This is a genomic window from Pseudomonas benzopyrenica (assembly GCF_036884265.1).
Classification (GTDB): domain Bacteria; phylum Pseudomonadota; class Gammaproteobacteria; order Pseudomonadales; family Pseudomonadaceae; genus Chryseomonas; species Chryseomonas benzopyrenica.
On record NZ_CP145723.1, the window covers coordinates 2,277,380 to 2,332,906 of the forward strand.

The 55,527-nt window shown below is 65.8% G+C and carries 53 protein-coding genes and 1 pseudogene (2 of these 54 only partly in view); 35 read left to right on the forward strand and 19 right to left on the reverse strand.

The annotated features are described in order from the left end of the window. The 9 genes in view from V6W80_RS10665 to V6W80_RS10705 are tightly spaced (at most 10 nt apart) and all read left to right on the forward strand, a layout consistent with a single transcriptional unit that may run on beyond the window. Positions 1–992 carry the 3' portion of an IucA/IucC family protein gene (locus tag V6W80_RS10665; RefSeq protein ID WP_338547013.1) on the forward strand. The gene continues 850 nt to the left of window position 1, outside the view, so only the last 992 of its 1,842 coding nucleotides appear in the window; the start codon falls outside the window, past its left edge; the stop codon is at positions 990–992. After that, complete coding sequence (locus V6W80_RS10670; protein WP_338547014.1) at positions 986–1,762, forward strand: HpcH/HpaI aldolase family protein; 777 nt, start codon at positions 986–988, stop codon at positions 1,760–1,762. Before V6W80_RS10665 ends, V6W80_RS10670 begins: the two co-directional genes overlap by 7 nt. After that, positions 1,759–3,609 carry an IucA/IucC family protein gene (locus V6W80_RS10675; protein WP_338547016.1) on the forward strand — a complete coding sequence of 617 codons (1,851 nt, stop codon included), beginning with the start codon at positions 1,759–1,761 and terminating at the stop codon, positions 3,607–3,609. The genes V6W80_RS10670 and V6W80_RS10675 overlap by 4 nt, the downstream gene beginning before the upstream one ends. Further along, complete coding sequence (locus tag V6W80_RS10680) at positions 3,599–4,516, forward strand: iron-siderophore ABC transporter substrate-binding protein (RefSeq protein WP_338547018.1); 918 nt, start codon at positions 3,599–3,601, stop codon at positions 4,514–4,516. Before V6W80_RS10675 ends, V6W80_RS10680 begins: the two co-directional genes overlap by 11 nt. Continuing rightward, the gene (locus V6W80_RS10685) at positions 4,513–5,514 is read left to right on the forward strand and encodes a FecCD family ABC transporter permease (protein WP_257706100.1); all 1,002 of its coding nucleotides are present in this window, start codon (positions 4,513–4,515) and stop codon (positions 5,512–5,514) included. Before V6W80_RS10680 ends, V6W80_RS10685 begins: the two co-directional genes overlap by 4 nt. Next, complete coding sequence (locus V6W80_RS10690) at positions 5,504–6,535, forward strand: FecCD family ABC transporter permease (RefSeq protein WP_338547022.1); 1,032 nt, start codon at positions 5,504–5,506, stop codon at positions 6,533–6,535. The genes V6W80_RS10685 and V6W80_RS10690 overlap by 11 nt, the downstream gene beginning before the upstream one ends. A 10-nt stretch (positions 6,536–6,545) precedes the next feature. Beyond that, entirely contained in the window at positions 6,546–7,343 is a 798-nt protein-coding gene (locus V6W80_RS10695) for an ABC transporter ATP-binding protein (RefSeq protein WP_338547023.1), read from the forward strand. Further along, positions 7,334–8,119 (forward strand): IucA/IucC family C-terminal-domain containing protein, encoded by a 786-nt coding sequence (locus tag V6W80_RS10700; RefSeq protein WP_338547025.1) that lies wholly within the window; start codon positions 7,334–7,336, stop codon positions 8,117–8,119. Before V6W80_RS10695 ends, V6W80_RS10700 begins: the two co-directional genes overlap by 10 nt. After that, the gene (locus tag V6W80_RS10705; RefSeq protein ID WP_338547026.1) at positions 8,104–8,715 is read left to right on the forward strand and encodes an RraA family protein; all 612 of its coding nucleotides are present in this window, start codon (positions 8,104–8,106) and stop codon (positions 8,713–8,715) included. Before V6W80_RS10700 ends, V6W80_RS10705 begins: the two co-directional genes overlap by 16 nt. 5 nt (positions 8,716–8,720) lie before the next feature. On the opposite strand, the gene V6W80_RS10710 is transcribed toward V6W80_RS10705, so the two are convergent. Next, on the reverse strand, positions 8,721–9,617 hold the full coding sequence (locus tag V6W80_RS10710; protein WP_338547028.1) for a LysR family transcriptional regulator: 897 nt from the start codon (positions 9,615–9,617) through the stop codon (positions 8,721–8,723). Positions 9,618–9,703: 86 nt separating this feature from the next. Here V6W80_RS10710 and V6W80_RS10715 point away from each other — a divergent pair, with 86 nt between their 5' ends. The 4 genes from V6W80_RS10715 to V6W80_RS10730 are packed head-to-tail and all read left to right on the forward strand — an operon-like array spanning position 9,704 to position 14,041. Then, entirely contained in the window at positions 9,704–10,480 is a 777-nt protein-coding gene (locus V6W80_RS10715) for an SDR family NAD(P)-dependent oxidoreductase (RefSeq protein WP_338547029.1), read from the forward strand. A gap of 1 nt (position 10,481) precedes the next feature. Continuing rightward, a complete protein-coding gene (locus tag V6W80_RS10720; RefSeq protein WP_338547031.1) occupies positions 10,482–11,237 on the forward strand; it encodes an SDR family NAD(P)-dependent oxidoreductase in 756 nt (251 codons plus the stop codon). A gap of 39 nt (positions 11,238–11,276) precedes the next feature. Continuing rightward, the gene (locus V6W80_RS10725; protein ID WP_338547032.1) at positions 11,277–12,677 is read left to right on the forward strand and encodes an aspartate aminotransferase family protein; all 1,401 of its coding nucleotides are present in this window, start codon (positions 11,277–11,279) and stop codon (positions 12,675–12,677) included. Next, positions 12,674–14,041 (forward strand): glutamine synthetase family protein, encoded by a 1,368-nt coding sequence (locus V6W80_RS10730; RefSeq protein WP_338547033.1) that lies wholly within the window; start codon positions 12,674–12,676, stop codon positions 14,039–14,041. Before V6W80_RS10725 ends, V6W80_RS10730 begins: the two co-directional genes overlap by 4 nt. A gap of 16 nt (positions 14,042–14,057) precedes the next feature. Here V6W80_RS10730 and V6W80_RS10735 read toward each other — a convergent pair whose 3' ends face one another. From V6W80_RS10735 to V6W80_RS10755, 5 genes are all read right to left on the reverse strand, one after another. Continuing rightward, positions 14,058–14,765, reverse strand: a complete 708-nt coding sequence (locus tag V6W80_RS10735; RefSeq protein WP_338547034.1) for an RES family NAD+ phosphorylase — start codon at positions 14,763–14,765, stop codon at positions 14,058–14,060. Further along, positions 14,759–15,163: an antitoxin Xre-like helix-turn-helix domain-containing protein gene (locus V6W80_RS10740; RefSeq protein ID WP_338547035.1), complete on the reverse strand. Its 405-nt coding sequence runs from the start codon at positions 15,161–15,163 to the stop codon at positions 14,759–14,761. Before V6W80_RS10740 ends, V6W80_RS10735 begins: the two co-directional genes overlap by 7 nt. A gap of 99 nt (positions 15,164–15,262) precedes the next feature. Further along, positions 15,263–16,588, reverse strand: a complete 1,326-nt coding sequence (locus tag V6W80_RS10745; protein ID WP_338547036.1) for a tetratricopeptide repeat protein — start codon at positions 16,586–16,588, stop codon at positions 15,263–15,265. Positions 16,589–16,749: 161 nt separating this feature from the next. Beyond that, positions 16,750–16,884 carry a hypothetical protein gene (locus V6W80_RS10750; RefSeq protein WP_307774001.1) on the reverse strand — a complete coding sequence of 45 codons (135 nt, stop codon included), beginning with the start codon at positions 16,882–16,884 and terminating at the stop codon, positions 16,750–16,752. A gap of 44 nt (positions 16,885–16,928) precedes the next feature. Further along, positions 16,929–17,834, reverse strand: coding sequence for a LysR family transcriptional regulator (locus tag V6W80_RS10755; RefSeq protein ID WP_338547039.1), 906 nt, complete (start codon positions 17,832–17,834; stop codon positions 16,929–16,931). A 171-nt stretch (positions 17,835–18,005) separates the two neighbouring features. Here V6W80_RS10755 and V6W80_RS10760 point away from each other — a divergent pair, with 171 nt between their 5' ends. From V6W80_RS10760 to V6W80_RS10790, 7 genes and pseudogenes are all read left to right on the forward strand, one after another. Beyond that, on the forward strand, positions 18,006–19,526 hold the full coding sequence (locus V6W80_RS10760; RefSeq protein ID WP_338547041.1) for an ABC transporter substrate-binding protein: 1,521 nt from the start codon (positions 18,006–18,008) through the stop codon (positions 19,524–19,526). 48 nt (positions 19,527–19,574) lie between these two features. Next, a complete protein-coding gene (locus V6W80_RS10765; RefSeq protein WP_160922414.1) occupies positions 19,575–20,492 on the forward strand; it encodes an ABC transporter permease in 918 nt (305 codons plus the stop codon). 9 nt (positions 20,493–20,501) lie between these two features. Beyond that, entirely contained in the window at positions 20,502–21,404 is a 903-nt protein-coding gene (locus V6W80_RS10770) for an ABC transporter permease (RefSeq protein ID WP_338547043.1), read from the forward strand. A 14-nt stretch (positions 21,405–21,418) separates the two neighbouring features. Next, positions 21,419–22,416 (forward strand): annotated as a pseudogene (locus tag V6W80_RS10775) (ABC transporter ATP-binding protein). Continuing rightward, positions 22,413–23,375: an ABC transporter ATP-binding protein gene (locus V6W80_RS10780; protein ID WP_338547045.1), complete on the forward strand. Its 963-nt coding sequence runs from the start codon at positions 22,413–22,415 to the stop codon at positions 23,373–23,375. The pseudogene V6W80_RS10775 and the gene V6W80_RS10780 overlap by 4 nt, the downstream one beginning before the upstream one ends. Before the next feature lie 14 nt (positions 23,376–23,389). Beyond that, positions 23,390–24,784 (forward strand): M20 family metallopeptidase, encoded by a 1,395-nt coding sequence (locus V6W80_RS10785; RefSeq protein WP_338547047.1) that lies wholly within the window; start codon positions 23,390–23,392, stop codon positions 24,782–24,784. Continuing rightward, complete coding sequence (locus V6W80_RS10790; protein WP_338547048.1) at positions 24,784–25,938, forward strand: M20 family metallopeptidase; 1,155 nt, start codon at positions 24,784–24,786, stop codon at positions 25,936–25,938. Before V6W80_RS10785 ends, V6W80_RS10790 begins: the two co-directional genes overlap by 1 nt. Positions 25,939–26,186: 248 nt before the next feature. Here V6W80_RS10790 and V6W80_RS10795 read toward each other — a convergent pair whose 3' ends face one another. After that, entirely contained in the window at positions 26,187–26,600 is a 414-nt protein-coding gene (locus V6W80_RS10795; RefSeq protein WP_082900459.1) for a VOC family protein, read from the reverse strand. A 22-nt stretch (positions 26,601–26,622) separates the two neighbouring features. Then, positions 26,623–27,702, reverse strand: coding sequence for an NADH:flavin oxidoreductase (locus V6W80_RS10800; RefSeq protein ID WP_338547051.1), 1,080 nt, complete (start codon positions 27,700–27,702; stop codon positions 26,623–26,625). Between the two features lie 190 nt (positions 27,703–27,892). Here V6W80_RS10800 and V6W80_RS10805 point away from each other — a divergent pair, with 190 nt between their 5' ends. Continuing rightward, the gene (locus tag V6W80_RS10805; protein ID WP_082900457.1) at positions 27,893–28,546 is read left to right on the forward strand and encodes a TetR/AcrR family transcriptional regulator; all 654 of its coding nucleotides are present in this window, start codon (positions 27,893–27,895) and stop codon (positions 28,544–28,546) included. 177 nt (positions 28,547–28,723) lie between these two features. Here V6W80_RS10805 and V6W80_RS10810 read toward each other — a convergent pair whose 3' ends face one another. Further along, the gene (locus V6W80_RS10810; RefSeq protein ID WP_064308720.1) at positions 28,724–29,194 is read right to left on the reverse strand and encodes an Lrp/AsnC family transcriptional regulator; all 471 of its coding nucleotides are present in this window, start codon (positions 29,192–29,194) and stop codon (positions 28,724–28,726) included. A 165-nt stretch (positions 29,195–29,359) separates the two neighbouring features. Between V6W80_RS10810 and V6W80_RS10815 the strand changes: the two genes are divergently transcribed. Both V6W80_RS10815 and V6W80_RS10820 read left to right on the forward strand, forming a co-directional pair. Beyond that, positions 29,360–30,367 (forward strand): 1-aminocyclopropane-1-carboxylate deaminase, encoded by a 1,008-nt coding sequence (locus tag V6W80_RS10815; protein ID WP_338547403.1) that lies wholly within the window; start codon positions 29,360–29,362, stop codon positions 30,365–30,367. 34 nt (positions 30,368–30,401) lie between these two features. Further along, entirely contained in the window at positions 30,402–30,800 is a 399-nt protein-coding gene (locus V6W80_RS10820; protein ID WP_338547053.1) for a hypothetical protein, read from the forward strand. 9 nt (positions 30,801–30,809) lie between these two features. Here V6W80_RS10820 and V6W80_RS10825 read toward each other — a convergent pair whose 3' ends face one another. From V6W80_RS10825 to V6W80_RS10835, 3 genes are all read right to left on the reverse strand, one after another. Continuing rightward, positions 30,810–32,096 carry a HipA domain-containing protein gene (locus tag V6W80_RS10825; protein ID WP_338547055.1) on the reverse strand — a complete coding sequence of 429 codons (1,287 nt, stop codon included), beginning with the start codon at positions 32,094–32,096 and terminating at the stop codon, positions 30,810–30,812. Continuing rightward, on the reverse strand, positions 32,093–32,344 hold the full coding sequence (locus V6W80_RS10830; RefSeq protein WP_058790267.1) for a helix-turn-helix domain-containing protein: 252 nt from the start codon (positions 32,342–32,344) through the stop codon (positions 32,093–32,095). The genes V6W80_RS10825 and V6W80_RS10830 overlap by 4 nt, the downstream gene beginning before the upstream one ends. 137 nt (positions 32,345–32,481) lie before the next feature. Further along, positions 32,482–33,399: a LysR family transcriptional regulator gene (locus V6W80_RS10835; protein WP_338547058.1), complete on the reverse strand. Its 918-nt coding sequence runs from the start codon at positions 33,397–33,399 to the stop codon at positions 32,482–32,484. 118 nt (positions 33,400–33,517) lie between these two features. On the opposite strand from V6W80_RS10835, the gene V6W80_RS10840 reads away from it, so the two are divergent. From V6W80_RS10840 to mgrA, 6 genes are all read left to right on the forward strand, one after another. After that, positions 33,518–34,282, forward strand: coding sequence for a 5-oxoprolinase subunit PxpA (locus V6W80_RS10840; protein WP_338547060.1), 765 nt, complete (start codon positions 33,518–33,520; stop codon positions 34,280–34,282). A 93-nt stretch (positions 34,283–34,375) separates the two neighbouring features. After that, positions 34,376–34,627, forward strand: coding sequence for an acetyl-CoA carboxylase (locus V6W80_RS10845; protein ID WP_017640209.1), 252 nt, complete (start codon positions 34,376–34,378; stop codon positions 34,625–34,627). Further along, on the forward strand, positions 34,624–35,997 hold the full coding sequence (locus V6W80_RS10850) for an acetyl-CoA carboxylase biotin carboxylase subunit (RefSeq protein ID WP_338547062.1): 1,374 nt from the start codon (positions 34,624–34,626) through the stop codon (positions 35,995–35,997). The genes V6W80_RS10845 and V6W80_RS10850 overlap by 4 nt, the downstream gene beginning before the upstream one ends. Next, on the forward strand, positions 35,994–36,866 hold the full coding sequence (locus V6W80_RS10855) for a 5-oxoprolinase subunit B family protein (RefSeq protein ID WP_338547064.1): 873 nt from the start codon (positions 35,994–35,996) through the stop codon (positions 36,864–36,866). Before V6W80_RS10850 ends, V6W80_RS10855 begins: the two co-directional genes overlap by 4 nt. Next, entirely contained in the window at positions 36,863–37,837 is a 975-nt protein-coding gene (locus V6W80_RS10860; RefSeq protein WP_338547066.1) for a biotin-dependent carboxyltransferase family protein, read from the forward strand. The genes V6W80_RS10855 and V6W80_RS10860 overlap by 4 nt, the downstream gene beginning before the upstream one ends. A gap of 691 nt (positions 37,838–38,528) precedes the next feature. Beyond that, complete coding sequence (mgrA, locus tag V6W80_RS10865; protein WP_017640213.1) at positions 38,529–39,566, forward strand: L-glyceraldehyde 3-phosphate reductase; 1,038 nt, start codon at positions 38,529–38,531, stop codon at positions 39,564–39,566. 87 nt (positions 39,567–39,653) lie between these two features. Here mgrA and V6W80_RS10870 read toward each other — a convergent pair whose 3' ends face one another. Then, complete coding sequence (locus V6W80_RS10870) at positions 39,654–40,568, reverse strand: AraC family transcriptional regulator (RefSeq protein WP_338547068.1); 915 nt, start codon at positions 40,566–40,568, stop codon at positions 39,654–39,656. A gap of 248 nt (positions 40,569–40,816) precedes the next feature. Between V6W80_RS10870 and V6W80_RS10875 the strand changes: the two genes are divergently transcribed. Both V6W80_RS10875 and V6W80_RS10880 read left to right on the forward strand, forming a co-directional pair. Next, positions 40,817–42,124: an ABC transporter substrate-binding protein gene (locus tag V6W80_RS10875; RefSeq protein ID WP_338547070.1), complete on the forward strand. Its 1,308-nt coding sequence runs from the start codon at positions 40,817–40,819 to the stop codon at positions 42,122–42,124. Between the two features lie 68 nt (positions 42,125–42,192). After that, complete coding sequence (locus V6W80_RS10880) at positions 42,193–42,966, forward strand: L-iditol 2-dehydrogenase (protein ID WP_184288175.1); 774 nt, start codon at positions 42,193–42,195, stop codon at positions 42,964–42,966. 12 nt (positions 42,967–42,978) lie between these two features. On the opposite strand, the gene V6W80_RS10885 is transcribed toward V6W80_RS10880, so the two are convergent. The 5 genes from V6W80_RS10885 to V6W80_RS10905 form a co-directional block, all read right to left on the reverse strand. Next, complete coding sequence (locus tag V6W80_RS10885) at positions 42,979–43,572, reverse strand: DUF1349 domain-containing protein (RefSeq protein ID WP_338547072.1); 594 nt, start codon at positions 43,570–43,572, stop codon at positions 42,979–42,981. 80 nt (positions 43,573–43,652) lie between these two features. Next, a complete protein-coding gene (locus tag V6W80_RS10890; RefSeq protein WP_338547074.1) occupies positions 43,653–44,144 on the reverse strand; it encodes a DUF2269 family protein in 492 nt (163 codons plus the stop codon). Beyond that, on the reverse strand, positions 44,141–45,241 hold the full coding sequence (locus V6W80_RS10895; RefSeq protein ID WP_338547076.1) for a saccharopine dehydrogenase family protein: 1,101 nt from the start codon (positions 45,239–45,241) through the stop codon (positions 44,141–44,143). Before V6W80_RS10895 ends, V6W80_RS10890 begins: the two co-directional genes overlap by 4 nt. Before the next feature lie 594 nt (positions 45,242–45,835). Continuing rightward, positions 45,836–46,780 (reverse strand): DNA replication terminus site-binding protein, encoded by a 945-nt coding sequence (locus V6W80_RS10900; RefSeq protein WP_160922439.1) that lies wholly within the window; start codon positions 46,778–46,780, stop codon positions 45,836–45,838. Between the two features lie 94 nt (positions 46,781–46,874). Further along, on the reverse strand, positions 46,875–48,452 hold the full coding sequence (locus tag V6W80_RS10905; protein ID WP_338547078.1) for an alkaline phosphatase D family protein: 1,578 nt from the start codon (positions 48,450–48,452) through the stop codon (positions 46,875–46,877). A 204-nt stretch (positions 48,453–48,656) separates the two neighbouring features. Here V6W80_RS10905 and aroA point away from each other — a divergent pair, with 204 nt between their 5' ends. Together aroA and V6W80_RS10915 are read left to right on the forward strand one after the other, a co-directional pair. After that, positions 48,657–49,925, forward strand: a complete 1,269-nt coding sequence (aroA, locus tag V6W80_RS10910) for a 3-phosphoshikimate 1-carboxyvinyltransferase (RefSeq protein WP_338547079.1) — start codon at positions 48,657–48,659, stop codon at positions 49,923–49,925. Between the two features lie 91 nt (positions 49,926–50,016). Continuing rightward, positions 50,017–53,088 (forward strand): PAS domain S-box protein, encoded by a 3,072-nt coding sequence (locus V6W80_RS10915; RefSeq protein ID WP_338547080.1) that lies wholly within the window; start codon positions 50,017–50,019, stop codon positions 53,086–53,088. Here V6W80_RS10915 and V6W80_RS10920 read toward each other — a convergent pair. After that, on the reverse strand, positions 53,051–53,965 hold the full coding sequence (locus V6W80_RS10920) for a helix-turn-helix domain-containing protein (RefSeq protein ID WP_338547081.1): 915 nt from the start codon (positions 53,963–53,965) through the stop codon (positions 53,051–53,053). The two genes, V6W80_RS10915 and V6W80_RS10920, sit on opposite strands and share 38 nt — an antisense overlap. A 114-nt stretch (positions 53,966–54,079) precedes the next feature. Here V6W80_RS10920 and pobA point away from each other — a divergent pair, with 114 nt between their 5' ends. Both pobA and V6W80_RS10930 read left to right on the forward strand, forming a co-directional pair. Beyond that, entirely contained in the window at positions 54,080–55,264 is a 1,185-nt protein-coding gene (gene pobA, locus V6W80_RS10925) for a 4-hydroxybenzoate 3-monooxygenase (RefSeq protein WP_338547082.1), read from the forward strand. Positions 55,265–55,341: 77 nt separating this feature from the next. After that, positions 55,342–55,527 carry the beginning of a TSUP family transporter gene (locus V6W80_RS10930; RefSeq protein ID WP_208694967.1) on the forward strand. 591 nt of this gene lie beyond the right edge of the window, so 186 of the gene's 777 nt are visible here — the first part of the coding sequence; the start codon lies at positions 55,342–55,344; the stop codon falls past the right edge of the window.

Consider the following 55,527-nt stretch of genomic DNA (forward strand, 5'->3'; position numbering starts at 1 on the left):
AGCAGTCCATCCGCACCCTGGCCAATCGCAGTGCGCCCCAGCGGCCCTACGTCAAGCTGGCGATGTGCCTGACCAATACCTCCAGCACCCGCATCCTGGCGCGCCACACCGTGCTCAACGGCCCGCTCATCACCGACTGGCTGCAGCGCCTGATCGAAACCGACGCCACCGCCCGCGACCTGGACTTCGTGGTGCTCGGCGAGGTCGCCGGCGTCGCCTACGACAGTCGCGCGCTGCCGGTCAGCCGGGCAGGGCAGGTGTATGGCACCCTCGGTGCCGTCTGGCGCGAGAGCATCCATGCATATCTACGCCCGGATGAGCAGGCTGTGCCCTTCAACGGCCTGACCCAGGTGGAGAATCGCTACGGCCAGGGCGCGCCGCAGCCCTTCGTCACCGCCTGGGTGGAGCGCCATGGCCTCGACGCCTGGCTGCAGCAACTGCTCAGGGTCACGGTGACGCCGCTCATGCACATGCTCCACGCCGAAGGTATCGGCATGGAGTCCCATGGCCAGAACATCGTGCTGATCCACCGTGACGGCTGGCCGCTGCGCATCGCCCTCAAGGACTTCCACGACGGCGTGCGCTATGCCGAGCGCCACCTGGCGCGCCCGGAACTGCGACCAACCCTGGAGCCCTTGCCGGCGAGCCACGCGCGGATCAACCGCAACTCCTTCATCCTCACCGAGGATGTCGACGCGGTACGTGACTTTACCTGCGACGCCTTCTTCTTCATCGCCCTGGGCGAGCTGGCGGTGTTTCTGCGCCAGCATTTCGCGTTGGACGAAGGCGATTTCTGGCAGGCGACCGCCACGGTCATTCTCGACTACCAGCGCGCCAACCCCCAGCACCGGGAGCGCTATGCGCTGTTCGACGTCTTCGCCCCCACCTTCGAGGTGGAGGAGCTGACCAAGCGGCGTCTGCTGGGCGATGGCGAGCGACGTTTCAAGGCGGTGGCCAACCCGCTGCATCCTTACCGGCCCGTCGCATGCTGAGGGTCAATCGCCTCAAGGCTGCCCTGGCGGCCGGCACGCCCAGCCAGGGGCTGTTCGCCTCGTTGCCCACGCCCGCCAGCATCGAGCTGATCGCCGAAGCCGGCTACGACTTCGTGATCATCGATCTGGAGCACGTGCTGATCAATCCGGAAACCCTGGAGAACATGATCCGCACCGCCGAGGGCTACGACCTCACGCCGCTGGTGCGGGTGCCGGACGCTGAGCCCAAGCGCCTGCTGCGCCTGCTCGATGCCGGGGCCCAGGGGATCGTGCTGCCCTGCGTGGAAGACCCGGCGGTGCTGGCCGCCGCGGTGCGCGCCTGCAAATACCACCCGGAGGGCGAGCGCAGCCTCAATGCCGGGCGGCCTGGCTCCTTCGGCAAAACCAGCCTGGCCGACTACGTGACCCGCGCCAATGCGCAGATCCTAGTGGTCGCCATGATCGAGAGTGCCACCGGCGTCGCCCGGGCGGCGGAGATCGCGGCGGTCCCAGGAGTGGACCTGCTGCTCGAAGGCGCGGCGGACCTGTCGCAATCCCTCGGGCGCCCCTGGCAGATCGCCGATCCCGAGGTGCAGGAGGCCTTGTGGCAGACCTGGGCCGCCGCAAGGCGCCAGGGCACGCCCTACTGCGCCATCCTCCGGCGCCCGGAGGACCTGGAGCTCTGGCGCGCTCGGGGCGTCACCACCTTCGTGCTCGGCGACGAGCGCGGCATCGCCTTTCGGGCCCTGCAGGCCCGCCTGACCGCCCATACCTGCGGAGAATCCCCATGAACGCCCATACCCTCGCCACCGACCTGATCCTGCAGGACCTGTTCGACTGCCTGCTGGCCGAAGACATCTTTGCCCCGCTTGCCGTGACCCTGGCGGCCGCGGCCCCGGAACATCCCGCCATCCTGCAGCCGGCCGCCCCAGAGGAGCGCCTCTGGGAGTGCTGCTGCGATCCCCGCGAACAGCGCTTCATCGCCGCGCGGGTGCGCCCAGGCATCACCCAGGCCTGGGTGAAGGTGCCTGGTACGCCGCTCCTGGCGCGCCAGGGCGACGCCTGGAGCACCCTCACGCCCGATGCCTTCGTCACCCTGGTGTTCGCCCAGGCGGCCGCCGACCCGGAGCAGGCGCGAGGCATCGCCCTGCTGCGCGAGACCCTGGCCACCAGTCTGCGGCAGACACGGTTGTCGCTGGAACGGCCCCTGGTCCCGGGTCCGCTGCTGGAGGGCGACGGCCAGGCCGCCTTCCTGCAGCTGGAGCGCTGGGCCGCCCTGCGGGATCGCCCCTATCACCCCCTGGCCAAGGCCAAGCTGGGGCTGAGCGACGCCGACTACCAGGCCTATCAGGCCGAATTCGGCCAAGCCGTGCGCCTGGCCTGGGTCGCGGTGCGCCGCGATCAGCTGCTGTGCGGCGAGGGCTTGGCGGCGGAGGGCCAGGGGCCGGCGGCCGACCTGCTGACCCCAGCGGCGCTGGCCGAGTTGCAGGCCGAATTGCAGCAGCGCGGCGTGGCAGAGAGTCACCTGGCGCTGCCGGTACACCCCTGGCAACTCGCCGAGGGACTGCCGGGCCGCTTGGACGAGGCCTTCGCCAGCGGCGTTTGCCAGCACCTGGACTTCGCCGGCGCACGTTGCTACGCGACCTCGTCGCTGCGCTCCATGCTCATGGAGGAGGGCGCGGGCGTGGCCCAGCTCAAGTTGCCCATGGCGGTGCATTCCCTGGGCGCCTCACGCTACCTGCCGGCGGTGAAGATGATCAACGGCTCGCGCAGCGAGGCCCTATTGCGCCAGGCCCGCACCCTGGACCCGGTGCTCGCGGAGAGCCTACACCTGTGCGACGAGAGTCGCTGGTGGGCCTTCATGCCGCCAGCGGCGACCCTGTTCGACGAGGCACCGCGGCATCTGTCAGCCATGGTGCGCGGCTATCCCGCGGCGCTGCTGGCCGAGCCGGACTGCCGCCTGCTGCCCATGGCCGCGCTCGGCACACCGCTACCGGGCAGTCGCCGGCATTTCTTCGATGACTGGTTGGCCGCACGGTCGCTGGCGCCGACGTCCGCCAACGTCCAGCTGTTGCTGGGTGAGCTCTGCCACAGCTTCATCGACCTCAATCTGCGCCTGTTCCGCCTCGGCCTGCTCGGCGAGGTGCACGGGCAGAACGCGGTGCTGGTCTGGCGCGCCGGACGCATCCAGGGCCTTCTGCTGCGCGACCATGACTCCCTGCGCCTGTACGTGCCCTGGCTGGAGCGCCAGGGGCTGGCCGATCCGCAGTACCGGATCAAGCCTGGCCATGCCCAGACGCTCTACCACGAGCATCCGCGCGACCTGCTGTTCTGGTTCCAGACCCTGGGCATCCAGGTCAACCTCAGGGCCATCTTCGAGACCCTAGCGAGCTGCTACGATATCCCGTTGACCGCCGCCTGGACGCTGCTGCGCGAGGTGCTGGAAGAGCGCATCGCGACCCTGGACTTCGATGCCGAGGCCCGGGCACTGCTCCGGGAAACGCTGTTCGAGGCGCCGGACTGGCCGCAGAAGTGGCTGCTGCGCCCGATGATCGAGCGGGCCGGTGGGCCCGGCAGCATGCCATTCGGCAAGGGCAGGGTGGTCAATCCCTTTCATCAGGTGAGCCATGCCCCCTAGTTCGTCCTCAGCCATGACCCGCCGCCGGCTCCTTGAGCTCGGCGGCGTTCTTGCAACCGGCCTGGCGCTGCAGCCGGGCGTGGCCCAGGCGCAGCCCGGGCGGGTGGCCAGCCTGTTCCAGGGCGCCACCGACAGCGCCGTGGCCCTGGGACTCAGGCCCTGCGGCGTGGTCGAGTCCTGGAGCGAGAAACCGGTCTATCGCTATCTACGCCCAGCGCTGGCGGGGGTGCCTTCGCTGGGCCTGGAAACCCAACCCAGCCTGGAGGACCTGGCGCTGCTGGCGCCGGAGCTGATCGTCGCCTCTCGCTTTCGCCATGGTCGGATCGCGCCCTTGCTGCAGCAGCTGTGCCCGGTGGTGATGCTGGAGGAGGTCTTCGAATTCAAGCAGACCCTGCTGGCCCTGGGCACCGCCGCGGGGCGTGAGGCAGCTGCCACGGCGCTGCTGCACGCCTGGCAGGCGCGCATCGATCACCTGCGCGCCGCGCTGCAGCGGCACTACGGAGCCCAGTGGCCGCCGACGGTGGCGGTACTGGACGTGCGCGCCGATCACCTGCGCAGCTACCTGCCCGACAGCTTCGCCGGACGGGTACTCAGCGAGCTGGGCTTCGCCTGGCCAGCAGCCAGCCAGGGCAACGCCAGCCCCTCGATCAAGCTGACCTCCCGGGAAAGCCTGCCGGTGGTGGAGGCCGACGTCTTTTTCGTCTTCCTGCGTGCCAACCAGGCCGCAGTGCAGCGCAACTACGCGAGCCTGATCGAGCACCCGCTCTGGCAGCGCCTGAGCGCACCCCGGCGCGGCCAGGTCTGGCAGGTCGATGGAGTGGCCTGGAGCCTGGGCGGCGGCATTCTCGCGGCCAATCTGCTGCTGGACGACATCGAGCGCGTCCTGGTCATCCAGGGGGCTGCATGACCGCGCCGTTCAGATTGCTGCTGCTCGCCCTGGCCTTGGCGCTGACCGCCGTGCTGAGCCTTTCGGTCGGCGCCCGCTGGATCGCGCCCGGTAGCGTAGTAGCTGCCCTGGTGCAGGACTCCTCGCTGGCGCTGGACGCCACCCTGGTCAACACCACCCGGTTGACGCGCCTGCTGGTCGCCCTGGTGGTGGGCGCCAACCTGGCGGTGGCCGGTGCCTTGATGCAGGCCATGACGCGCAATCCCCTGGCGTCGCCGGGGCTGTTCGGCATCAACGCCGGGGCTACCTTCGCCCTGGTGCTGGGCATCACCCTGCTAGGGCTCTCCAGCACGGAAAGCTGGGTGCTTTGCGCGTTGCTGGGCGCGGCGGTGGCCGGCACGCTGGTGTGGTTATTGGGCAACCAGGGCCAGGCGCGCCTCACGCCGCTACGCATCGTGCTGGCCGGCGCCGCCCTGGCGGCGCTGTTCACCGCCTTCAGCCAGGCACTGCTGGTGATCAACCAGGAGGGCCTGGATAGCGTGCTGTTCTGGTTGGCCGGCTCGGTGGGCGAGCGCAACCTGGACACTGCCGCCCCCTTGCTGGTGTTCAGCCTGCTGGCCCTGGCCGCCGCCGTGGTCTTGGCCGGGCAGCTCGACGTACTGGTCGCCGGCGACGACCTGGCCCGCGGCCTGGGGCAGCCCATCGGGTTGATCCGCCTGCTGGCCGGGGTGCTGGTGATCTGTCTGGCCGGCAGCGCCGTGGCCCTGGCCGGCAACATCGGCTTCATCGGCCTGATGGTGCCGCATCTGGTCCGCGGGCTGTTGGCGCGATCACGCCATGAACATCGTTGGTTGATTCCGGGCTGCGCCCTGGGCGGGGCCCTGCTGCTGGTGCTGGCCGACAGCCTGGCGCGCGTGGTGATCCTGCCCCAGGAGGTGCCCGTGGGCATCATGACCGCGCTGTTCGGCGGGCCCTTCTTCATCCATCTCGCGCGCCAGGGAGGCCGCCATGGCCGCTGAGATCGTGTGGCGGCTCGGCCGTTTCTCCCGGCGCGTGGCGCCGGCCACCCTGGGGCGGCTGACCCTCGCCGTGCTGGTGGCCCTGGTGACGTTGCTGCTGTGCCTGTGCCTGGGCAAGGTCTGGTTGACGCCCGCCCAGGTATTCGGCGTGCTGGTCGAACAGCCGGACGGTGGCCTGGGTTTCATCGTCTGGCAATTACGGTTGCCCCGGGCGCTGCTGGCGGCCCTGGTGGGTGGCGCCCTCGCGGTATCCGGCCTGTTGCTCCAGGGGCAGGTGCGCAATCCCCTGGCGTCACCGGACCTGCTGGGTATCACCAGTGGCGCCAGTGCCGGGGCGGTCTTCTATCTGGCGTTCCTGGCGGAAGGTCTGGGGCCCAATGGCCTGCCGCTGGCCGCCATGCTCGGCGCGGGCCTGGCGGCGCTGCTGGTCTATGGCCTGGCCTGGAATCACGGTGCCTCGCCGTTGCGCCTGGTGCTGGTGGGGGTAGGGGTATCGGCCATGCTCGCCGCGGCCACTACCTTCCTGCTGGTGTTCAGCCCGCTGACCACCACGCTGTCCGCCTACGTCTGGCTGACCGGCAGCGTCTATGGCGCCAGCTGGCCGGAGGTGCGCGCCCTGGGCCTCTGGTGGCTGGCCCTGCTGTTGCCGCTGGCGACCCTGGCGCGACACGCCGTGCTGGCGCAACTCGACGATGACCTGGCCCGTGGTCTCGGCGTTCGCCTGCAGCGGCAGCGCGCGGCCTTGCTGGCACTGGCCGTGGCCCTGGCCGGGTTGGCCATCGCCTGGGGAGGCGCCATCGCCTTCGTCGGCCTCATCGCGCCCCATATCGCCCGTCGCCTGGTACCGGGCGGTTTCGCCGGTCAGGCGCTGCTGGCGGCCCTGGTGGGGGCGCTGCTGGTGATGCTCGCCGATCTCCTGGGTCGTACCCTGTTCCTGCCCCTGGATCTGCCGGCCGGCATCTTCGCCGCCGCCCTGGGGGCGCCCTTTTTCCTCTACCTGCTGATCCGGCAGCGTCCCTGAAGGAGTCTTCATGGCAACCCTGGCCAGCCGCGGCCTGACCCTCGGCTACGGCACCCAGACCATCATCGAGGCCCTCGACCTCGAACTACCACCGGGCCAGGTCTCGGTCCTCATCGGCAGCAACGGCTCCGGCAAGAGCACTCTGCTCAAGGCCTGCGCCCGGCTGCTGGAGCCGCGCCAGGGCCAGGTGCTGCTCGACGGCCAGGACATCCACCGGCAGTCCACCGCCGCCCTGGCCCGGCAATTGGCGGTCCTGCCGCAGACCCCGGTGGCGCCCGAGGGCATCAGCGTGCGGCAACTGGTGAGCCTGGGCCGCTATCCCTACCAGAATTGGATGCGCCAGTGGTCGGCGGACGATGCCGCGGCGGTGGACAAGGCGCTGCGCCTCACCGACCTGCTGGCGTTGGCGGAGCGACCGGTGGACGACCTCTCCGGTGGGCAGCGCCAGCGCGCCTGGATCGCCCTGACCCTGGCCCAGGACACCGACTGCCTGCTGCTGGATGAACCCACCACCTACCTGGACCTGGCGCACCAGATCGAGGTGCTGGACCTGCTGCGCCAGCTGAACCGGGAGGAGGGCAAGACCATCGTCATGGTGCTGCACGACCTCAATCTCGCCTGCCGCTACGCCGATCACCTGGTCGCCGTCCACCAGCGGCGTGCCTTCGCCCAGGGCGCACCCGCGGCGGTGTTGACGCAAGCCCTGGTGCGCGAGGTGTTCGCCCTGGAATGCCGGATCATCGCCGATCCCTATTTCGGTACACCGCTGTGCATTCCCTTCGGTCGCGAGGTACCGCCATGTGCCTGAGGCCTGCCTTGGCGGCTGAACACCTGCAGGTATTGCGCGAGACCTTTGGCCTGCGCGAAGCCCGGGAGCGCGACGGGCAGCACAGCCAACCGGTCGCCGCCTGGCTGGACGCCGCGCGCTGCGCCGAGTTGCTCGACGACCTGGCGGAGCGGATGGAAGCCCCCACGCGGCGGGTCGCGGCGTCGCTGCTGACCAAGCGGCTGGGCTTCCTCACCACCGGGGTGGCCTTCCAGGCCCTGTCGACCTACGGCCGGCGCCTGGACCTTTCGCCTGGCAATGTCTGGATCGAGGACGGCCATGCCCAGGGCCGCTGGCGATCGGCCCTGCCGTTGAACGATACCCGGCCGCTGCCCGCCCTGGAGGATCATGCCGCTACCCGCGCCTGGCTGGCGCGCACCCTGTTCGGTGATCTGCTGCAACCGCTCTGGGAGAGCCTGGCACGGGTTGGCCGCGTCTCGCCCCGTATCCTCTGGGAGAATGCCGCGGTGCGGCTCTACTCGCTTTACGACCGGCGCCTCGCCGAATTGGACGATCCGGCCATTCGTGCCCGCTGCGCCGAGGACTTCGCCTGGCTGCTGGCGGCCACGCCGGCGGAGCTGGGACTGGAGACCAATCCGCTGGCGCAGTTCCGCCGGCCTGCAACGACGAATACCGTGGGGCGTCCCGTTCGCTTCCGGCGTACCTGCTGCTTCTACTATCAGGCGACGGCGCCCGCCGAATACTGTTCCAACTGTCCGTTGATCCGTCCGCGGGAGGTCGCATGCCCGGCCACCTGAGCGAGCTACCCGCCGAGCTGATCGCCGGCTACGCCGAGATTTCCGCCTCGACCCTGGGCCATCTCGGACGTACGGGTTACCTGCCCGAGCTCAAGCCCGCGGTAGCCGGCACGCGCCTGCTGGGCCGGGTGGTCACGGTACGCATCCCCTTGCCCCACGGCGCCCTGTTGCGCGAGGCGCTGATCGCCAGCCGCCCGGGCGACGTCCTGGTGATCGAGGCCGTCGGCGATCCCCACTGCGCCTGCTGGGGCGAATTGCGCACCCTGGCGGCCCTGATCAAGGGCCTGGCCGGCGTGGTGGTGAGCGGCGCCATCACCGACATCCAGGCAATTCGCCGGCTCGGCCTGCCGGTGTTCCACCACGGCATCAGCGCCGTCACCACTCAGGGCGGCGAGGCGCTGGGCGAATTGAATGTCGAACTCCAGCTCGGCGAGACGCTCGTCTGCGCCGGTGACCTCGCCCTGGGAGACGACGACGGCCTGTTCATCCTGTCGCCCGCGCGGGCTGCAGCCTTGCTGCCCCTGGCCCAGGCCAAGGAAGCCGCGGACCAGGCGCGGCGTGCACAACTGCTGCAGCGGCTGAGCAAAGGGCGCTAAAAGCGCTATTCCGGCTTGGTGCCGATCTGCTCGCGCAAGAGCTGCAGATAGCGCCGCGCGCCCAGACCCTGGGGGCGGTTCTTGATCCAGATGACGTCGATCCAGCGACGGATCTGGCTGGCCATGTTGTCGAATTGCACCTGTTCGAGCAGGCCGGAGGCGATCAGCGGACGCACCAGCGGATGGGGCAGATAGGCCCAGCCCAGCCCCGCCTGGACCAGGTCCAGCGTCGCCAGATAGCTGTCGGTGAGCCAGACCCGTTGCGACAGCACGATTTGCGGATCCGAGGCGTTGCGGTCGCCGCCGGCCACCACGATCTGGCGGGTATCGGCCATCAGCGTTTCGCCCAGAGGTCGATCCTGGCGGGAGGCAGGATAGCCAGGTGCCGCCACCGCCGTGAGCAACTGGCTGCCGGCCTCGGCGAAGCCTTCCTGCTCGTTGATCCCCGGACGCTCGAAGATCAGCGCCATGTCGACGCTGCCCTCGTGCAGCAGGCGGATCGCCTCGGCGCGCGCCGCCGAGCGGATCTCGATTTCCAGCGCCGGAAATTCCTCGGCCAGGGTCACCAGCGGCCGACTCCAGGCGCCAGTCTGCAACTCCGGCGCCATCACCAGCACGAAGCGCCGTTCCAGCCCTGCGTGCAATTGCAGGGCATGGGCGTCGAGCAGCGTGAGCTGGCTGGCCACCTGCCGCGCCTGGGGTTCGAGGGCGCGCGCGGCGGGGGTGGGCAAGGCCTTGCGGGTGGCGCGGTCGAACAGCATCAGGTCCAGCTCGGCCTCCAGCTGGGAGATCGCCATGTTCACCGCTGACGGCACCCGCCCCAGGACGCGAGCCGCCGCGGAAAAGGAGCCCTCGTCGATGACGGCGAGGAAGACCCGAAGCGTTTCGCTGGTAAAGGCCATGGTTGTCAATTTCGCTGATAACGATCGTCTTTTTGTATCAGCCAGACAGGCTTAGAGTCCAGTCAGACAACGATGGAGACAGCGACATGAGCGAGTCGATGGCGGGCCAGGTGGCCCTGATCAGCGGTGCCGGCAGCGAAGCCGGCATCGGCATGGCGATAGCCCGCCGCCTGGGCGCGGCGGGGGCACGGCTGATCGTCACCGCCAGCAGTGCGCGCATCGCCGAACGGGTGGCGGAATTGCGCGCCGCCGGCGTCACCGCTGATGGTCAGGCCCTGGATCTCACCGAGGAGGCCGCCGTTGGCGACTTCTGCCAGTGGGCCGAGGCGCGCTGGGGCCGTATTGACATCCTGGTCAACAACGCCGGCATGACCATGCAGGGCAGTCCCGAGCCCCTGGTCGAGATGGCGCGGATGACTCTGGCCGACTGGAATCTGACCCTGGCGCGCAACTTGAGCACGGCCTTCTTGCTGACCCGTGCCGTATTGCCCGGCATGCAGGCGCGCGGCTATGGCCGCATCGTCCACGTCAGTTCCGCCACCGGCACCCGGGCGGGCATTCCGCAGGCGGCGGCCTACAGCGCGGCCAAGGCGGCCATGGTCGGCATGAACATGAGTCTGGCGCTGGAGGTGGCCGGGCAGGGCATCACGGTCAACGCCGTGGCGCCCGGCTGGATCGAGACCGCCTCCAGCCTGCCGGAAGAATTGCTGGCCGCGACCCGAGTCCCCGTGGGCCGCGCCGGTCGCCCCGCCGAGGTCGCCGCGGCGGTGGCCTTCCTGGCCTCGCCCGAGGCGAGCTACATCACCGGCGAGTACCTGGTGGTGGACGGCGGCAACAGCCGCATCGAAAACAAGGGGGCCTGACATGCAGCCGGTCGTACTGGTCAGTGGGGTACTGGGGGGCATCGGGGGAGCGGTGCGTGAGCATTTTCTGCAGGCGGGCTGGCGGGTCTTTGGCACCGATCTCGACGGCGCGGCCCTGGCGACGCTACAGGCCGACGGCCGCCTTGCCGGTCAGCACGCCGCCGACCTGCGCCACGCGAGCGTGAGCCGGGAGGTGGTCGCCCGCGTTCTGGACCGCCTGGGTCGACTCGACGCCCTGGTCAATTGCGCCGGCGTCTGGCGCGAAGGCCCGGCGGAAACCTTCAGCGAGGAAGACTTCGACCTGGTGCTGGACGTCAATCTCAAGGCCAGCTTCTTTCTCTGCGCCGCGGCCATACCCGCGCTGCGGGAAACTCGCGGCGCCATCGTCAACCTGAGCAGCGATGCCGGTCGCCAGGGCAACCGCAACGCCGCCGTCTACTGCGCCAGCAAGGGCGCGGTGACCCTGATGACCAAGGCCCTGGCGCTGGATCTGGCGCCCAGCGGGGTGCGCTGCAACAGCATCTCCCCCGGCGATGTGGCGACGCCCATGCTGAGCTTTCAGGCCGAGCGCTACGGCAATGGCGATCCCGCCGCCTATCTGCAGGAATTGCTGGAGAAGTATCCGCAAGGCGAGCAGGCGCGCTTCATCCAGCCCGAGGAAGTCGCCGAGCTGGCTTTTTTCCTGTGCCAACCCGCCGCCCGCTCCATCACCGGCGCGGACCTGGCCATCGATTGCGGCGTCTCGGCCGGGCACTGAGCCCGGGCCGAGCCGCCCTCCACCCAAGAGGAATCCGACATGACCACCAGTGGTATCAGCGAAGCCGCCGTCCAGACCTTTGTCGCGGCCGAACGCGAGCGCTTCCTGGCGCGCAATCCCAAATCCCTCGCCCTGGCCGAGCGGGCCCGGCACTCACTGTTCGGCGGCGTGCCCATGCACTGGATGAACGACTGGTCGATGCCCAGCGCCCTGTTCGTCAGCCATGCCCAGGGTGCGCGCTTCCATGACGTCGACGGCCACGAGTACATCGACTTCTGCCTGGGCGACACCGGCAGCATGTTCGGCCATTCGCCGGCGCCCATCGCCCGGGCCCTGGCCGAGCAGGGCGCGCGTGGACTCACCACCATGCTGCCCGGCGAGGATGCCGTGGTCGCCGGGGAGCTGCTCGCCGAGCGCTTCGGCCTGCCGTTCTGGCAGGTGGCGACCACCGCCACCGACGCCAACCGCTATGTCATCCGCTGGGCGCGCGCCATCACCAATCGCAAGATGCTGCTGGTGTTCGACGGCTGCTACCACGGTACCGTCGACGATGTCATGGTGCGCCATCAGGAGGGGCGCACCGTGCACCGCGGCGGCCTGATCGGCCAGGCGCACAACCTGGCCGAGACCAGCCGGGCCGTGCCCTTCAACGACCTGGCCGCGCTGGAGGCGGCCCTGGCGAAGGGCGACGTCGCTGCGCTGATCTGCGAACCGGCCATGACCAACATCGGCATGGTGCTGCCCACCCCGGGCTTCATGGACCAGGTCCGCGCCCTGACGCGGCAGTACGGCACCCTGCTGATCATCGACGAGACCCATACCCTGTCCACCGGCCCCGGCGGCTGTACCCGCGCCTGGAAGCTGCAGCCGGACTTCATCACCTTCGGCAAACCCATCGCCGGGGGCGTGCCCTGTGCGGCCTATGGCTGCAGCCACGAGATGGCCCAGGCCATGCGCCTGGCGCAGCAGCACGCCAGCGAGACCAGCCACGGCCATGGGCACAGCGGCATGGGCACCACGCTGTCAGCCAATGCCCTGGCCATGCGCTGCCTGAGAGTCAACCTCGAGGAAGTGGCGACGCCGGCCGCCTACGAACGGATGCTGCCGCTGGCAGCGCGACTGGCCGCCGGTCTGCGCGAGGTGATCGCCCGCCATGGCCTGGCCTGGTCGGTGACGGAGCTGGGCGCCCGCTGCGAATTCCAGTTCTGCCCCACGCCGCCCACCACGGGCGCCGAGGCGGAAGCCGCCTTCCATGACAGCCTGCAGCAGGCGCTGCACCTCTATCTGATCAACCGGGGCATCCTCATCACGCCCTTCCACAACATGACCCTGTGTTGCCCGGATCTCGCTGCGGCAGACGTCGATCTACTGCTCGCCACCCTCGACCAGGGCCTCGCCGAACTCCTGGCGCTGCCCGGCGCCCGGGAGTGTCAGCCATGAACTTCGCCGACGCCCAGGAAGCCCGCGACTTCCTCGCCGCCCACCCCGAGGTGCGCAGCATCGAACTCATGCTGATCGATGCCAATGGCGTGCCCCGCGGCAAGCTACTGCACCGTGACGAATTGCTGGCCATCTACGAGGAGGGCCGGCCGCTGCCCAGCTCCATCCTGGCGCTGACCCTGCAGGGGGAAGACGTGGAGGCCACTGGCCTGGTCTGGGAAGTCGCCGACGTCGACTGCTGGACCTATCCGCTGCCCGGCAGTCTGACCCTGCAACCCTGGCGCAGCACCCCGACCGGTCAGGTGCAGGTGAGCATGCACCCGACCCAGGGGCTGCCGGCCACGCCCGCCGATCCCCGGCACGCCCTGGTACGGGTGATCGAGCGGCTGCAGGCCGACGGCTTCCAGCCGGTGATGGCGGTGGAGCTGGAGTTCTATCTGCTCGACCGCACTCGCGATGCCCAGGGCCGGCCGCAACCGGCGCTGCAGATGAATGGCGTGCGACCCGGCTCGCCGCAGGTCTACGGGGTCTACGAACTGGAGCAGCTGCAGCCCTTTCTCGATGACCTCTACGCTGCGTGTGAGGTGCAGGGCCTGCCGGTGCGCACGGCCATCTCCGAATACGCCCCCGGCCAGCTCGAACTGACCCTGCTACACCGTTTCGATGCCCTGCAGGCCATCGACGAAGGCGTTCGCTACAAGCGCCTGGTCAAGGGCGTGGCCAACCGCCACGGCCTACAGGCCTGCTTCATGGCCAAGCCCTTCGGCGACCAGGCGGGCAGTGGCCTGCACCTGCACGTCAGCCTGGCCGACGCCGAGGGCAACAACCTCTATGCCAGCGAGGACCCGCAAGGCACGCCGCTGCTGCGTCATTCCATCGGCGGCATGCAGCACCGGATGCTGGATGCCCTGGCGATCTTCTGTCCCAACGCCAACTCCTACCGCCGTTTCCAGGCCAACAGCTATGCGCCGCTGGCCAAGAGCTGGGGGGTCAACAACCGCAGCGTGTCCCTGCGCGTGCCCGGCGGTCCGGCCAGCAGTCGCCATATCGAACACCGCATCTGCGGCGCCGATGCCAATCCCTATCTGGCCGCCGCGGCCATCCTCGCCGCCATCCACGAAGGCATCCGTGACGAGCGTGACCCGGGACCCGCCATCGTCGGCAATGGCTACGAGCAGGCCACCGACCTGCTGCCCACCGACTGGCTGACCGCGCTGCAGGTGCTGGAGGGCTCTGCGTGGATCAAGGAGGCGCTGGGGGAGCGGTTCATCGAGGTCTACCTCGCCATCAAACGCGCGGAATACCGGCAATTCATGGCCGAGGTGGGAGAGCAGGACTGGCGGTGGTATCTGACCCACGCCTGAGGGCGGCGCTACCTGATCAGGTCGGCTCGCCCGGCACGGCGGTGATGCGATTGACGCTGATGATGCCGCCGTTCCAGATCATCTCAACCGGCGCCGCCTGGACCACTGCACTGATCCGTCCTGGGGTCAGCAATGCCCAGCAGTGGTTGCCGGGACGCCGCACCGAGCGATAGCGCAGGCCTGGGCAGCCGGCGCGTTTGGCGGCGGCGCCAAGACTGCGCGCCGCGCCGTAGTCTGCGGGGTGGTAGAGGGCATCGGTCGCTGCCAGCACCAGGGCATCGCGGAAGCCCTTTTCAGAGAAGCTCACCGAAAGATTGCGGAAGACGAACCGCTCATATTTCAGCGCGGGCACCTTCGACCAGTACGCCTGCTGATGATAGCGAACCTCGGCAAGGGCGGTATCGGGATGGTCGGCCAGGTAGAGAACGCCAAAGCTGCCATCACTGAAGCGAGACCCTGCGGGGTTTACATGGGTGAAAGGTGCCACGGCATAGGAGCAGCCAGAGATACCGAAGGGGATCTGTGCCAGGGGGATCAGCTCCAGACGCCCTAGCTCGTTCTGCAGTCGCGGGTTGGTCAGAGTCTGCAACTGGTGCAGCGCCGCGAAGTCCTCGGCATTGGCGACATCGTCGAACAGGTCGATTGGCGGAAATTTGGAGTTGATCAGGCGATGCCCCTGTAGCCGCTCATCCGCGAGCAGAGGCAGGTCTTCCAGCTTCACCATCCGGCACCGCGCAGGACGTCGATACGCCGGAAGGTCTCATAGAGCGAGATCATGTCGCCCTGGGCCATGATCTCCAGAGGCGAACGGCCATTGAAGAACTCATTGTGATTGGCCATGGCGACGAAGCCGTAGACGTTTTCTGGGTTGTCGAAGATCAGGCGTAGCGCAGAATGCATGTTCAGCACCAGGCTGACACGCTGGAGCTGATCGGCATCCAGACTCACCGCCCAGTTACCTTCCCGCTGCAAGGCCCGGCTGTAGGTGCTGCGCGAGATGCGCAAGATGCGGCAACTCTGCTCACTGGAGGCCTGCCATCTGTCCAGAATGTTGAGCGCTGCCCGTAGGCCGGCCGTGCTCTGGCTTTTCGAAAACTGCTCAACGGCAACGACCTGGGACATAGGACTCTCCAATCTGTAGATGCAAATATATTGAAATTGCGTCTACAGATAAAGAGATGAGGTAAAACTGATCACCGGGTAGTCCGTGACCATTCCGGATCAGGATGCAAGGCTGGCCCGCCAGTGCCGATCGCGGGTCGAAGGCCGCCGGTGCAGGCGCTCGTCCAGCAGTGCGCCTGCCCTGGTGTGTTCACCCCCGCGCAGCAGGGCGACCAGCAGGGTGTCTTCGATGACCTCGCGCTGGGCACCACTGCCGCCGATGCGGGCGACATCCGTGCGCAGCGGCTCCAGCAGCCGTGCGCAGCCGTCATAGTCCTCGTCGGCGAAGGCCAGCAAGGCGCGGCAGAGCAGGGGGACGACCGGTCCGGCGGAAAGAGTGCCGTCGCACAGGCGGGCTTCGAGTCCGGCCACGCGTTCTTCCAGCGCCTGCCGATCCCCGGTCGCCGCGGCGATCAGGGCCATATGGACGTCGGCGAAAGCCAGCCCCGGTTGCTGGAACAGCCCGGACGCACTGGCCGCGGTGGCCTGCCAGAGGTCGGCTGGCACCTCGTGGCCATAAAGCCCCAGGCGCCAGAGAAAGGAGGCGTTGTCGCTGACCCGGTTGAGCGGACCGGCGGTGGACGCGGCTGGCGCTACGAAGCGCTGATAGAGGTCCAGCGCGCCCTGGATGTCGCCCTGTTCGAGGGCCACCAGGGCGCCGTGCCAGGCGATATGGCCATGCAGAGTACCGTGATGGGGGTACTCGGGCAGCCAGCCTGCGATCAGGGCCTGCGCGGCCTGGCTGTCGCCGGATTCGTGCAGGACATGGGTCAGGGCATGGGCTGCATTGACGTTGTGGCGGCGTAGCTCCAGCGCCCGCTCGGTGAGCGTACGGCCCCGCACCACCTCGCCGTTCTCGCCCAGGGACCAGCCGCGGTAGGTCAGGAACCACCAGTCATCCGCGGCGAAATGACGGGCATGGCGCTCGCAGAGGTCGACCCGCGCCTGATCGTGATCGGCCCGCCCGGAAAATGCCAACAGACCGAAAGCACCCAGGGGCAAGCCCAGGATCAGGATGTCCCGCGGCCAGCGGTCGGCATGCGCCAGGGCATCTTGTAGCGCCTGGGCGGATTCACCGGCGATCAGCCGCTGCAGGACCTGCACATGGCTGCGCTCGCGCTCCGTGCCGCGCCGCTCGACCAGCCGCTGCGCCCGCGCGATGGCCTCCCGGGCGGCACCGGCCTGGTTGTCGATCAGCTGCAGCCGCGCCCGCGCTGCAAGCGCCAGGGCGAAATCAGGATCGGCGGCGATGGCCTCGTCCAGCGCCTCGGCCGCCCCCGGCCAGAGCGACAGCAGCAGATCGACACCGACCTGGTAGCGCTCGGCGGCGTGGGCGGAAGAGGTAGAGAGGGGGAGGTCGTAGCGGTCGGTGTGAAAGGAAGGCATTTTCAACTTGGACTAGAGGAGCGGGGGTCTTCGGCAGCATGCCGAGACGGTTCATGCTGCCTAGATAGCAGGCCCGGCGCCCGAAGGGTACTGCAGCTCATTCCTGCAAGGCGTGAAAGATCCTCATATCCCCAGGCTCCTCAGAACAATGCGGCGATCGTTCACTCCCCCAGCGCCTGGCCGATGCTCATGCCGAGATCGCTATGGATCAACATGGCAGTGATCCGCGGATCCGCCTCCAGGATGCTGTAGGGCCCGGGTCCACGGGCGCCGTAGACACCTTGCCAACGCTCCATCACCTTCCACGCGGTCGCCCAGCGTCATGGTGCACCGCGCTGACTCAGCGCCCCAGCGCCCCGATCAGCGCCTGGCGAAAGGCAGTCACCGCCGGCGGCAATTCGCGGCCCGCCATGCTCTGCAATTCGATCCGCCGCGCGGCCAGGCCTTCGTCCAGCAGGGGCAGGGCCACCAGTTGGCCTTCGCGCAGTCGACTACGCAGGCTCAGTTCGCTTGAGAGCGCCACGCCACCGCCCAAGGCGGCGAAGCGATAGAGCGCCTGCATGTTGTTGCTCACCAGCACGGGTTCGAAGGAGAGTCCCTGGACGCCACAGCAGATGTCGAACAGCTGGCGCACCGTGGTATCGGGCATCGGCAGCGCCAGCGGAAAGGGCTGTAGATCGGCCAGGGTCAGCCCGGTACGGCCGGCAAGGGGATGCTCGGGCGCCACCACCGCCTCGATGGCGCCACTCAAGGTGGCGTCGACGCTGATGTCCGGCTCAGGCCTGAGGCTGAAGGTGAGGCCCAGGTCGGCGTCACCTTCCTGGACCCGGCGCGTGACCGCCGCCGGCGCGCAGACCTCCAGGGAAAAGTGGATGCCGGCATAGCCCTGGCGAAAGGCAACGATGACCTCGGGCAGGAAGTCCAGCGAGAAGCCTTCGGTGGTGGCCAGACGCACCTGGCCGCGGCGCAGGTCGGCCAGGCCGCGCAGTTCGGCCGCCACCTGCTCGCTGGCCAGCTGCGCCTTGTGCGCATGCACGGCCAGACGCTCGCCGGCGGCGCTGGGCACCACGCCACGGGCGCGGCGTTCGAGCAGCGGCGTCTCCAGCTCGCGCTCCAGTTTGGCGATCTGGCGACTCACCGCACTGGCCGCGACATTGAGCCGCTGGGAAGCTTCGCTGATGGAGCCGCACCGCACCACCTCGAGGAAATAGCGCAGGGCGGTGGACTGAATTCCGTAGGGCTGCATAGGGACTCCTTTGCCGAAAAGGCATGGCTCGCATCTAAATATTCTGCTTGTGGCATGGGATGGCAAGACCTAGAGTCGGGTCAAGAGATCAGTAACAGCCTTCAGCAAGACTTCCTTCCCCGCGTTTCGCGGACCTGCCTTTGACCAACCACCGCCCCGGAGACAGACGGCATGGGACTCAAAGGTTTCGCTTGTGGCATCGCGTTTTCCCTCTTTCTGGCCCAGGGCCAGGCCTTCGCCGGCAAGGCCAACGACACCCTGGTCTACGCCTCGGATACCGAGCCCGAGAACGTCAGCCCCTATCACAACGATGCCCGTGAAGGCGTCATCCTCGCCCACCTGGCCTGGGACACCCTGATCTACCGCGATCCCCAGACCGGCGAATACAAGCCGATGCTGGCCACCCATTGGCAGCAGGTCGATCCGCTGACCCTCGACTTCGATCTGCGCCAGGGCGTGACCTTCCACAACGGCGATCCCTTTACCGCCGATGACGTGGTCTTCACCTTCAACTACGTGGCCTCGCCCGAGGGCAAGGTGGTCACCCAGCAGAACGTCAACTGGATCAAGAGCGCCGAGAAGCTGGGCGAATATAAGGTCCGCCTGCACCTCAAGCAGCCATTTCCAGCCGCGCTGGAATACCTGGCCAATCCCTTGCCCATCTATCCCGGCAAGTATTTCCAGAAGGTAGGCCTGGCGGGCTTCGCGCAGAAGCCGGTGGGTACCGGGCCCTATCGCATCGTCGCGGTCACCAGCGGCCAGGGGGTCACGCTGGAGCGCAATCCCGACTATTTCAAGGACAGTCCCCAGGGGCAGCCACGCATCGGCCATATCCAGTTCCGGGTGATTCCCGACGCCGAGATCCGACTCGCCGAACTCATGACCGGCGGCATCGACTGGACCTGGCGCGTGGCGCCGGACCAGGCCGAGCAACTCAAGGCCGCGCCCAATCTCACCGTGGAGAGCGGCGCCAGCATGAGGATCGGCTTCCTCAGCATGGATGCCCAGGGCGCCTCCAGCCCGGATTCACCCTTTGCCAAGGCAGAGGTGCGCCAGGCGATCAATTACGCGATCAACCGTAAAGCCATCGCCAGTCAGCTCATGGGGGGCGGCAGCCAGCCGCTGCAGGTGGCGTGCTATCCGGAGCAATTCGGTTGCGACGCCAAGGCGGTACCGGGCTACCCCTACGACCCGGCGAAGGCCAAGGCCCTGCTCAAGGCCGCCGGCTATCCCAATGGCTTCAGCACCGAGATCTTCGCCTACCGCGACCGCGACGTGGTCGAGGCGCTGATCGGGGACCTGCGTGCGGCGGGCATCGACGCCAAGCTGCGGTATCTGAAATACGCCGCCCTGCGTGACCAGCAGCGCGCCGGCAAGGTGCCCATGGCCTTTCTGGCCTGGGGTTCCTTCTCCATCGCCGATGCTTCGGCGGCCACCGGCGTGTATTTCAAGGGCAATGCCGACGACGTCGCCAAGGATCCCCAGGTGATCGACTGGCTCAAGGTGGCCGACACCGCCATGGATCCGGCGGTGCGCAAGGACAACTACCGCAAGGCGCTGCAGCGGATCGCCGCGCAGGCCTACTGGGCGCCGGTGTTCAACTATTCCATCAACTACGCCTTCACCTCGGACCTGGCCTTCCAGCCCTATCCGGACGAATTGCCGCGCTTCGCCCTGGCCCACTGGAACTGATCCGTCCCGGCGCCCCGCACGGGGGCGCCTCTCGCCGAGGAGCCGAGCATGTCCGCATACCTCCTGCGCCGCCTGGGTATCGCCCTGGCCGTGGCCTTTACCGTTTCCCTCATCAGCTTCTTCCTGCTGCACCTGTCCGGCGACCTGGCCACCGCCATCGCCGGCCCCGAGGCCACCGCCGAACAGATCGAGGTGGTGCGTCATCAGCACGGCCTTGATAAACCCCTGGCGACCCAGTACGTCGAGTGGGTCGGGCAGTTGCTGCGGCTGGACCTGGGGCAGTCGTTCTTCTTCCAGGAATCGGTACGGGATCTCATCGCCAGCCGCCTGCCCATCACCCTGACCCTGGGCGCCATCGCGCTGCTGGTGGCGCTGCTCATCGCCATCCCGCTCGGGGTGCTGGCCGCGGTCAAGCGCGATACCTGGATCGACCGTCTGGCGCTGACCCTGGCGACCTTCGGCCAGGCCATGCCCAGCTTCTGGTTCGCCCTGGTGCTGATCGTCATCTTCTCGGTGACCCTGAAGTGGCTACCGGTATCTGGCAACACCAGCTGGCAGCACTTCATCCTGCCGGCGGTCGCCCTGGGCTACTACGCCACCCCCTCGCTGATGCGCCTGACTCGTGCCGGGATGCTCGATGTGCTGGGCGCTGACTACATCCGCACCGCCCGGGCCAAGGGCCTGAGTCCGGCGCGGGTACTGTTCAAGCACGCCCTGCGCAATGCGCTGATCCCGGTGGTGGCCCTGGCCGCGGTGGAGTTCGGCTTCATGCTGGGCGGCTCGGTGGTGATCGAGGCGGTGTTCTCCCTGCAGGGCATCGGCCAGCTGGCCTGGGATGCCATCGCCCGCAACGACTTCCCGGTGGTGCAGGCCATCGTCCTCTTGATCGCGTTGATCTACATCGTGCTGACACTGGTGGCCGATCTGCTCAACGCCTTGCTCGACCCGCGCATTCGCGTGCGCTAGGAGGCCCCTATGACCGTCGCCAACCCCTTCGTGCTCGACGACTATCTGCCCCCGCGCCCGACGCTGGGCCGCCAGCTGCGCCGCTGGTTAGGCCACCGCGGCTTCGCCCTGGGCGCCGTGCTGCTCGTCGTCATCGTCTTCGCCGCCCTGGCCGCGCCCTGGCTGGCGCCCCACGACCCCTATGCCCAGGACGTGATGCAGCGGATGAAACCACCGGTATGGATGGCCAAGGGCACCTGGGCCCATCCGCTGGGCACCGACAAGCTCGGCCGCGACTATCTCTCCCGGCTGCTCTATGGTGCGCGCATCTCGCTGTTCATCGGCCTTGCCGCGGCGCTCATCTCCGGCGCCATCGGCACCTTGCTCGGGGTGTTGGCTGGCTACTACGGCGGCAAGGTCGACGCCCTGGTTAGCTACCTGGTGACCACCCGCCTGGCCCTGCCGGTGGTGATGGTGGCCCTGGCCGCCGCCTCCCTGGTAGGTGGCTCGCTGCAGGTGGTGGTGATCCTGCTCGGCTGCCTGCTGTGGGATCGCTTCGCCGTGGTGGTGCGCGCCGCCGTGCAGCAGATCCGCGACGCCGAATACGTCGCCGCCGCCCAGGCGCTGGGCTGTTCACCCTGGCGGGTCATCGTCGGCGAGATCCTGCCCAACGTGCTGGGGGCGCTGATCGTGGTGATTACCCTGGAGATGGCCCACGCCATCCTGCTGGAGGCGACCCTGTCCTTTCTCGGCGTTGGCGTGCAGCCACCGTTGCCGTCCTGGGGCCTGATGATCGCCGAAGGCAAGCCCTACATGTTCTTTTCGTCCTGGGTGATCGCCATTCCCGGCATCGCCCTCATGCTGCTGGTGCTGGCCATCAACCTGGTCGGCGACGGCATCCGGGATCTGGCCGCGCCCAGCGGGCGCAACTAAGCGGAGGACTGACCATGGCACTGCTCGACGTAAGAGACCTGCGCATCGACATCCCCCTGGGGGACGACACCCTGCACGCCGTGCGCGGCCTGGATCTGCAGGTGGAGCAGGGCGAGATGCTCTGCCTGGTGGGTGAATCCGGCTGCGGCAAGTCGCTCACCTCCCTGGCGCTGATGGATCTGCTGCCGCGCCAGGCCCGGCGCCAGGCGGCGCGGCTGAGTCTGGGCGAACACGACCTGCTAACCCTGGGTGAAAGGGGCATGCGCGACCTGCGTGGCAATCGCCTTGCGATGATCTTCCAGAGGAACCCATGACCGCCCTCAATCCGGCCTACAGCATCGGCGACCAGCTCGCCGAGGTGCTGCGGCGCCACCGCAGGCTGGATCGCAAGGCCGCCTGGGCAGGCGCGGAGGCCATGCTGGAAAAGGTCGGCATCAGCAACGCCGGCGAGCGCCTGCGCCAGTATCCGCACCAGCTCAGCGGCGGGTTGCGCCAGCGGGTGGTCATCGCCATGGCGCTGCTCTGCGAACCGGACCTCATCATCGCCGACGAGCCCACCACGGCGCTGGACGTCACCATCCAGGCGCAGATCCTGCACCTGCTGCGCGACCTGCAGCGGGAATTCGGCACGGCCATCGTCTTCATCACCCACGACCTGGGGCTGGTGGCGCGCATCGCCGATCGGGTAGCGGTCATGTATGCCGGCCAGATCGTCGAGCAGGCACCGGCCGCCGAGCTGTTCGCCGCCCCCCGACACCCCTATACCCGTGGGCTGCTGGCGAGCATCCCGGTACCGGGCCGGACCCGTCCCGGGCAGCCGCTGGGCGCTATTCCCGGCCTGGTCCCCAGCCTGGTCGGCGAGCAGCACGGCTGCGCCTTTCGCAACAGATGCCCGCAGGCGGTGGCGGCCTGCGCCGACAGCGTGCCGTTGCTGGAGGAGGGCGCGCACCTGGCGCGTTGCCACTTCGCCCAGCCCAGCGAGCCCCTGCGCCGGGTCGGAGGTGTGCGATGAGCCGCGAGATCGCCCTGGAACTGTGCGACATCCGCCGCGAATTCACCCTGGGTCGCGGCCTGTTCCGCCCGCTGGCCACCCTCAAGGCGGTGGATGGCATCTCGCTGCGGCTCCATCGCGGCGAGACCCTGGGTCTGGTGGGGGAATCGGGGTGCGGCAAGAGCACCCTGGCCAAGCTGCTGCTGGGGCTGCTGGCACCCACCAGCGGCGACATCCTGGTAGGCGGCGAGCACCTGCGCGGGGTGGATCGCAAGCGCATGGCCCGGCATATCCAGCCGATCTTCCAGGACCCTTATTCGTCGCTCAATCCGCGCAAGACGGTGCGCGAGATCGTGGCGCTGCCGCTCAAGGTGCATGGCCTGGGCACGCCCGCCGAGCAGCAACGGCGGGTCGCCGAGATGCTCGACGTGGTGGGTTTGCCACGGCGCGCCGCCGACAGCCATCCCGGCCAGCTCAGTGGCGGTCAGCGCCAGCGGGTGGCCATCGCCCGCGCCCTGGTGATGCGCCCGGACGTGTTGATCTGCGACGAACCCACCTCGGCACTGGACGTTTCGGTGCAGGCGCAGATCCTCAACCTGCTGCTGGAACTCAAGCGTGAATTCGGCCTGACCTATCTGCTCATCAGCCACAACCTGGCGGTGGTGGAACACCTGGCCGACCGGGTGGCGGTGATGTACCTCGGCAAGATCGTCGAGGAGCGCGAGCGGGCGGCGTTGTTCGCCCAGCCGGCGCATCCCTATACCAGGGCACTGCTGGATGCGGTGCTCACCCCGGATCCGGCGCTGGGGCTCCCGGCGCTGGGCCTGGGTGGCAGCTTTCCCAATCCCATCTCGCCGCCCAGCGGCTGCGCCTTCCATCCCCGCTGTCCGCGCTGCTTCGGCCCCTGCGCCGAGCGCTATCCGGAACGCGAAACCATCCCCGGCGGCAGCAAGCGCTGCCACCTGCCAGAACCCGCCTGACCCCGGAGTCCGCCATGACCAGCCGTACCCATGCCCTTGAGCTTGCCGCCGCGCACTTCGACAGCGGCGCCTTCCGTGCCCGGCTCGCCACCGCCGTGGCCCATCCCACCGAAAGCCAGGAACCCGAGCGCCAGGCGGAGCTGCAGCGCTACCTGGATGAGTTCATCGCCCCCTATGTGGCCAGTCTCGGCTTCATCAGCCGGCAGCTGGACAATCCGGTCGCCGGCAAGGGGCCCTTGCTGATCGCCGAGCGGATCGAGGATCCGGCGTTGCCGACCCTGCTCAGCTATGGCCACGGTGACGTGGTGCGCGGTGATGCCAGCCGCTGGCGCGAAGGCCTTGCGCCCTGGACCCTGGTGGAGCAGGGCGAGCGCTGGTACGGCCGCGGCACCGCCGACAACAAGGGCCAGCACCTGCTCAACCTGGCGGCGCTGGAACAGGTGATCGCCGCCCGCGGCGGACGCCTGGGCTACAACGTCAAGCTGCTGCTGGAGATGGGCGAGGAGATCGGCTCGGTCGGCCTGCGCACCTTCTGCCAGGAGCAGCGTCAGGCCCTGGCCGCCGACCTGTTCATCGCCTCAGACGGTCCGCGGGTTTCGGCATCCCGGCCAACGCTGTTCCTGGGTGCCCGGGGCACCTTCAATGTCGACCTGCACCTGGACCTGCGCGAAGGCGGCCATCACTCCGGCAACTGGGGCGGACTGCTGGCCAATCCCGGCATCATTCTCGCCCACGCCCTGGCCAGCTTGGTGGATGCCCAGGGCCAGATCCAGGTCGCGGGGCTCAAGCCCACGGAGCTGCCCGCACCGGTGCGCAGGGCGTTGGCCGACATCGAGGTGGGCGGCGCACCGGGCGATCCGGCCATCGATCCCCTCTGGGGCGAGCCTGGGCTGACCCCGGCCGAACGTGTCTACGGCTGGAATACCTTCGAACTACTGGCCTTCACCACCGGCAATCCCGAGGCACCGGTCAATGCCATTCCTGGTAGTGCCCGTGCCCACTGCCAGATCCGCTTCGTCGCCGGCTGCGACTGCACGACCTTCATCCCGCTGATCGAGGCGCACCTGGCCGAACGGGGTTTCGCCGCGGTGCGGGTCACCCGTGCCAAGGACGAGATCCTCCACGCCTCGCGGCTGGACCCGGAGAATCCCTGGGTGGACTGGGCCCTGACCTCCCTGACCCGCACTCTGGGCGAAAAGCCGGCCTTGCTGCCCAATTTCGGCGGTGGCTTGCCCAATGACATCTTTGCCGACATCCTCGACCTGCCCACCCTCTGGGTACCCCATTCATATCCCGCCTGCTCCCAGCACGCGCCCAACGAGCATCTCCTGGCCCCGGTCGTGCGGCAGGGGCTGCAACTCATGGCCGGGCTGTTCTGGGACCTGGGCGATCGCTGGAGCCGCAGTTGATGTCCCTTGCCAAGACCACTGCCCTGGAGTGGCTCGCCACCCAGCGCGAGCCGATGACCCGCCTGCTGCAACGCCTGGTCGATACCGATTCCAACAGCTACGACAAGGCCGGCGTCGATGCCGTCGGTGCCGTGCTCACCGCCGCCCTGGCCGAAGACGGCATCGAGGTCACCCGGATGCCGGTGGACGATTTCGGTGACGTCATCGCCGCCCAGGTGGGGCCCGCCACGGGCGCCGCGGTGCTGCTGCTGGGCCATCGCGACACCGTCTTTCCGCCGGGTACCGTGGCCAGCCGCGGCTTTACCCAGGATGCCCACCAAGCCTATGGTCCTGGTGTCGCGGACATGAAGGGTGGCCTGGTGGCGAGTTGCTTTGCACTGCGCGCGCTGAAGCGCGCCGGCGAGCTGCCATTTCCGATACGGGTGCTCTACACCGGTGACGAGGAGATCGGCTCCGGCACGGCGCGTCCTCATCTGGAAGCCGCGGCGCGCGCAGCCCGGGCGGTACTGAACTGCGAGCCCGGGCGGGTCAGCGGCAACGTGGTCAAGGCGCGCAAGGGGGGTGCCAGCCTGACCCTCAGGGTGAGCGGCCGCGCCGCCCACGCCGGGGTCAACCACGCCGAGGGCGCCAGCGCCATCCAGGCCCTGGCGCTCAAGGTGGTCAAGCTGCACGCCCTGACCGACTACGAGCGTGGCATCACCGCCAATGTCGGTCTCATCGAGGGCGGTACCTCCAGCAATACCGTCGCGCCCAGCGCCACCGCGCGCCTGGACGTGCGCTTCGTCGCCCTGGCCGACTGGCCCGAACTGCAGAAGCGCATCGAGGCCATCGTCGCCGAGGAAGAGCTGCCGGGAACCCGGGCCAGCGTCATTACCACCGGCCTGTTCCTGCCCATGGAAGAGCACCTGAGCCGTGACCTGCTGGCGCTCTACCAGCGCGAGGCGCAGGCACTCGGCTTCAGCGTGGAGGGGGAATTCACCGGCGGTTGCGCCGACTCCGGCTTTACCGCCAGCCTGGGTGTGCCCACCCTCTGTGGGCTGGGCCCGGTCGGTGGCAAGGTGCATACCGACGCCGAGTTCCTGGTGCTCGACACCCTGGTCCCGCGCACCCAGGCGCTGGTGGCCACCATCCTGGCTCTAGCCGTAAAGGCTTGATCCTCTTGTCGGTTTCCGAAACAGGTGCGACTGCTAGCCGGCGAGGGCCATAATTGGAGGCTTTAGATTTTCGAAATTGCTGCGACAGTTGATCGCAATTCATGCGACGGCCCTAGAGTCTGGTTGCAATAGCTGCGACTGCCTGCGGAATTTTCCGTGAACGACTTAGAGAAGGTCTTTAATAGGTGGGAGCAGCAGCTCGAAGGCCTGCTATCGACCCTTAGCGGCTTCTCGCAGAGGGCATCTGGCTAACCTCGCTGAGGCTCCGAGGGATTTGTACAGAAGAGCGCGACTTTATTTCCGTCCGGATCGCGCAAATACCCTACATAGAATCTAGGGCCGTAATCATCGCGAAATCCAGGTGCGCCTTCATCAGTACCGCCATGCGTTAGGCCAAGCCCGTGTAACTCGCGGACGGTGGCCTGCGATTGGGCGCGGAAAGCCACCATGGTGCCATTTCCGACTGTTGCCGGTTGGCCATCAAGTGGCTTGGTGACATAGAAAGCTCCAGGACCATTGTGCTGGTCCTCAATGCCTGGCATGGAATAGATCAAGCGCCCTCGCCACTCTTCGACCTCATAGCCCAGTGGCAGAAGAATCGCATTGTACAAGCACTCCGCCGCTTTCAAGTCATTTGTGCCAATCATGGTGTAGCTCAACATGCTAAATGTCCTTTCAAAACCGTTAGTTTTTAACGAAGTCAGGCCAGGTTTTAAGGTAATCGATCAGGGGGGTGCTAAGCCCCTGCGCCTGAAGGAACTGCTCGCTCACAGGCAGTGAGGGCACGACATAATGAGGATTGGCAGCGATCCGGCGTGGAATGTCCGGATGGATACAGGCAGCGCGTCCGATCAATACAAAATCGCAACCCTCTTCCAGAAGCTCGGACGCCCGGCTTGCGCTCATGATCTTGCCCGCAGTACCAAGACGTACACCGTGCCGGGGCAAGGAAGTAAACAGCTCCAGCATTTTGCGACCTTCTTTGGAGCCTTGCCCGATACGTTGCGCAGAGTCCCACAAGGCGAGGTCAATGTAATCGACTTGCTGTTGTCGCATGATCTCACCTACGACATCACGGATTTCCTCGACCTTCAGCCCGTGTCGGTCTACAGAAAGTCGTATTCCAAGCTGAAAATCAGCCCCGAGCGCTGTTCGTACAGCATTGATCGTTTCAAATACGATCCGAGCCCTATTCTCCAGATCGCCCCCGTATTGATCGTTACGGGTGTTGAGCAAGGGTGATAGAAATTGCGAAAGAACAAAGCCAAACGCTCCGTGCAATTCCACCCCATCAAAGCCTGCTTCGGCGGCCCGTACGGCCGCTTTCACAAAGCTATCTCTGACAGACGCTATTTGCTCCACACTGATTGCACCGATGCCAGACACCAAACCATTAGACGCAGGCAAAGGGATACCGCCCAGTTCGGGATCTACTCGATAGCCACCGTGATGGAGTTGGACCGAAGTCAACGCGCCGTGTGCACCAGCGGCTTTAGCCAGCCGTGTTAGGCCTGGAAGGAAATCATCACAGTGTATTCCAAGCTGGCCGATGAAGGTCCTACCGCCTGCTAACACCGTAGCCGCGCAGGTATGGATCAGGCCATAGCCCCCTTCGCCAAGCAGCTTTAGCCAATGTTCATCGTCATCCGTAGGCGCTCCATCGGGTCGACTTTGGCGGTTGGTAAGCGGTGCCAGCATGAGGCGATTCGGCATGGGCTTGCCATGACGCAACGATAGCGGCTCGAAGAGGCTGGAAACGGACATTTTGGAGCTACTCCACATCATCTGGGTCGTCAGAAAGACCTACTTGCAAGTCGGCAGTAGTCATCTAAGCAAGAATGTGGATAGAAGCCTATAGTCTGACAATGAGTGTTGTCAAATCATGGGGGAGGCGTTGCCATCGATCCGCTTTGCGCTGGTTGAACTATCAGTTTCTGCGTCTTAACCTGTGACTATGAATACAACCGACCTCTCTACTGATTTATCCCGGCCCTCACGGACCTACCGTGGAAATTCGCCTGAAGAGCGGAAATCACAGCGACGCGCCAAATTGATTGCAGCCGCTAAAGAGCTTTACGGTTCAAACGGCTTTCATGCCACCAAGGTAAAGATGATCTGTGTCACAGCAGGCCTTACCGAGCGCTATTTCTACGAGAATTTCGCGAACAGTGAAGAGCTATTCATCGCGATGCATACAGAGACAAGCACTCAGATCATTGCTCGCCTGAAACAGGCCGCTACACGACAGGAAGGCAGCCAAGCGCAGGTCTACGCCATTCTGGATACCTACTATGCCGATATCGCTGCAGATCCAGTGACTGCGCGGTTGTTTGCAGTGGATGCCGGCTACATTAGCCGGGTTGCCCGTGAGGTTTGCTCAGCTTGGCGATTGTCTTTCGGCCAACTGCTAACGGAGACGATGAAGGTTCCTGAAGCACCAGGGATGCTGCGCCATGGCGTGGTTATAGGGTTGCTAGGAATAGGGGTTCATTGGATGGAGTCAGGATTTGCTTCACCAAAATCAGAAATTGTGGAAACCGCCTTAGCTTTGGTTACCCCTTTGAATCCCGCTGTATGCGCTGATAGCGTGGCACCCACATCTCCCTGAAGCGGCTGCAGCTCCATGTATTTTTGCCGCTGCTGAACGGCAGCATGGATCGATTTTCTGTCATTGGCTGATTCCGGTTTAGGTATTTCCAAAATGTCGCAGCAATTTCGGAAACCGACGGCTATCCTGAACGGGCGCCGCTCGGCAGCCGTCCCTGCCTAAGCGCCACCCGCCGAATCAGATAGGCAACAACCCCTCGGTCTTGACTTCGTTCAGCACGAAAAAGGTGCGCACCTGGCGCACGCCGGGCAGGGCGATCAGCCGCTCGCTGTGCAGGCGATTGAAGGCGGCGATGTCCTTGACCCTGAGCTTGATGAAGTAGTCGACGTCGCCGGCCACCAGGTAGCACTCCAACACCGGGGGCAGGGCGCGGGCGGCCGCTTCGAAGGCCTGGAAGGATTCCGGGGTCGATCGGTCCAGCACCACCCCTACTAATACCGCGGTCTCCCGCTGCACGGCCTTGGGGTCCACATGGGCCCTGACGCCGGTGATGACGCCGCTGTCGAACAGCTTGCGCGTGTGATTCCAGCAGGCGCTGGGACTCAGGGACACCTGGCGGGCCAGCTCGGCATTGCTCAGACGGCCGTCCTGTTGCAGGGCTCTCAGGATCTTGCGTTCGACCGGAGTGAGTTCCGCGCTTTCGCTCATCGAAAGATTCTCCTTTGGAAGAGGATTCTGGCTGAAGGGTCTTGTCGTTCAAACACCCAATCCAGAAGGAAAGCAGGTTTTGTGCCGGGCATTCGAAAGCACCTTTTCCAGGACTTTGCCTAGCATGGAAGGCGTTCTCTCATCACTGGAGTCGCTGCTATGTCCCTGGACCTCGAAAAGCGTTTTTCCCGCGTCAAGCTCGGTTATTTCCCGTCGCCCTTGCACAAGCTGGAGCGCATGTCGAAGGACCTCGGTATCGAACTCTGGGCCAAGCGTGACGACGTTTCCTCCGGTCTCGCCTATGGCGGCAACAAGGTGCGCAAGCTGGAATGGCTGGCCGCCGATGCGCTGGCGCAGGGCTGCGATACCCTAGTGTCCATCGGCAACATCCAGTCCAACCACACGCGCCAGGTGGCCGCCGTCGCCGCGGTGCTGGGCATGAAGTGCCGGCTGGTCCAGGAGGAGTGGACCAAGTGGGAAGACCCGGTCTACGACAAGGTCGGCAACATCCTGCTGTCGCGGCTGATGGGTGCCCAGACGCTGTTGGAAGGTGAGGGCTATTCCACCGCGGTGAAGGCGACCTGGGAGCGCGCGCTGGATGAGGTGCGGCGTGAGGGCGGCAAACCCTACGCCATTCCCGCCGGCGCCTCGGATCATCCCCTGGGTGGCCTCGGCTATGCCCATTTTGCCGATGAACTGGCGGCGCAAGAGCGCGACCAGGGCCTCTTCTTCGATACCGTGGTCACGGCCACCTGTACCGGTTCTACCCAGGGCGGCATGGTGGTGGGCTTTCGCGCCCAGGAGCGGGAACGCCGCCTGATCGGCATCGACACGGCGGCGGACGCCGAGATGACCCGCGCCGCGGTGACCAAGATCGCGCGCAACACCGCCGAGATGATCGGCCTGAAGCAGGAGATCCGCGACGAGGACGTCATCATCGAGCCACGGTTCTGCGGACCGGACTACGGCCTGCCGGATGGCCCCACCGTCGAGGCCATCCGCTACACCGCGCAGATGGAGGGGATGCTCACCGACCCGGTCTACGAGGGCAAATCCATGGCTGGGCTGATCGCCATGGCGCGCAGTGGCGAGATCACCAAGGGCAGCCAGGTACTCTATGTTCACCTCGGGGGTGCCCCGGCGCTCAACGCCTACCACAACGCCTTCGCCTGAACCCAGGCCACGACCGATCACCAGGAGGTCCCGCATGACGAGCCAATTCTGGACAGCGGTAGACGACCTCCGACCGGCCGTGGCGCTGGTCATCCTGCATAGCGGTCTCGACCCCGCGGTAACGGCGGAATTGCGCAGCGGCTTGCCCGGCTGCAGCGACCTCCCGGTGCTACGGCTGGAGGACGTCGGCGCGCTGCACGAGGAGTGGCTCACCCAGGGTCCGCAGAGCCGGATCGTACGGCTGTTGTCCCGGCTGGGCGGTGACTGCCTGCTGCTGGCGGTCGAGCCGGAAGGCTTTAACGAGCTGGAATGGCTGGGATCGGTCGCCGGTCAACGACTGCAACAGTTCACGAGCAGCACGCCCACGGGTGAGCTGATCGCTCGCCTGCAACAGCTCAGACGCGAGCGGCTGCTGGCGGTGTTGCCACTTTGAGCGTAGCCGTCAAGCCAGCCGCTCGGCCTGTTCGGCGATCAGCGCCCTGATCGCGCGCAGGCAGCGCAACTCGCCGGCGAACACTGCCCGCAACTCCGGCCGCGCGCCGGCCAGGGCCTGGTTTACCCGCTCGGTCTGTTCCAGCAACTGCTGAGCCTGGGAGGGCAGGCGTTGCCGTAGGCGTTGCAACTGGGCGGCGGCCGGTGAGCGTTTGATACCCAGCACCTCGGCTGCATCCAGCAATCGCTCGCGGTCGATGGCCACCAGCCGGTTTTCACCCAGGATTGGCCAGGCGAGGGTGGTTGCGTCCGGCCAGCGCTGCTGATCGAAGGCGCGGCTCTCGTACACGGCCGTGCAGAGCAGGTCATAGCAGGGCGCCAGGGCCAGCCCCCGCGGTGAGACCAGAAAGCCCAGATTCTTCAGATGAGCATCGGTGTTGCCCACCAGCACGTTGAAGGCTAGCCAGGTGAACAGCCGCGTCCGGGTCACGGCGGGCGCCTCGCACAGCCGGGCCAGCTCGGCCAGGCGCTCCACGCTACCCGCCTGGTACTTGAAATGACGATCCAGACCCAGCACCTGGCAGGCGTCGATGCCGTGGCGCCGTTGCCAGCCGCCCGGGGTACGGACGCGGTCGAAGCGCTCGATCAGATAGACCGGCTCGGGCACGTAGCGGCGCTCGACGGCGGGAACCATCAGCCCGGCCAGACCCGCCAAGCGCATGATGAACCACTCGTTGATCACCGAATGGGCGAAGGCCTCGTGGGGATGGTCCGGCTTGAGGATATGGGTCGAGGGCAGGGCGCCCACGGGTTCCTGCAGCCCCTGCTCATCGAGGATCACCGCCAGCTTGTGCTGGGCGCCGGCCAGCGACATGCGCTTGTGCGCCTCGTGGGTCAGCGGCAACTGCGGCATGGCCTGGATCCGCCGGGAAAGATCGGCATCGCTCAGGGGTCGGCGATCTCCCGGCGGCAGGCGCTGACCTTCGGCGAGCAGCGTAAGGGAGCCGGCGGATTCGGCGCCGTACCAGCTCAGCAGGGCGAAGGCATCGGCGGCATCCAGGCGCGCATCCTGGGCGAGCAGTTGCCGCTGGCCTTCCTCGGGCAGCAGGTTGTCGAAGTACCACTGCACCGGTCGCTGCGAACTGCCATCGATCAGTGGCGCTCGCTGCAAGGGCAATTGCGGACAGAGCCCGAAGGCCTGCCAACCGGACTCGTACCGGAACGACCAGATACCGTTCTCGTCAGCCAGCCGACCCACCAGCTGGTCGTCGATCCAGGCCAGGAGTTCACGCCTCATGGTGTCCGGGTATCCAGCTGGGCTTCCACCTCGGGGGGCAGATCCACGATCAGGCGCACGCCCAGGCCTTCCAATACCTGGAACAGCTTGCCCCATTGGACGGTTTCGCCACCGCGCTCGACCTTGCCGAGAAAGTTTTCACTGACGCCGAGACTGCCGGCGGCATCGTCCTGGCGCAGGGCCTGGGCCTTGCGGGCCTGGCGGACGAGGGCGCCAAGGTCGGCGGCATTCTTGAGTAGCACCTGCATGATTTATCCTCACGAGCGTGAGGATCAGGCTAACGCCAAAGGGATGGCCGGTGCAATCCTCAAGGTCGTGAGGATTTTAGCTATCCAAGCTGTTATTCACATCGAATCCTTTCTATCGTGAGGATTTATATCTACAGTCACCGTCGCGCGCCCAGCTGCTGGGGCGCCAGAAAAGCGCTGTGGAAGTAGCTGCGAAAGGCCTGCATGGCCGGCGTCAGTGGATGCTCCCTGTGCCAGGCCAGCCCCACGCTCATGGGGGTAATGGGCTCCACCAGGGTGCGCGTTTCCAGGCGCTTGCCCTCCAAGGACCAGGGCCGATAGACCAGGTCGGAAAGGATGGCCACGCCGCTGCCGTTGGCCACCATGCTGCGTACGGCCTCCACCGAGCTGGTGCGCAAGCGCACCTGGGGTTCAAGGCCCGACTGGCGCCAATAGCGCATGGCGCTCTGTTCGGCCTCGTCGACGGTGAGCAGTACGTAGGGCTCGCGGGCGACGTCGGCCAGGCTGACGTTGGGTCGATCGCGCAGGGGATGGCCACTGGGCAGCCAAAGTCGGCGTTCGGAATTGAAGAGCGTTTCGGAGACGATGTCCTCGTGGGTCAGGTTGGCGGTCAGCACCACCGCCATGTCTATGCGCTTGTCCAGCAGCGCTTCCTCGATGGCCTGGCGCTCCTGCTCGTGCACCGCCACCGTCACCTCGGGATAGAGCTGTGCCAGGCGTTGCAGGTGGTGGGGGAGGAAGTAGCCGATCACCGTGTAGCTGGCGGCAATGCGCAGCTCGCCGCTGGCGCGGTGGTCGGGCAGGGCACTACTCAGGGCGTCGTCGACCCCGCGCAGGATGCCGTAGGCATGGTTGAGGAAATGCCGACCGGCGTCAGTCAAGGCCATCCCCTGGGCCGAACGGACGAACAGGCTGGCACCCAGCAGGCCCTCCAGTTCCTGGATGGCGCTGGTCACCGCCGACTGGGAGATGTTCAGGTGGATGGCGGCCTGGGAGATCTGACCCAGTTCGGCGGTCGCGGTGAAGTAGCGCAGCTGGCGCAGGGTTAGGGCCATGGGGATCGTCCTGGGGTATCGATTTTTCCGAACGCTGGGCTTTGGATAATAAATCTTCCAAAGGGGGCAGGGCAGTCCTAAGGTCGAGGACAACGCACCGCTGCCAGGGAAAACCGCAATGATCGAGGTGGACTTCAATTCCGACATGGGCGAGGGCCTGGGCGCCTGGACCCTGGGCGACGGCGTGGATGACCAGCTGCTCGACCTGGTCAGCTCGGCCAATATCGCCACCGGCTTCCATGCCGGCGATCCCGCCCTCATGCAGCGCACCGTGCTGCAGGCCAAGGCGCGCAACGTGGCCATCGGCGCCCATCCGGGCTATCGCGATCTGGTGGGTTTCGGCCGCCGGCCCCTGCAGATGCCCGCCGAAGAGCTGGTGGCCGATATCGTCTATCAGCTCGGCGCCCTGCGTGAATTCGCCCGGTTGCATGGCTTGCGGCTGCAGCACCTCAAACCCCATGGCGCGCTGTTCATGCACCTGGCGCGGGACGAGACGGCTGCCCGGCTGCTGGTGGAGACGCTGCAACGGCTCGAACCCGGGCTGCTGCTCTATTGCCTGCCCGATTCGGCCACCTGGCGTATCGGTCGCGAGCTGGGACAGCCCCTGGTGCGTGAGTTCTATGCCGACCGGGACTACGACGCCAGCGGCTCCATCGTGCTGGTCCGGCGCGTGGGCGCCCTGGATCCCCAGGCGGTGGCCGAGCGAGTACTGAGAGCCTGCCAACAGGGGCGGGTCGCCACGGTGGAGGGGGGCGAGGTCGAGGTGACCTTCGAATCCATCTGCCTGCACAGCGATACCCCCGGTGCACTGGGCCTGGCCCAGGCCATTCGCCAGTGCCTGGACGCGGCCGGCATCGCCGTGCGCGCACCCCGCGCCGACTAGTTCCGCGTTCGATACTGGCGCCCGAGACGCCGGATCCTTCATCTATTAGCTACGCCTGCCTTTCCGACAACATCGCCTAGAAGAGGAATCGTCATGGCCGAACATTCGGTGCTCTCGCCCTTGCCCGGAACGTTCTATCGCAAACCCACGCCTGATGCGGCGCCCTATGTGGATGTCGGGGAAACCGTCACCGCCGGTACCGTGATCGGCCTGGTCGAGGTGATGAAGCAATTCTCGGAGGTCCACGCCGAGGTCGCCGGGACCCTGACGGCCTTCGTGGTCGAAGACGGCGATCCGGTTGAGCCGGGTCAGTTGCTGGCCACCCTGAGCGGAGCCGACTCGTGAGCACGACAGGGGGCGGCATCCGCCGTCTGCTGGTCGCCAATCGTGGCGAGATCGCTGTCCGTATTCTGCGGGCCGCCAAGGCCTTGAACATCGAGACGGTGCTGGCCTGCAGCGAGGCGGACCAGGATTCCCTGGCAGCGCGGCAGGCCGATGCCGTGGTGGTGATCGGCCCGGCGCGGGCGGATCGCAGCTACCTCAACATCGACGCGCTGCTCAAGGCGCTGCACGACAGCGGCGCCGATGCGGTCCATCCCGGCTATGGTTTCCTAGCCGAGAGCGCGGCCTTCGCCGATGCGGTGGAGGAGGCCGGTGCTATCTTCGTCGGCCCCTCGGGTGACATCATTCGCCGCATGGGCGACAAGGCCGAGGCGCGGCGTACCGCCCTGGCGGCTGGCGTGCCAGTGGTGCCTGGCTCCGCCGGCGAACCGGCCGATATAGAAGCGGCCATAGCGGCAGCGGAGACGGTGGGCTATCCGCTGCTGATCAAGGCGTCGGCGGGAGGAGGAGGCCGGGGCATCCGCCTGGCCCGCGATGCCGCCGAACTGGCGCGGGAATTTCCCCTCGCTCAACGTGAAGCCCAGGCCGCCTTTGGTAACGGTGCCCTCTATCTGGAGCGCTTCATCGAGCACGCTCGCCATATAGAGGTACAGATCCTGGGCGATGGCCAGCGCGCGGTGCATCTGTTCGAACGCGAATGCTCGTTACAGCGTCGCCGTCAGAAACTTCTGGAAGAAGCACCATCACCGGTGCTGAGCGCTGCCCAGCGCGAGACCCTTTGCGCCAGCGCGGTTCGTCTGGCCGAAAGTCTCGGCTATCGCGGCGCGGGCACCCTGGAATACCTGTTCAACGAAGCCCGGGGCGAGTTCTTCTTCATCGAGATGAATACCCGCATTCAGGTCGAGCATCCGGTCAGCGAGATGGTCACCGGCATCGACCTGGTCCAGGCCATGCTGTGCATCGCCGGTGGCGAACCCCTGCGGCTGCGCCAGGAAGACATCCATCTGCTGGGCGCGGCCATCGAGCTGAGGCTCAACGCCGAGGACCCGGCGCGCAATTTCTTCCCCAGTCCCGGAACGGTCGAGCAGCTCGCCTGGCCGCGTGGCGCGGGCATCCGCGTCGACAGCCATCTCTATGCCGGCTATCGGGTGCCGCCTTACTACGACTCGCTGCTGGCCAAGCTCATCGCTCATGGCGCCGATCGCATCGAGGCGCTGGCCCGTGCGCGTCAGGCGCTGGACGAGTTGCGCCTTACCGGCATGGCCACCACCGCATCCCTGCATCGACGGCTGCTGGACGAACCCTGGGTGATCGAAGCCCGCTTCGACACCGGTACCCTGGAACACTGGTTGGCCGAGGAGATTCCCGCATGACGACCGCGATCCGCTATAGCTTCGGCGGCGACGAGCACCTGTTCGTCGAACTGTCCGAGAGCATGTCCCTGGAGGCCTTTTTCCGCGGCCTGGCCATGACCCGCGCGGTGCAGGCGCTGCAATTGCCCGGCATCCACGACATCTGCCTGGCCAATGCCTCCTTCCAGATCCGCTTCGATCCCGACGTGCTGCTGCCCGACCGGCTGCTGGCGGCCGTCCAGGGCGTGGAAGACCTGGCGGTGGCCGAGCGCCAACTGGCCACCCGCATCATCGAGATCCCGGTGCTCTACAACGACCCCTGGACCCACGAGACGCTGATGCGCTTTCGCGATCGCCACCAGGATCCCACCGCCACTGACCTGGAATACGCCGCGCGTATCAACGGCCTGGCCGATGTCGAAGCCTTTATCGCGGCCCACAGCGGCGCGCCCTGGTTCGTCTCCATGGTGGGCTTCGTGGCCGGACTGCCGTTCATGTTCCAGATGGTGGAGCCGGAGCGGCAGCTGCAGGTGCCGAAGTACCTGCGGCCCCGCACCGACACGCCCAAACAGACCCTGGGTCACGGCGGCTGCTTCGGCTGCATCTACTCGGTCCGGGGTGCCGGTGGCTACCAGATGTTCGGGGTGACGCCAGCGCCCATCTACGATCCGGCGCAGCGCCTCGACTATCTGCAAGAGCACATGGTGTTTTTCCGGCCCGGCGACATCGTCCGCTTCCGCGCCATCGACCGCGCCGAGTACGACCGGATGCTGGCCGAGGTAGAGGAGGGTAGCTTCACCCTGAACATACGCCCCATGGACTTTTCCCTGGACGCCTTTCTCGACGATCCCCGTGGCTATCCGCGCGCCCTGATGGAGGAGCCGGCATGATCAAGGTACTCAAACCCGGCCTGGCCACCGCGATCCAGGACCTCGGTCGCGAAGGCTACTATCACCTGGGCATTCCGCCGTCCGGCGCCATGGACAGCTATGCCTTGCGTGCGGCCAATCTGCTGGTGGGCAATGCAGCCGGCGCCGCCGCGCTGGAATGCACCTTGCTCGGGCCGGAGCTGCAGTTCGCCGAAAACGCCCTGGTCGCCCTGAGCGGCGCGCGCATGACGCCACGCCTGGACGGCGCCGAAATGCCGCTGGACGAGGCCTTCATGGTGCGGGCCGGCCAGGTGCTCAAGTTCGATTACCTCAAGGCCGGTGCCCGCGGCTATCTGGCGGTGGCCGGAGGCTTCGATGTGCCCGAGGTGCTGGGCAGTCGTTCGACCTATACGCTGGGTGGCCTCGGTGGCTTCCAGGGTCGACGTCTCGCCGCGGGAGACGAATTGCCGATCGGAACGCCAGCGGCAGCTGCCAAGCCTGGAACTCGGTTACCGAGCGATCTGGTACCGACCTGCGGCGGCGAAGTGACCTTGCGTGTCGTACCCGGTCTCTATCATCACCGCCTGACCGCAGACGCGGCCGAAGCCTTTTTCGCCGATACCTGGACGGTGGGCTCCGAAGCCGACCGCATCGGCTATAGATTCAAGGGCGGTCGACCGCTGGCATTCACGCCGCGCGAACAACCCTTTGGCGCCGGCTCGGATCCGTCCAATATCGTCGACAGCTGTTATCCCATCGGGTCGATCCAGGTACCGGCGGGCCTCGAGCCCATCGTCCTGCACCGAGACGCGGTGTCGGGCGGCGGCTACGCCATGATCGGCACGGTCATCAGCAGCGACCTAGATCTGATCGGCCAACTGCAGCCTAACCAGAAGGCGCGGTTCGTCGCCGTAACGCTGGAAGATGCATTAGCGGCACGCCGGATCTACCAGGAACGCTTGCAGCGCCTGGAGCAGGCCTTGGCTGGATGACTGGCGACAATCAGCCAGAACGTTCAACGGTGAGCTGAAAGATCCTGAAGGCGCGGTCGGTAACAGGCGCGTCTTCAGGATCGTCGCTGAACGACCTTTAGCAGAAACGCTAAGCAGCGATGCGTGCGGGTGACACTGGATGCCGGCGAGAAATTGTTCTGCAGCCGTGTACAGGTCCAGCGGTGCAAACCAAAGACGGTTTTGTTCGCACAGCGAAGATTCGTCACAAGCAGCAATCGCTGAAACTGAAAACAAGCTGGTCGACGATGCCAGGGTAGGGAAGTCGAAGCCGAGCCTGGTCTGGCAGTAAGGGAGAAAGGCAGTGAGCTAATTGGATGGCAGAGGGCAATCACCAGCACCCGCCCATATCCAATTTAACATAATATACATTATGCGAAGTTATGGTTATGGAGCGCTGCATCGAGTGCCTGCCTTTTCACGTTGGCTGCTTTCTTCCATTTCCTGCGATCTGGTCATTTTGCCTGACATTACGGCTTCAAGGATTCAGATCGCCGCTTACCGTACACCTGCACCGCAAATTCCGCAGCGCCCGTTTGTACAAGACGCCGTCGACAGCTTTAATCGGATGGCGTCCGTTCCCGGAGCTCTTTCTGGTTGTCGCGCCGCTGTCCGTGCCACGACGCGCGAACGCCCTGGGTTCCAACAAGTATTCCATCCCGAGGAGTTTTCCATGGCTTATCAAGCCGCTTCCGATCGTTATGACCGTATTCCTTACCGCCGCGTAGGTCGCAGCGGTCTGGTGCTGCCGGCGCTGTCGCTGGGCCTGTGGCACAACTTTGGCGACACCACGCCGCTGGATCGTCAGCGCGCCTTGCTGCGCACTGCCTTCGATCTAGGCATCAATCACTTCGACCTGGCCAACAACTACGGGCCACCCTATGGCAGCGCCGAGATCAATTTCGGTCGGCTGCTGCGCGAAGACTTCGCGGCCTACCGCGACGAGCTCATCATCTCCAGCAAGGCTGGCTGGGACATGTGGCCCGGGCCCTATGGCCAAGGTGGCGGCTCGCGCAAATACGTCCTGGCCAGCCTAGACCAGAGCCTCAAGCGCCTGGGCCTGGATTACGTCGACATCTTCTATTCGCACCGTTTCGACGAACACACCCCGCTGGAAGAAACCGCCAGTGCCCTGGCCACCGCGGTCCAGCAAGGTAAGGCGCTCTATATCGGCATCAGCTCCTATTCGGGGACCAAGACCCGGGAAATGGCCAAATTGCTGGCCGACTGGAAGATCCCGCTGCTGATCCACCAGCCGGCCTACAACCTGCTCAATCGTTGGATCGAAAAGGATCTGCTGGATGCGACCGAGGACATCGGCAGTGGCGTGATCGCCTTTACGCCGCTGGCCCAGGGGTTGCTGACCGACAAGTACCTCAATGGCGTTCCGGCCGAGGCCCGGGTCAATCAGCCCGGTGGCCAGTCGCTGCAGCAAGGCCATCTGTCCGACGAGAACCTGGCCCGAGTACGCGCTCTGGATGCCATCGCCAAGCGCCGCGGCCAGAGCCTAGCGCAGCTGGCCCTGGCCTGGACCCTGCGCGATCCGCGCATCACCAGCGCCCTGATCGGCGCCAGTAGACCCGAGCAGATCGTGGAAAACGTGGCAGCCCTGGACAACCTGACCTTTACCGCCGAGGAACTGGCCGAGATCGATACCCATGCGGTCGAAGGCGACATCAATCTCTGGGCCAAGCCGTCCAGCGCGGAATAAAGCCCCGTTTGGCGTAGCTGGCGCTCCAGCGTCAGCTACGCCTACCTTTATAGGATCCTCCCAGGGCATAACCGCCCTCACCCGCCCTCACCCAGGCGGCTGCTGACGCCGCGTCCCGATCTGCTCCTGGCGATACTGGCTGGGCGTCTGTCCGGTCTCGTTGCGAAAATGCCGGTTGAAATTGGACAGATTGGAATAGCCCACCTCGAAGCAGATGGTCGCTATGGACAGCTCCGCCTGCCGCAGCAGACGACAGGCCCGCTGGAGGCGTAGCTTGCGCGCCAATTCGATGAAGCCGTGGCCGGTGACCTTCTTGAAGAAGCGGGAAAAGCCGGCCTCGCTCATGCCGACGCGTCTGGCGATCACCGGCAGCCGGATATCTTCGGTGAGCTCGCTCAGCAGATAGTCGAAGGCCTGGTGCACCCGGGCGGCGCTACGGGCGTCCAGCGCCGGCGCATAACAGGCACTGGCCAGAACGATTCTTTCGCTTTCCGGCGCCCGAGACAGCAGGCCCAGTAAAGCGAACAGCTTGAGCAGGCGCTCGGCGCCCTGGGCCTGGCCCATCGCCTCGATCAATGCAGCCGCCTGCCGGGCCGTGTCGGCCCTGAACTCCAGGCCGCGCCTGGCCTGTTCCAGCAAAGGTAGATAGTCGCCCAGCTCGGGAGCCACGGTGCTTAGCGAGCGCAACAGCTCGCCATTGAACTGGATGACCACATCGCGCCCGGCGAGCACCTCGCCGGGTGGCAGATCGCCGATCCAGTCGTGCGGCAGATCCGGCCCGATCATGGCCACGTGGCCGGCCGCGAACGGCCCGACATAGTCGCCGGCCAGTAGGCGTCCGCTACCCTGGCGGATCAGGTGAATCTCGTATTCGGGGTGATGATTCCAGCGCGCCAAGGCATAGGGATAGTCGTGCTCGTACCAGCGAAAGCTCTGGTCGGGCGCGGCAAGGATCACTTCCAGCTCTGCCGGCCGCGCTTCGAGGAAGGCGGAAGCCTTCATGATGTACCTCTGCTTGTTCTTGTAGGCCCACACCGGTCGGCCTGGCTATCGATGCTTTTTTGACCTGGTTGCGCTCGGCGATCAAGGTCAAAAATGTATCGGCAACTGGTCAATGCCAGGTTAGCCAGCGGCTTGGCCCTGCTGTTGTAATCCTCTCCAGCGGGCCTGTCGAGATCAGATTTATATCGGCGGCCAGCCATTCATAACAACAACAAGCTGCCCGCCGTGGCAGTCAGGGAGAGAAGAAGATGAAGCGCCCTATCGCGTTGCTGCTGTTGGCCGGTCTCGGACTGACCGGCGTTGCCCAGGCCGTCGAATCGGTCACCGTTGCCACCGTCAACAACAGCGACATGGTGCGCATGCAGCGTCTGTCCCAGGTCTTCGAAAAACAGCACCCCGACATCAAGCTCAACTGGGTAGTGCTCGAAGAAAACGTGCTGCGGCAGCGGCTGACCACCGACATCACCACCGGGGGTGGCCAATTCGACGTACTGACCATCGGCACCTACGAAACCCCGCTGTGGGGCGCCAAGAACTGGCTGGAGCCGCTCGACAACCTGCCTGCCAGCTATGACGTCGAAGACATCTTTCCGGCAGTCCGCCAGGGGCTGTCGGTCAACAACCATCTCTATGCCCTGCCGTTCTACGGCGAAAGCACCGTCACCTACTACCGCAAGGACCTGTTCAAGGCTGCCGGCCTGCAGATGCCCGACCAGCCGACCTGGTCGCAACTCGCCGACTTTGCCAGCAAGCTCAACCAGCCGGACAAGGACCAGTACGGACTCTGCCTGAGAGGCAAGGCCGGCTGGGGGGAAAACGTCGCGCTGCTCAGCCTGATGGGCAACGCCTTCGGCGCGCGCTGGTTCGACGAACAATGGCAGCCCGAACTGACCAGTCCCGAGTGGACGGCCGCTGCCAACTTCTATGTCGACAACATGAAAAAGTACGGTCCGCCCGGCGCCTCCAGCAACGGCTTTAACGAGAACCTGGCTCTGTTCAACAGCGGCAAATGTGCGCTCTGGGTGGATGCCAGCGTCGCCGGCTCCTTCACCACCGACAAGAGCCAGAGCAAGGTGGCCGACCAGGTCGGCTTCGCCGCTTCGCCTCATGAAGTCACCGACAAGGGCTCGTCCTGGCTGTATGCCTGGTCGCTGGCGATTCCAGCGAGTGCCAAGCACAAGGAGGCTGCCAAGACCTTCATCACCTGGGCGACTTCCAAGGAATACATCCAGCTGGTGGCCGATCAGGACGGCATCGCCAACGTACCACCGGGCACGCGCCAGTCCATCTACAGCCCGGCCTACCTGAGCGCGGCGCCCTTCGCCAAGATCACCCTGGAGATGATGCAGCATGCCGACCCGGCTCATCCCTCGGCCAAGCCGGTGCCCTATGTTGGCATCCAGTACGTGACCATTCCCGAGTTCCAGGCCATCGGCACCTCGGTCGGCAAGCTGTTCTCCGCCGCCCTCACCGGCCAGATGAGCGTCGAGCAGGCCCTCAACGCGGCCCAGACCTCGACGACCCGCGAAATGAAACGCGCGGGCTATCTCAAGTAACGACCCTTTACCCAAGACCTGACCGCGCGCTGCACCGCGCGGTCAGTCTCTCGATTGGAGCCAAGACCATGAACAGACTGGAAGGAAAAAGCGCCCTGATCACCGGCGCCGCCCGCGGTATCGGCAGGGCTTTCGCCCAGGCCTACCTCAAGGAAGGCGCGACGGTGGCCATCGCCGACATCAATATCGAACGAGCCCGGGAGACCGCCGAGGAGCTGGGCGAGCGCGCCTATGCCCTGGCCATGGACGTCACCGACCAGGCGTCCATCGACACGGCCATCACCCAGGTGATCGCCACCGCCGGCAAGCTCGACATCCTGGTCAACAATGCCGCCCTGTTCGACCTGGCACCCATCGTCGAGATCTCTCGGGAAAGTTATGACCGGCTGTTCGCCATCAACGTGGCCGGCCCCCTGTTCACCCTGCAGGCCGCCGCGCGACAGATGATCGCCCAGGGGCATGGGGGCAAGATCATCAATATGGCCAGCCAGGCCGGGCGCCGCGGCGAAGCCTTGGTTGCCGTCTATTGCGCGACCAAGGCCGCGGTCATCAGCCTGACCCAGTCGGCCGGCCTCGACCTCATCAAGCACCGCATCAACGTCAATGCCATCGCCCCCGGCGTGGTCGACGGTGAGCATTGGGAAGGGGTGGATGCCCTCTTCGCCCATTACGAGCAACGGCCGCTGGGCGAGAAGAAGCGCCTGGTCGGTGAAGCCGTACCCTACGGTCGCATGGGAACAGCCGAGGACCTGGTCGGCATGGCGCTGTTCCTGGCGTCCAGCGACAGTGACTTCGTGGTCGCCCAGACCTACAACGTCGACGGCGGCAACTGGATGAGCTGATCTACCCTGCAGTCAGCTCAGGTCATGCAGTTCCTTGACGATCGCCGGCCCTATCTGGAGGTCGGCAAAGCTGACCTCCAGGCCCTCGCGCTGCGGCGAGCAGCAATAGGGCCCAACCTGCAGGTCCGCACCCTCTTCGCTGGCGAATCGACACAGCCGCAACAGCGGCCAACTCAGGCCATCCAGGGAATACTGCAGGCGCAGCACCTCGCCATGCAGCGTCATGCGCAGCCAGAAGCCGCGGACGGCATCGGGCATCGGCCCGAGGGCCCAGTCGGAATGCCCCAAGGTCAGGACGCTACCCAGATGCGCGATGCCGTCGTTGATCTCGAGCCCCGTCTTGCACCAGAGCTCGCTCCCCTGCCTTACCATCAGGCCGGCCTGATCGTACAGCTCGGTAAAGGTCCCGGTGATCCGTACCTGCGCCGTGAAATCCTCACCGGCCACATAACCGCGGAAATGCCCGCTGTCACGCTCGAAGCCGTATTGGGTCTTCTGCCAGAAGTCGGTTCCGCTATCGGTACTGATGTGTAACAGACCATCCGTATCGGACCAGCGCGTCGGTTCGTTCAGCCACTGGGCAGGCAAGGTCTTTGCAAGGCTCATGGACAGGTATCCGCGGCTGATGGGGCTGCGCACACGATAGATCAAGGACGCGCAACGCGCCAAACTCGGACCGTGAATCCCTAGCGATACAACGCCAGCAGCTGATGGGGATAGAGCTTGGTGACCATCATCAGCAGGATGACGAACATCCCGAGGAAGCCGGCGACACCCATCCAGAACCAGAGTCTGTAGGCTCGCTGAAAATCCGGGCCAAGCGCCTCGCCGCGTTCCGAGGCTTGCCGTACAAGCTTCAGCATTCGCCCCTGCAGCCAGAGCACCGGCAGCCAGAGCGCTCCTACGGCGAAAAATACCAGGAGTGAGCCGAATACCCAGCCGGAGGATGCCGACAATCCCATCAGCGTGACTAATGCGATGCCTGTGCCCAACTGTAGAAAGCCGGCGGGTGTGGTAATCCAGGTATCGAAGAACACCACCATGCGCGCGACCTGGGCAATGACCTGAGGTATGCGACTGCGCGTGGCAGCGATCAGATAGAGGTAGGAGCCCATGCCGAATCCGAACAGGAACACCGCGGCCAGGATATGCAGGTACTTCAGTACCAGATAGGTCATCGCGACCACTCCGTGACCGTGATGAACGAAGGCCCTATTGCCTCCAGATACTCCTGCAGATCTATTTCGCCCACACAGACGCGAGCGCCTGGCGTGGGCTGGAAGCCTGTTGCCATCTTGCGAGCCAAGGCAATGGCTGCACAGCAGGGTATCTGCGGCCCCTTGTCGTGCGTAGCCAGAAGCTCCCAGCGGTAGCGCGATGGGTGCTCATCTTTGACACCGCCCAGCTCCAGATAGAAGGCGCTTTTACCGTTGCCAAACGCCTCGAACCGGCGGCCCAGGCGATGCAGCCTGCTGGCGATGCCATCAGGTCGGCTGATAAGTCCACTCCGTATGGCGCGTGCCAACAGATGATTGGCGAAGGTGCCCAGGGCGAGACCTGGACCGGCCTTGAAGCAGACGTCACGAAGACCATAGCGCTCTGGAAATACCGCCATGTCAGGCACATCCACGTTGGCCACGAGACGCCGACCACGCATGCCTGTTATGGATACCCACTCCAGGCCATACCAGCCAGGCACCTGCTCCAGCCGTCCATTGCGTTGCTGGGGAACGGGACGTCCGGCATAGCTGAGTACGCCCTGGACGGTGGAAAGCCCGGGCATCTTGGCAGAGGACGTGATGCCGTAGCGCAGGCTGTGCGCGCAAAAACCGCCACCTGCCTTCGCGAGAAAAGCCTCAATGACGGCGGCGGACAGCGTAGGAACAGAGCTGCAGCCACTGAGCACGGCCACGCCGCGAGACCTTGCGGACTCGTCGAGCTGGGTGATGCCCGCGACGAATTCCCGTGCATCGGATAGATCACAGTAATGCGCGCCCGCGGCTATGCAGGCCCTGGCCACCGCATAATCCTGCCCTTGAAAAGGCCCCGCAGTGTGAATGACGAGTCCGACCTGGAACGCGCTTAGCGCTTTGGCGAAGTCAGTGCCGAGCACGTCTCCCTGCCAAAATCGGGTGCCTAGTTCCTGCGCCAACTGGGCTATCTGCGCTCCGCGCCCTGCGAGCACAAGCTCGATCCCGTCCACTCGCGCCAGACGGCGGCTGATGATGGAGCCGAAATTTCCATACGCTCCCACTACCATCACGTTCAAACTCACCAGTACCCGCTCCCCTTTCCAGCCAAGCCGTGTCGTCAGCCTCTCTGGCGACGCCCTTCCTGTGAGCATAGGCCAACAAGGACGGGAGCACCGGCCAAGGGCAACGCTTTCTCAGGACGGGGGGATGGGCTTAAGGCAGGCGGGGCTAGATGTGGCTGCTTGACGTCTTGCAAGTGGTATTGGAGCGTTTTGGCAGGCATGAAAAAAGGGAGCCCTGAGGCTCCCCTGTTCAAGTACGTCTGCTGTCCTCTTGTTCTTGTTGTCGGACGTCAACGTCATCGATCTTTGGTACGCCCCACCAAGGAGGTGGGAAGTGAACAGATTACTTTGGTCGCTCTGGCGAGTTCCAAAATGATCGGTTCGCGAGCCTTGGCCGTCTTGTTCTTGTTGTGGGCGGTTAGCGGCGCATCTTGTTGTTCTTGTGCCAGTAATAAAGCACTCGCCGTGCCAACATTCATAAGTCATTGAAATTAATAGGTTTAATAGATTCGGGCTTGGCGTTCACGCAGTTGTTGCGGAGGATTTCGTTACCTTTTCACTCGGCGGCGAAGGATCTGGTTACGACATTCATCTCCTCGGTAACGCCACTGACCCTCAACGACTGTAGGTCGAGCGCTTGAGGGTCGCCTCGTTGTTGCGCTGGGCAGCGGGACGTTCCGGATTGTCGGTGGGCAGGTAGAGCAGCCGCGTGGCCAAGACCTCACGACGCGGCTTGATGTCGGGTCGCAGCGCGCCGCGCTGGGTACGGTCGAAATCGCGCAGATCGACGACCTGCATGCCGTCCTCGGCCGGTACCACGAAGACCGGCAGGTTCGCGTGGATCATGGCGTCATAACGGCTTTCCTCACCGAACCAGAGCATCGCCCGTGGATGCGGGGCGATCTTCTTATGCCGGACCAGGATGTCGTCATCCGCCATGCGATTGAGCGCCTGGTGTTCCTGCCATTCCGGGGTGCGATCCAGGGCGATTCGCTCGCGGTCGGCGCGCGCCATGGCCAGGGTTTTCAGTTGTTCCCTTACCTTGGACACCTTTACCCGCTCTCCTCCGGCGGTATGACCGGCCCAGGTGAAGGTCAGCTGGCGGACCGGATCGGGAAAGCCGTGCACCTTGCGGATCAGCTGCTTGGTATTGAAGGCCCCTCCCAGCGCCTTGCGCATGATGCGCGGTCGCGCCTCGGGCGCCAGTTCCAGCTCCAGACGCGTCTGCTCGATGGCGGCACTGAAGGCCGCCTTGCAGCTATTGATGGCCAGGATCTCCTCCATCAACGGCTCGGCCAGCGCGATATAGCCTGGCAAGCGACTGACGGTGCCTGGTGCCTGCCCTGGCTGCAGGTGGAAAGCCAGCAAGGCGTCGCGGGTGAGCTCCACCGCGGCGCTGCCCTCGAAAGCCTCCGCGGCGATGTGATCCGGCACCCGCTGCTGCGCCAACAAAGGCAGTCGCCAGACCCGGGCGGCTATCACCTTGCCGGGCCAGCGCTCATTGAAGATGGCGATGCTCCGCTTGAGGTCTTCGAACGCGTTCTTGATGTCTTCGTGCATGGCCAACTCCAACCTGATAACTACCAGATTGTAGCATTTACAAGAACTTGGGCCTCTTCTTGATAGCCATGCAGAGGGTTATCATGAAACTTTTCTACGCTATAGGGGTGGTATTGCTATTCAGGGGCTGCAGTTTCTGGGTAAATTGCGAACGACCATCCTGATCCCTGAGGGTGACCTGCAATTCCGCGGTCGTGCCGTCGATCTCGACCTCGCCGAAGAACTGAAAACCACTAAGGGGGGACGTATTGGCCTGGGGTGGCGCTTTGTGGAACACCACCTCGGGGCCGAAGGTGGCATCCAGCGGGTTGGGACCGAAGCTGCCGGCATTGAGGGGCCCTGCCACGAACTCCCAGAAGGGCTCGAAATCCTGGAACGCCGCCCGGTCCGGGTGATAGTGATGCGCGGCGCAATAGTGCACGTCCGCGGTAAGCCAGACGGTATTGCGAATCCCCTGCCGCGCGATGAAGCGCAACAGGTCGGCCGTTTCCAGCTCCCGCCCCTTAGGGGCACCCGGATCGCCATTGGCGATAGCCTCCCAGCGGGCCTGCCCTTGTGCGTCCTTGCCATCCGGGACCTGCAGCCCGATGGGCATATCGGCCGCGATGACCTTCCAGGTCGCCCTGGACGCCTGTAGCTCCTTCTTCAGCCAGTCGAGTTGCTCCTGACCGAGGAAGGCACCCTGACCGCCCTCCTCGTCACCCAGGTTGCTGTCATTGCCGGCACGATAGCTGCGCATGTCCAGCACGAAGACATCCAGCAAGGGGCCGTAGGCGATGCGGCGGTAAATGCGCCCTGCCCCGTCTGCCGAGACGCCACGCATGGGCGCATACTCCAGGAAGGCCTGCCGTGCCCGACCACTCAGGACAGTGATGTCCTTGACTTGGTAGCGCTCGTCCAGCGTCTTGCTCGGCGACCAGTTATTGGTGGTCTCGTGGTCGTCCCACTGCCATACCTGGGGCACCTCGGCATTGAATCTCTTCAGGTGAGTGTCCATCAGGTTGTAGCGATAGTTGCCGCGGAATTCGTCCAGGGTTTCCGCGACCTTGCTCTTGGCCTCGGTGGTGAGGTTGCGCCAGATGCGTCCCTCTTCCACCGTCAATTGCGCCGGAACGGGGCCGTCCGCATAGATGGTGTCGCCGCTGTGCAGAAAGAAATCCGGGCGCCGCTCGCGCATGGCGTTGTAGATGCGCATGCCGCCGATGTCAGGGTTGATGCCAAAGCCCTGGCCAACGGTGTCACCACCCCAGACGAAGCGGATGTCGCCGCGCTGGCTGGGGGCCGAGCGCAAGTGGCCGATGATGGCCTCGCTGAGCGCACCGCTGTCCAGGTCCTCGAAGCGCACCCGGTAGAAGATATGTTGATCGGCGGGCAGCCCTGCCAGATCGATACGGGCAGTGTAGTCCTGGGCGGCCGTGGTGATCGGCCCCGCCGCTTTGCGTAGCGTGCGAAAGCTTTCCTGGGTATCCCACTCCACCAGTAGCCGCGCCGGGCGATCCGTACGACTCCAGATCAGTGCCCGGCCCTCGGTGACATCACCCGCCTGGACACCATCGGGTATGCCCGGGCGCCCTGCCGGTGCGGCCCAGGTCCGCTGGCCCAGGGCCGGTAACAGCAGCGTGGCTCCCAGGCCTTGCAGAACACGACGACGATCGGGACGAATAAGGGACATGGTGGCAGCCTCTGGCGGAAAACCGTTAGCACTACCCCGCCTTGATGACTTGTTCGTGACATAGGGGTTATCAGGCAAGCCGGATCAGTCCTGTAGGGGTGGTATTAATAAATGGACACTTTGGTCTGGGAGGCCTGAAATGGCATCATGGCGGCCTTGTTACGATCCGCCGTTTCGGCCGTCGCGAAGTTGCTTGGAGCCCTCATGTCCGCCAGACCCTACATCACCGTCACCCCGCCCAACGTCGCGCTGCATGGTCGGATCGCCCCACCCGGCTCCAAGTCCATCACCAACCGCGCCTTGCTGCTGGCGGCTCTGGCCAAGGGCACCAGTCGCCTGACCGGCGCGCTCAAGAGCGATGACACCCGCCACATGTCCGAGGCCCTGCGGCAGATGGGTGTCACCGTGGACGAGCCCGATGCCACCACCTTCGTGGTGACCAGCTCCGGGCGCCTGCAGCAACCGGCCGCACCGCTGTTTCTCGGCAATGCCGGCACTGCGGTGCGCTTTCTGACCGCCGCGGTCGCCACCGTCGATGGCGTCGTCACCCTCACCGGCGATGCCTATATGCAGAAGCGGCCCATCGGTCCCCTGCTGGAAACCCTGAGCGCCAACGGCATCCAGGTCGAGGCCCCTAGCGGCTGCCCGCCCGTGACCGTCACGGGTCAGGGACGTCTCACCGCTCGCCGCTTCGAGGTGGATGCCGGGCTTTCCAGCCAATACGTCTCGGCGCTGCTGATGCTGGCAGCGCTGGGCAGCGAACCGGTGGATGTCGCCTTGCGCGGCAGCGACATCGGTGCCCGCGGTTATGTGGACCTGACCGTCGAGGCGATGCGCGCCTTCGGTGCCCAGGTCGAGCAACTGGACGCCGCCACCTGGCGGGTGGCCCCGACCGGCTATGTCGCCCGCGATTACTTCATCGAGCCGGACGCTTCCGCCGCCACCTATCTCTGGGCGGCCCAGGCCCTGACCGGGGGCGCCATCGACCTGGGCGTGGCCGATGACGCCTTTACCCAGCCCGATGCCAAGGCCCATGACCATATCGCCGCCTTCCCCCGGCTGCCGGCGGTCATCGACGGTTCGCAGATGCAGGACGCCATCCCTACCCTGGCGGTGCTGGCCGCCTTCAACGAGACGCCCGTGCGCTTCGTAGGCCTGGCCAACCTGCGGGTCAAGGAATGCGACCGGGTCGCAGCGTTGCACGATGGCCTGAACGCCATTCGTGCCGGGCTCGCCAGCGTCGAGGGCGATGACCTGCTGGTGGCGGCGGATCCCGCCCTGGCCGGCACCCGGACCGATGCCGTGATCGAGACCCATGCCGACCACCGGATCGCCATGTGCTTCGCCCTCGCAGGCCTGAAAATAGCCGGTATCCGCATCCTGGACCCCGAATGCGTCGGCAAGACCTATCCTGAGTACTGGAATGCCCTGCGTAGTATGAACGTCCAGTTGAGCGAGGGTATCGAAGCCTAGGCGTTGTCTGAAAAGTGCCTGCGCTCGGCGACTTTTCAGCAAGCCCCAGGAAACGCTCGCCACACGCCCGCTCGCTGAATGGAATCCCCGCATGCCGATCTCTCTGCTCGAACAGCAGGCGCTCCTGCAGTTGACCTCCCATGCCCTGGTCATCACCGACCGCCAGGGCTGCATCGAGCGCTGGAATAGGGGGGCCGAACTGCTGTGTGGCTGGTCAGCCGGCGAAGCCCAGGGTCAGCGCTTCATCGAGCTGCTGACGGTGGGCCGCGATGCCGCCTTCCTGACCACCGCTCAGCACCAGGCCCTGGCTGACGAGCATGGCCAGGGCGCGGGTTGGATCGCGGTTCAGGGCGGCACGCCGCGCTGGGTGGAAATCGCCACCACGGCGCTGAAGGACGCCCAAGACACGCTTGGCTTCGTGCACGTCCTGCAGGATCGCACCGAACAACTGGTGGCCGAAGAGCGGGTGCGGCTGGCCCAGGAGGTCGGCCGGGTCGGCACCTTCGAACTGTTGCCGGGGGAAGCCCGGCTGCTGGTGTCCTCGGGCTTTTGCCAGCTCTGGGGCCTCCCGGTTCGACGTAGCTATTCCCTCGACGAACTGGTCCGGCAACTGCATCCCGACGATGTCGCCAGCCTGCGGACCCTCACCGCGACGCCGGGCGACGACGCTCTGGACTATCTCGAATACCGCATCCGCCGCACCGATACCGGCGAAGAACGCTGGCTCGGTCGGCGCGGCCAGTTGATGGCCAGCCACGGCAGTGATCGCTACCTGGGCGTGTGCTACGACATCACCGAACGCAAGCTCAACGAAGCTGCCATCACCGAGCGTGATCTCTGGCTGCAGGAGCTGTACCACGGCATGCGCGAGGGCTTCTACATGGCCCAGGCGATCCGCGATGCCAGTGGCCGAATGGAGGATTTCCGCTTCCTGGAGGTCAATCCGGTCTTCGCCACTCTGACGGGCATTCCCTTGGATCAGGTCCTGGGGCGGACCCTGCGTACCTCCCTGCCGCAACTGGAAGCCGATCTGCTGCCCGCCTACATCGACTTCATGAATGGCGATGCGGAGTTCATCCAGTTCGACATCCTGCTGCACCTGCCGCATGAGCCCTGGTACGAGGTGCGCGCCCACAAGCTGCCGGGCGATCGCTTCGCGGTGCTGTTCATCGACATCAGCGGCCATCGCCGCCAGGCCCAGGAGCTGGCCCGCAACGAGGCGCAGCTGCGCGCCATCATCAACTCCATCGACCAGATGGTCTGGGCCACGCGACCCGACGGCCACCACTTCTATTTCAACGATCGCTGGTACGAGTTCACCGGGGTGCCGGAAGGCTCCACGGAGGGCGAAGGCTGGGCCAACGTCTTTCATCCCGACGACCAGGAACGGACCTGGAAGGTCTGGCATCACAGCCTCAGCACCGGCGAGCCCTACCATATCGAATACCGCCTGCGGCACCGCTCGGGGCGCTATCGCTGGGTGCTCGGTCGCGCCCAGCCGGTGCGCGACGCCAAGGGGCGCATCGAACAATGGTTCGGCACCTGCACCGACATCCAAAGCATCGTCGATGCGCGGGAGGTCCTCACCCGTTCGCGCCAGGAGCTGGAACAGCAGATCGAGCTGCGCACCCGCGAACGCGATCGGATGTGGCGCATCAGCCATGACCTGATGGTGATCTGCCGGGCGGATGGCGAGGTGAAGACCGTGAACAGCGCCGCCGCCCGCCTGTTGGGACGGCGGGAGACCGATCTGGCCAGCGTCCAGCTCACCGAACTGATCCATCCCGACGATCAGCGCCAGGTCTTCGATACCCTGCGCTGCCTGGGCCGCCAGCAGGGCTCGGCTGGCCTCAGGGCGCGGGTGCGTGCCCGCGATGGCAGCTATCGCATCCTCGACTGGACGGCCAGCGCCGAGGACGATCTCATCTACGCCGTGGGGCGTGACGTCACCGAGCAGCAGGAGCTGCAGGAGCAACTGCGCCAGGCGCAGAAGATGGAGGCGGTGGGCCAGCTCACCGGCGGCATCGCGCACGATTTCAACAATCTGCTCACTGGTATCATGGGCAGTCTCGACATGCTGCAGCGGCAGCAGAAAGCCGGGCGCCAGGACAAGTTCGACCAGTATCTGCATTCGGCGCTGACCTCCGCCCAACGCGCGGCCGCCCTCACCCAGCGCCTGCTGGCCTTTTCCCGGCGCCAGGCACTCGATCTGCAGCCCATCCATGTCAACGACTGCGTGCGTTCCATGGAGGAGCTGCTGCTGCGCAGCCTGCGCGGTGACATCGTGCTGGAGCTCGATCTGGATGGGAACCTCTGGCAGGCATTGACCGATGGGCACCAGCTGGAAAACGCCCTGCTCAACCTGGTCATCAATGCCCGCGATGCCCTGCCCCATGGCGGCAACATCCGCATCGAAACCCACAATGTCTATCTGACCGACAGCGGCAACGGCCTGGATGCCGTGAGCGCGGGCGACTACGTGGCGCTGCTGGTGGCGGACAACGGTACCGGAATGCCGCCCGAGGTCATGGCGCGGGCCTTCGACCCCTTTTTCACCACTAAGCCCATTGGCCAGGGCACCGGTCTCGGGCTGTCGATGATCTATGGCTATGCCAAGCAGTCCAAGGGTCATGTCCGCCTCGACTCCCTGCCGGGCCAGGGCACTACCGTGGGCCTCTATCTGCCCCGCTACCTGGGCGCCGATGTCGAGCCACCCCGGCTGGCCGCTCCCACGGTCACGGCCCAGGGCGCGGGCAAGACGGTACTCGTGGTGGAAGACGAGCCCGTGGTCCGGCAGATGGTGGTGGACCTGCTCAGGGAGCTGGGCTACGCGACCCTGCAGGCCGAAGACGCCCGCGGCGCCCTGCCGCTGCTGGAAAGCGGGCGCCCCATCGACCTGCTGCTGTCCGATGTCGGCTTGCCAGGCATGAATGGCCGCCAGTTGGCCGAGATCGCGCGGCAGCGCCGCCCTGGCCTCAAGGTGCTGTTCGCCACCGGCTACGCCGAGGGGGCGCACCTGGAAGGCTATCTCGACCCCGGCATGACCCTGATCACCAAGCCCTTCAATCTCGACGCCCTGGCCGCACGCGTCGGCGAAACCCTGGCGGCAGCCGATAGCCTGGCCGTCAGCGCTGCGGCTGACCCGCGAGACGCCGATAGTTGAGTGGACTCTGGCCGGTGCCACGGCGGAAGAACCGGGCGAAGTAGGCCGGATCGGCAAAGCCCAGGGCGTCGGCGATCTCGCCTACCGATGCCTGGGTATAGGTCAGGGTGCGGCGCGCCTCCAGCAGCAGGCGCTGGTGCACGATGGCCAGCGCCGAGGCGCCGGCCAGCTGCCGGCAGAGGCCGTTCAGGTGCACTCCCGAGATCCCGAGCGCCGCCGCGTAGCGCCCCAGGCTCCAGTGCTCGCGATAGTGCTGCTCCACCAGGGCCAGAAAGCGTCCCAGGTGCTGTTCGGCGCGCCGTGGCAGGGTCGCGCCCTGTTCCTGGCGATGCTGTCGCAGCAGCCAGATCGCCAGGCTGTCGAGCAGGGCTTCGAGCACCACCTCGCGCCCCGGCTTGTGCCCTTCGTACTCGGCGACGAGCTGGCCGACCAACTGATCGATCCAGGTGGCATCCGGCCCTGTCAGGGCCAGGCACTCGGCCCCGAGGAACAGTCCCTGCCCGGCTCTCTGGCAGCGCTGCTTCAGCCGTTCCAGCTGGGGCACCGGCAAGGTGATCACGAAGCCCTCCACCGAGGGCTCGAATTCGAAGGCATGGACGCACAGCACCGGCAGCACCACCAGCAGCGGTCCGCGCCTTTCTCCCTGCCAGTCTTCCAGTTGCAGACGCACCCCGCCCTGGCGCACATAGAGCAGTTGCGCGAGATCCGCATGGCGATGGGTTTCGATATGCCAGGCATGCAGCCGACTGCGGCTCTCGATGGTTTCGCAGTGCAACAGGTCCGGCGCCGGCCAGGCCTGGGCCTCGCCATACAGCTTGAAGATGGGTGGCAAGGCAATGGTCATCGACAGTCCCTGGGCGATAGCCGCACGAATCATTGAAAAGTACCAGAAAGTATCGGAAAGGTCGCTGTCGATACCGGCGAAAACCGTCCAAAAATACCGGAGCCCCATAACAAAACGGCGATCACGCCAGACAAGAGGACAGACTCCATGCGCACCCAAGTCGTCATCATCGGCGCGGGCCCCTCCGGGCTGCTGCTGGGCCAGCTGCTCACCCGCTCGGGTATCGACAATGTCATCGTCGAGCGCCAGAGCGCCGACCACGTACTCAGTCGGATCCGTGCCGGCGTGCTCGAACAGGGCACGGTCGATCTGCTGCGCCAGGCCGGCGTCGCCGAGCGGCTGGAACAGGAAGGCCAGGTGCATGAAGGCGTGGAGTTCGCCATCCACGGCCAGCGCGAGCGCCTGGATCTGAACGATCTGCTGGACGGACGCTGCGTCACCGTCTACGGCCAGACCGAGGTGACCCGTGATCTGATGGCCGCCCGCCAGGCCAGCGGCGCCCCTACCTTCTACCAGGCCAGCGAGGTCCAGCCCCACGAACTCAAGGGCGAGCGCCCCTATGTCACCTGCCAGGTCGCCGGTGAAACCCTGCGCATCGATTGCGATTACATCGCCGGCTGCGACGGTTTCCATGGCGTCTCGCGCCGCAGCATCCCCGACGGTGTGCTCACCGAATACGAGCGGGTCTATCCCTTCGGCTGGCTGGGACTGCTGAGCGATACCCCGCCCGCCGCCGACGAACTCATCTACGTAAACCACCCCCGCGGCTTCGCCCTGTGCAGCATGAGATCGGCGACCCGCAGCCGCTACTACCTGCAGGTGGAAGCCGGGGACTCGGTGGAGAACTGGTCGGACGAGCGCTTCTGGGAAGAGCTCAAGGCGCGCCTGCCGGCCGAGACGGCAGCCCAGCTGGTGACCGGCCCCTCCCTGGAAAAGAGCATCGCCCCGCTGCGCAGCTATGTGGTCGAACCCATGCAGTACGGCCGGCTGTTCCTGGTCGGCGATGCCGCCCATATCGTCCCGCCCACCGGTGCCAAGGGGCTCAACCTGGCCCTGGGCGACGTGCGCAATCTGCACCTGCTGCTGGAACGCGCCTATCGCAGCGGCGATGCCAGCTGCCTCGAACGCTACTCGGCGCTCTGCCTGAAGCGGATCTGGGCGGCAGTGCGCTTCTCCTGGTGGATGACCACCGCCCTGCACCGCTTTCCGGATACCGATGCCTTCACCCAGCGGGTGCAGGACGCCGAACTCCAGGCACTGCTCGATTCCAGAGCGGGTCGCACGACCCTTGCGGAAAACTACGTCGGATTGCCCTTCCCCGCACTGGATTGATCGGGATCGCCCGCAGGTGGTGACGGCTGCGCGTCTGATGCATGATGGCGCCCCCGTTCCACCTGGCGCCCTACCCCATGCTCGAATTCACCCTGGACCCCATGACCCTGACGCTGCTGGCGGGGGTCGCCTTCCTCGCCGGTTACATCGACGCCATCGCCGGCGGCGGTGGCCTGCTCACGGTGCCCGCCCTGCTGATGGCCGGCGTTCCTCCCCACCTGGCGATCGGCACCAACAAGCTCAGCTCCACCTTTGGCAGCGCC

Excerpts from the sequence above, each read along its gene's own strand:
- V6W80_RS10915 (WP_338547080.1), top strand. The coding sequence starts at position 50,017 with ATGCCGATCTCTCTGCTCGAACAGCAGGCGCTCCTGCAGTTGACCTCC.
- V6W80_RS10755 (WP_338547039.1), bottom strand. The coding sequence starts at position 17,834 with ATGCAGCCCTACGGAATTCAGTCCACCGCCCTGCGCTATTTCCTCGAG.
- V6W80_RS10835 (WP_338547058.1), bottom strand. The coding sequence starts at position 33,399 with ATGGCCCTAACCCTGCGCCAGCTGCGCTACTTCACCGCGACCGCCGAA.
- V6W80_RS10680 (WP_338547018.1), top strand. The coding sequence starts at position 3,599 with ATGCCCCCTAGTTCGTCCTCAGCCATGACCCGCCGCCGGCTCCTTGAG.
- V6W80_RS10860 (WP_338547066.1), top strand. The coding sequence starts at position 36,863 with ATGATCAAGGTACTCAAACCCGGCCTGGCCACCGCGATCCAGGACCTC.
- V6W80_RS10795 (WP_082900459.1), bottom strand. The coding sequence starts at position 26,600 with ATGTTGAGCTACACCATGATTGGCACAAATGACTTGAAAGCGGCGGAG.
- V6W80_RS10840 (WP_338547060.1), top strand. The coding sequence starts at position 33,518 with ATGATCGAGGTGGACTTCAATTCCGACATGGGCGAGGGCCTGGGCGCC.
- V6W80_RS10670 (WP_338547014.1), top strand. The coding sequence starts at position 986 with ATGCTGAGGGTCAATCGCCTCAAGGCTGCCCTGGCGGCCGGCACGCCC.
- V6W80_RS10720 (WP_338547031.1), top strand. The coding sequence starts at position 10,482 with ATGCAGCCGGTCGTACTGGTCAGTGGGGTACTGGGGGGCATCGGGGGA.
- V6W80_RS10845 (WP_017640209.1), top strand. The coding sequence starts at position 34,376 with ATGGCCGAACATTCGGTGCTCTCGCCCTTGCCCGGAACGTTCTATCGC.
- V6W80_RS10735 (WP_338547034.1), bottom strand. The coding sequence starts at position 14,765 with ATGGTGAAGCTGGAAGACCTGCCTCTGCTCGCGGATGAGCGGCTACAG.
- V6W80_RS10825 (WP_338547055.1), bottom strand. The coding sequence starts at position 32,096 with ATGAGGCGTGAACTCCTGGCCTGGATCGACGACCAGCTGGTGGGTCGG.
- V6W80_RS10715 (WP_338547029.1), top strand. The coding sequence starts at position 9,704 with ATGAGCGAGTCGATGGCGGGCCAGGTGGCCCTGATCAGCGGTGCCGGC.
- V6W80_RS10730 (WP_338547033.1), top strand. The coding sequence starts at position 12,674 with ATGAACTTCGCCGACGCCCAGGAAGCCCGCGACTTCCTCGCCGCCCAC.
- V6W80_RS10870 (WP_338547068.1), bottom strand. The coding sequence starts at position 40,568 with ATGAAGGCTTCCGCCTTCCTCGAAGCGCGGCCGGCAGAGCTGGAAGTG.
- V6W80_RS10765 (WP_160922414.1), top strand. The coding sequence starts at position 19,575 with ATGTCCGCATACCTCCTGCGCCGCCTGGGTATCGCCCTGGCCGTGGCC.
- V6W80_RS10710 (WP_338547028.1), bottom strand. The coding sequence starts at position 9,617 with ATGGCCTTTACCAGCGAAACGCTTCGGGTCTTCCTCGCCGTCATCGAC.
- V6W80_RS10700 (WP_338547025.1), top strand. The coding sequence starts at position 7,334 with ATGTGCCTGAGGCCTGCCTTGGCGGCTGAACACCTGCAGGTATTGCGC.
- V6W80_RS10820 (WP_338547053.1), top strand. The coding sequence starts at position 30,402 with ATGACGAGCCAATTCTGGACAGCGGTAGACGACCTCCGACCGGCCGTG.
- pobA (WP_338547082.1), top strand. The coding sequence starts at position 54,080 with ATGCGCACCCAAGTCGTCATCATCGGCGCGGGCCCCTCCGGGCTGCTG.
- aroA (WP_338547079.1), top strand. The coding sequence starts at position 48,657 with ATGTCCGCCAGACCCTACATCACCGTCACCCCGCCCAACGTCGCGCTG.
- V6W80_RS10705 (WP_338547026.1), top strand. The coding sequence starts at position 8,104 with ATGCCCGGCCACCTGAGCGAGCTACCCGCCGAGCTGATCGCCGGCTAC.
- V6W80_RS10750 (WP_307774001.1), bottom strand. The coding sequence starts at position 16,884 with ATGGAGCGTTGGCAAGGTGTCTACGGCGCCCGTGGACCCGGGCCCTAC.
- V6W80_RS10810 (WP_064308720.1), bottom strand. The coding sequence starts at position 29,194 with ATGAGCGAAAGCGCGGAACTCACTCCGGTCGAACGCAAGATCCTGAGA.
- V6W80_RS10745 (WP_338547036.1), bottom strand. The coding sequence starts at position 16,588 with ATGCCTTCCTTTCACACCGACCGCTACGACCTCCCCCTCTCTACCTCT.
- V6W80_RS10685 (WP_257706100.1), top strand. The coding sequence starts at position 4,513 with ATGACCGCGCCGTTCAGATTGCTGCTGCTCGCCCTGGCCTTGGCGCTG.
- V6W80_RS10830 (WP_058790267.1), bottom strand. The coding sequence starts at position 32,344 with ATGCAGGTGCTACTCAAGAATGCCGCCGACCTTGGCGCCCTCGTCCGC.
- V6W80_RS10770 (WP_338547043.1), top strand. The coding sequence starts at position 20,502 with ATGACCGTCGCCAACCCCTTCGTGCTCGACGACTATCTGCCCCCGCGC.
- V6W80_RS10690 (WP_338547022.1), top strand. The coding sequence starts at position 5,504 with ATGGCCGCTGAGATCGTGTGGCGGCTCGGCCGTTTCTCCCGGCGCGTG.
- V6W80_RS10725 (WP_338547032.1), top strand. The coding sequence starts at position 11,277 with ATGACCACCAGTGGTATCAGCGAAGCCGCCGTCCAGACCTTTGTCGCG.
- V6W80_RS10760 (WP_338547041.1), top strand. The coding sequence starts at position 18,006 with ATGGGACTCAAAGGTTTCGCTTGTGGCATCGCGTTTTCCCTCTTTCTG.
- V6W80_RS10875 (WP_338547070.1), top strand. The coding sequence starts at position 40,817 with ATGAAGCGCCCTATCGCGTTGCTGCTGTTGGCCGGTCTCGGACTGACC.
- V6W80_RS10855 (WP_338547064.1), top strand. The coding sequence starts at position 35,994 with ATGACGACCGCGATCCGCTATAGCTTCGGCGGCGACGAGCACCTGTTC.
- V6W80_RS10800 (WP_338547051.1), bottom strand. The coding sequence starts at position 27,702 with ATGTCCGTTTCCAGCCTCTTCGAGCCGCTATCGTTGCGTCATGGCAAG.
- V6W80_RS10905 (WP_338547078.1), bottom strand. The coding sequence starts at position 48,452 with ATGTCCCTTATTCGTCCCGATCGTCGTCGTGTTCTGCAAGGCCTGGGA.
- V6W80_RS10740 (WP_338547035.1), bottom strand. The coding sequence starts at position 15,163 with ATGTCCCAGGTCGTTGCCGTTGAGCAGTTTTCGAAAAGCCAGAGCACG.
- V6W80_RS10880 (WP_184288175.1), top strand. The coding sequence starts at position 42,193 with ATGAACAGACTGGAAGGAAAAAGCGCCCTGATCACCGGCGCCGCCCGC.
- V6W80_RS10675 (WP_338547016.1), top strand. The coding sequence starts at position 1,759 with ATGAACGCCCATACCCTCGCCACCGACCTGATCCTGCAGGACCTGTTC.
- V6W80_RS10900 (WP_160922439.1), bottom strand. The coding sequence starts at position 46,780 with ATGCACGAAGACATCAAGAACGCGTTCGAAGACCTCAAGCGGAGCATC.
- mgrA (WP_017640213.1), top strand. The coding sequence starts at position 38,529 with ATGGCTTATCAAGCCGCTTCCGATCGTTATGACCGTATTCCTTACCGC.
- V6W80_RS10805 (WP_082900457.1), top strand. The coding sequence starts at position 27,893 with ATGAATACAACCGACCTCTCTACTGATTTATCCCGGCCCTCACGGACC.
- V6W80_RS10785 (WP_338547047.1), top strand. The coding sequence starts at position 23,390 with ATGACCAGCCGTACCCATGCCCTTGAGCTTGCCGCCGCGCACTTCGAC.
- V6W80_RS10890 (WP_338547074.1), bottom strand. The coding sequence starts at position 44,144 with ATGACCTATCTGGTACTGAAGTACCTGCATATCCTGGCCGCGGTGTTC.
- V6W80_RS10790 (WP_338547048.1), top strand. The coding sequence starts at position 24,784 with ATGTCCCTTGCCAAGACCACTGCCCTGGAGTGGCTCGCCACCCAGCGC.
- V6W80_RS10695 (WP_338547023.1), top strand. The coding sequence starts at position 6,546 with ATGGCAACCCTGGCCAGCCGCGGCCTGACCCTCGGCTACGGCACCCAG.
- V6W80_RS10885 (WP_338547072.1), bottom strand. The coding sequence starts at position 43,572 with ATGAGCCTTGCAAAGACCTTGCCTGCCCAGTGGCTGAACGAACCGACG.
- V6W80_RS10920 (WP_338547081.1), bottom strand. The coding sequence starts at position 53,965 with ATGATTCGTGCGGCTATCGCCCAGGGACTGTCGATGACCATTGCCTTG.
- V6W80_RS10780 (WP_338547045.1), top strand. The coding sequence starts at position 22,413 with ATGAGCCGCGAGATCGCCCTGGAACTGTGCGACATCCGCCGCGAATTC.